Here is a 56,143-nt window from a genome sequence, read left to right as displayed (position 1 = left end):
TGGGCAAATCGGCCACCATCGCCATGAAGCGCCGGTCGATCCGATCCTTCCAACGCCAGAGCCACGCGCCATCGAGCGGCAGGCCCCATTTGTCCGCCACCGCGCGTTTGTTGCCGGTCGAGATCAGCTTGAGGTAATCGCGCTGCGGCCGGTAGCTGCGCATCGTGCGCCCGGTCACCGCCGCGCGCAGATTGTGAAACAGCACCGGCGCCTCGCGCACCGCATAGACCCCGGCCTTGGGGCGCGGCGCCCAAGCGAGATGCGCGATATCCCCGGCTGCAAAGATCGCCGGGTCCGAGCTTTGCAGCGTCGGGCCGACGCTCACGAAGCCCTCGTGCAGATCAAGCCCGGTCGCGGCCAGCCAGTCGGCCGGTTTGGTCGCCCCGGTGCCAAGGATGAAATCGGTGGGCTCAAAAGCGCCATTGCTCAGCCGCAGGCCATCTGCGCGGGCCTCGGTCAGGCGCGCGTTCTCGACCAGCCGCACACCATGGCGCGCGCAATGGGCACGCAGCCGTTGCCGAGCACCGCGCCCAAGTGCAGTGAGTGTCTCGGGCGCGGCCTCATAGACGCTCACCTGCGCATCGGGGCGGCGGTGGGCGAAGGCCAGCGCCAGTTCAACGCCCGCAACGCCCCCACCCACAACGGCGATGCGCGGCCCGGGCGGGGCGGAGGTCGCGAAGGCCTCCCACCGGTCGGCGAAGGCATCGAGCGGTTTGGCGGGTGTCACGTAATCGCAAAAGCCTGGAATATCGGGCATTTCGGCGGTGATGCCCGTGTCGATGGAGGCGATGTCATAGGTGATCGGCGCGCGCCCCGGCACATGGATCAGCCGGTTCTCGCGGTCGATCCCCTCGGCGTATCCAAGGATCAACCGCGCCCCCGCGTGGCGCGCCAGCCGCACCAGATCGAGTTGCAGCGAGTCGCGCGCATAGTGCCCGGCGATATGGCCGGGCAGCATCCCCGAATAGGCCGCCGTGGGCAGCGGATTGATCAGCGTCAACCGCGCGCCGGGCAGGGGTTTCATCCCCCACATGCGCAGCACGAGCGCATGGGCATGCCCGCCGCCGATCAGGACGATATCGCGTGTCAGGGGCAGGGGGGCAGGCTGCATCGGTCTCTCCTTCGTCGCCCCAGAGCTACCGCGCCGCCGCCCGAAGGCCAATGTGCAATTCATCACGTGCGGCGCAGACTTTCTCTGATTCTGCCCTTGACGCCTCGCGCGCCTTCGCTTAGCTACGCGCCAACGTGGCTAGGTAGCTCAGCAGGTTAGAGCACGTGACTCATAATCACGGGGTCGGGGGTTCGAGTCCCCCCCTCGCCACCAACTTCTCCCCTCTCAATCAGGCAGATAACTCCGCGGGCCGCATCTCGCGTTGCGCGGCCTAACAGCTCAGTCTGAGCCGTTCATCCGGTCTTTAGGGCGCGCTTCGCCCGCACCCTGACCTAGGCGCGATTGTTGGGCAATCCGAGTCGACAAAACGCATAGAGGCGGGCCTCAACCCGCCTCTTGTCCGCCGCAGCAGAGTGGCTCCCGGCCCGAAGGCCCGGCACCTATGGGAAATCAGCCCTTCTTGACTTCCTTGAGCTTGTCGATGCCCAGAATCTTCATGGCGAACTTCTCGTAGAAGGTCTCGGACGTGCCCTTGCGCAGCTTGTGCATGAAGTAGCGCTCGAAGCCCTCCTTGGCCCAGTGGACCCACTTGCCCTGGCTCGACCAGTTCACGTTGCGCGGCGGGATCTGCGGCTGCGCGACGAAGGCGATGCCCTGATCGCCGAAATCGGCAAGGCAGACTGCATTCCAGGTGCCGACGCTGTCGGGTTCCATCCCGCGCACGATGTTGCCGATGTTCTGGGCGGTGGCGGTGACCATCGATTCGATCATGAAGCCGGTCTTGGGCACGCCCACCGGCACCGGGGTCGGACCCATCGGCGGGATGGCGACGCAGACGCCCACAGCAAAGACATTCTGATACTTCGGGTTGCGCTGATACTTGTCCACGATGGTGAAGCCGCGCGGGTTCGACAGGCCCTCGATGCCCGAGACCGCCGGGATGCCGCGGAAGGCGGGCAGCATCATTGCATAGCCGAAGGGCATTTCCTTCTCGCCCTTGACCGAGCCGTCATCGGCGATTTCCTCGACGATCATCTTGCCGTCTTCGACCTTCTTCACGCGGCACGAGGTCATGTATTTGATGTGCTTGTCGCGCATGTTCGATTCAAGCAGGCCCTTGGTATCACCCACGCCATCAAGGCCGAGGTGCCCGACATAGGGCTCGGAGGTGATGAAGGTCATCGGCACCTTGTCGCGGATTTTCAGGCGGCGCAGCGCGGTGTCGAGGATGAAGGTGAACTCATAGGCCGGGCCGTAGCACGATGCGCCCTGTACCGCGCCGATGATCATCGGGCCGGGGTTCTCGCAGAAACGGTCGAAGGCCACGCGGGCGGCCTCGGCATGGTCGATATGGCAGATGGATTGGGTGTGGCCTTCGGGGCCGAAGCCCTCGATCTCGTCGAAGGCAAGGTCGGGGCCGGTGGCGATGACGATATAATCATAGGAAACCGACTGGCCATCGGCGAGCTCGACACGGTTCTCCTCGGGATGGAGCTTTTGTGCGGCGACGGGGATGAACTCGATCCCCTTCTTCGCCATCGTCGGCGCGAGGTCCACGGTGATGTCCTTGCGATCACGCCAGCCGACGGCGACCCAGGGGTTCGAAGGTACGAAATGATACTTCGGGTCCTTGGTGATGACGGTGATCTTGTCTTCCTTGCGTATCGTGTCGCGCAACTCATACGCCATGATGGCGCCGCCAAGACCCGCGCCGAGCACCACTATATGTGCCATGTTTCGTTCCCCCCTGTTGGCCCGGATACCGGTTCCGGGTTGAATTCGTATTTATGAATGTGAGTAACGTTTCTGCCAAGCACCATGATTCAGGTCAATATGGCGCGGAGCCAAGAAAAATAGGGCGAACGTAAAAGGGCGCCCTCGGGCGCCCTTCTATCGAACCTCGCTTAGTTCGCGGCGGATATCCTCAGCAAGTCGGTGATCCGGCGCACGGTGGTGCGGCGGTTGGCCTCCTCGGCGACCTGGGTGTCCACCTTCAGGAACTGCTCGCCATAACCCTGCACCACGAGGTTTTCGGCGGGTACGTCGAAATACTCGGTCAGCGCAAGCGCCAGCGACTCGGCGCGGCGATCCGACAGGGCGAGGTTGTAGGCGGCGTTGCCGACCGCGTCGGTATGCCCCTCGATCAGGAAGATCTCATGCGGATTGTCGGCGATCCGGGCGCGGATCGCATCGCCAAGGGCCACAAGGTCGCGCGCCTGTTCCGGGCGGATCGCGGCCGAGCCGGTCGCGAAGGTGATGTTGCGCACCGCGATGGCCGGGGCAAGGGCGCGCACCGCCGGGATCTGACGCACCTGCGCCAAGGTAAAGCGGCGGTCGATCTCGGTTTCGCGCGCGATGGCGGCGCGCAGGGCGTCATCGCTGCTGGCCTCTTCGGTCAGGTTGTAGCGCGGCAGGGTCGAGACCTCGACCGGATCGGCGCCGACCGAGTCATCGACCAGGATATAGCGGCTGCCGTCCGGATCGATCCGGGTGCGCTGCACGATCCGGCGCTGCGCATCATAGACGGTGATGATCTGCGTGCCGTCTGCCTTGGTGCTGACGGTGCGGGTCGAGCCATCGGCGAAGCTTTGCGTGCGCATGGTCGAGCCGGGCTGGCGCAGCAGGGCGTTGTCGTCCTTGATCACCTGATAGCTGCCATCGGGTTTCTGCACCACCACGCGGTCACCCGAGTTCACGGCAACCTCGCTGCCATTGTTCAGGATGGCGCCCACAGCAAGCGCCCCGAGGCCGACGATCGCGAGCTTCTCGGCATCCGACAGGCCGCTGTCTTTCTTCTTTTTCTTCGCTTCGGGCTTGGTGTCGATCTTCGAGGTGAAATCCTCGGTCGAGGAGCGGGCGCTTTGTTCGGTGATGACCTCTTCGATCACCTCCGCGGCTGCGGGGGCGGTCTCCTCGGCTGCAAGCGCGGCGTTGCTGACCGGGGCGCCAGTATCGGCGCTTTCGGTCGCCTCGATTGCGGCCTCAAGCTGTTGGACGGCCTGCGCCTCCTCGGCAGGCATGGCTTCGAGCTGCGCGGCCAGCGCTTTCTTCAGCGTGTTGGCATCGCTCCGCTCGGCCTCAGGTGCGACAGCGGTCTCGGCGGACTCGGGTTCGGAGGCCGGTTCTGCGGCCGTTTCCGCAGGCGCGGGTTCGGCTGCGGGGGCGTCTTCAGCGGCGGTTTCAGCAGGCGCTGGCTCTTCGGCCGGGGCCTGTGCCGCTTCGGGCTCGGGCGTCGGATCGGACGCGGTCTCCTCGGCGGCAGGTTCCTCCATAGCGGGTTCGGCCGCCACGGATTCTTCGGCCGCCGGTTCCTCGGCCGGTGCGGCCTCTTCCACGACCGCCTCGGGTGCGGGTTCTTCGGCGGCGGGTTCTGCCTCCGGTGCCGGTTCGGTTGCGGCGGATTCCTCGGCCGGTTCAGCGTCGGCCGCCGGTTCCTCAGCCGGTGCGCCCTCTTCGGCGACAGCCTCCGGGGCGGGGTCCGAGGGCAGGCAGGCCGTGCGCGCCTCTTCTTCGCTTGCACCGGCGCCGATCTTCTCGGCGATGCAGACGGCGGCGTCCAGCTCCGGCGTGCTTTGCGCCAGGCCGAGTGCGGGGGTCAGGGTGGCCAGTCCGGCGACAAGGGCCGTGGTGGTTCTGAGGCGTTTCATCGGGTCTCCCTTCTGGCGGCAATGTCCGCGCTTCGGGGCAGACTAGCATGACCTTCACGGAAGGGTTCTCCACTTTGGGTCAAATTTTCGTTTCCAAATGTGAAGGGCGGACCAGCTGGCCCGCCCCCCTGAAAAACGATCTGCGACGAGCTTATTTCGGCAGCTCGGCGGTGATGCCTTCGACGTAGAAGTTCATCCCGGCCAGCGCGCCATCGTCCGGCGTCTCGCCCTCAGCGAGCCAGGCCGAACCATCCTGCTTGTTCAGCGGGCCGGTGAACGGATGATAGGTGCCCGCAGCGATCGCATCCTTGAGCGCCATCGCCTCGGCTTTCACCTCTTCGGGAACCGCGCTCGAGATCTCGCCGATCTCGACCATGCCGGTGTCGATACCGCCCCAGGTCGCGCCCGACGCCCAGGTGCCGTCAAGCATCGCGCCGACGCGCTGCACGTAATAGGGCGCCCAGTTGTCGATCGTCGAGGTCACGCGGGGCATCGGCGCGAAGGCCGACATGTCCGAGGCCTGACCGAAGGTGATGACGTTGCCCGCCTCCTGTGCCTTGGCTTGCGGCGCGGTCGAGTCGGTGTGCTGCATCACGACGTCCACGCCCTCGGCGATCAGGGCGGCGGCAGCGTCGGCTTCCTTGGCCGGGTCGAACCAGGTGTAGGCCCAGACGACCTTCATCTCGGCGTCGGGGTTGACCTTCTTGGCGTGCAGATAGGCCGAGTTGATGCCCTGGATCACTTCCGGGATCGGGAACGAGGCGATGTAGCCGATCTTGTTCGACTTGGTCATGCGGCCCGCGATGGTGCCCTGGATGGCGCGGCCCTGGAAGAACTTGGCGTCATAGACGGCGACGTTGTCGGCGGTCTTGTAGCCGGTCGCGTGCTCGAACTTCACATCGGGGAACTTGGCGGCGACGTTCATCACCGCGTCCATGTAACCAAACGAGGTCGCGAAGATCAGCTTGTTGCCTTCCAGCGCCAGCTGGGTCAGCACGCGCTCGGCGTCCGGGCCCTCGGGGACCGACTCGATGAAGGTGGTGGCAACCTTGTCGCCGTATTCCGCCTCGATTGCCTGGCGACCCTGATCGTGCTGGTAGGACCAGCCCATGTCGCCCACCGGGCCGACATAGATAAAGCCGACTTTCAGCTGCTCTTCGGCCAGGGCCGGAAGGCTGGTCGCGGCCAGAGCGAGGGTAGCGGTGGTGGTCAGAAAGGATCTGCGGTTCATGGGAACTCCCCGTTGGTTGTGGGCTCGCGGCCCCTGATTGACGCCTCAGGCCGAGGCATGGAACGACCGCCCGAGGTCGGCAGGCGCGGCCTGCGCCCCGCGGCGGTGAATGGCGGACAAGATGACCAGCACGACGATGGTGATGACGTAAGGCGCCATCGACAGCAGGTGCACTGGAATGGCGTAACCGGCCGCTTGCAGTTGCAACTGCAAGGCGGTGATCCCGCCGAAGAGATAGGCGCCGATCAGCACGCGCTCGGCCCGCCAGCTGGCGAAAACGACGATGGCCAGCGCGATCCAGCCGGCGCCGGCGGTCATGCCCTCGGTCCATTGCGGCACGCGCACAAGGCTGAGGTAAGCGCCGCCAAGGCCCGCAAGCGCGCCGCCAAAGGCGAGCGCCGCGACGCGCACCGCGATGACGCGGTAGCCGAGCGCATGGGCGGCATCGTGGCTTTCGCCCACCGCGCGCAGGATCAACCCGGCGCGGGTAAAGCGCAAAAAGGCCCAGGTCACGGCGACAAGGATCAACGAGGCATAGACCACCCAGTCGTGCGAGAAGAGAACCGGCCCGATCACCGGAATCTCGGCGAGCGGGCCGAAGGGCACCTTGCCGGTCGAGGGCGGGCGCACGCCCTCATACCCCTTGCCGAAGAGCGCCGAGAGACCCAACCCAAACAGCGTCAGCGCAAGACCGGTTGCCGTCTGGTTCGACAGCAGCACCTGCGTGAGGATGGCAAACAGCAGCGCCATCAGCGCCCCGGCCACCGCCCCGGCCAGGAAACCCGCGACCGGGCTGCCGGTAGTAACGGCCACGGCGAAACCCGCCATCGCGCCCATGATCATCATGCCCTCGACGCCGAGGTTGAGCACGCCCGCCTTCTCGGCGATCAGCTCACCCGTCGCGGCCAGCAGGACCGGGGTCGAGGCCGCCATCAGTGTGGCGGTCAGAACGATGATGTCGATACCACCCAGGGTCATGCGCGGGCCCTCCCGATGCGGATACGGTAGTTGGTCAGCACATCAAAGCCCAAGAGGAAAAACAGCAGCATCCCCTGGAAGACCTGGATCGCCGCGCCGGGCAGGCCAAGCATCATCTGCGCCATGTCGCCGCCGATATAGGTCAGTGCCATCAAGAGGCCCGCGAGCAGGATGCCGAGCGGGTGCAGGCGCCCAAGGAAGGCCACGATGATCGCGGTAAAGCCGTAGCCCGCGTTGAACCCGTCGGTGATCTGGCCGCTTGGCCCGGACACCTCAAATAGCCCCGCCAGACCCGCGAGCGCGCCGGAAAGCCCAAGGCAGAACATCACCAGCCGCGCGGGCACGACGCCGGCAAAGCGCGCGGCGCGCGGAGCCTCACCCGCGACGCGGATGCGGAAGCCCGCGATATGGCGGTGCATCAGGATATAGGCTCCGATCACCGCGATCAGCGCTGCCAGCACGCCCCAATGCGCGCCGGTGCCTGCGAACAGTTCGGGGTTATGCGCGGAGGGGTATTGCTGAAGGTTGCGCGAGCCGGGAAAGCCAAAGCCCTGCGGGTTCTTCAACGGGCCGAAGGCCGCATAGGCCAGAAGGTTCTGCGCCACATAGACCAGCATCAGCGAGACGAGGATCTCGGAGGTGTTGAACACGACCTTCAGCACCGCCGGGATCATCCCCCACAGCCAGCCGCCAAGCGCGCCCGCCACGATCATCGCCGGGAACAGCAGGTGCGATTCCGCCGGGTAGGCCGCCAGCGCGACCGAGGCGCCGCAGATCGCGCCGATGATATACTGCCCCTCGGCGCCGATGTTCCAGATACCCGCGCGAAAGCCTACCGCCAGACCCGAGGCGATCAGGATCAGAGGCCCCGCCTTGACCAGCAACTGGCCCCGGAAATAGGCCGCGTTCGGGCCGAACAGCGGATCCCAGAAGATCATGCGGATCGCCTGCGCGGGGTCCTTGCCGAGGGCTGCGAACATCAGCCCGCCGACGATCATCGTGGCCAAAACGGCAAGGAGCGGCGTGGTGTAGGACCAGCCGCGCGAGGGCGTGGGCCGTTTGACAAGGGTGATCATAGCGCGGCCTCCTGCATCCCGTGGGCGCCGCCCAGCATCAGCCCGATCTCGTCCAGCGTCAGCCCTTCGGTGTCGCGCGGCGCGCTCAGGCGCCCTTCGTTCAGCGCGCAGAACCGGTCGGCGATTTCCATCAGCTCATCGAGGTCCTGGCTGATCACGATGACCGCCGCGCCCTTGCTGGCCAGATCCAGCAGCGCCTGCCGGATGGAGGCCGCCGCGGCGGCATCCACGCCCCAGGTCGGCTGGTTCACGATCAGCACCTCGGGGTATTGCAGCACTTCGCGGCCTATGACGAATTTTTGCAGGTTCCCGCCCGAAAGCGCGCGCGCGGCCACATGCGGGCCGGGGGTGCGCACGTCGAAATTCTTGATGATCTCTTCGGCGAAGAGCCGCGCGGCCTTCATATCCAGAAAGCCCCTGTTGGTCAGCGGGCGGCGCACGGTGCCGGTCAGCAGGGCGTTGTCGGTAAGGCTCATCGCCGGGACTGCAGCATGGCCAAGGCGCTCTTCGGGGGCGCCCTGCAGGCCCAGGCGACGACGGTCATTCGGCCCGAGGCCCGAGATATCCTGCCCGTGCAACAAGACCGTTCCGGGGGCCGAGACACGCTCGCCCGACAGGGTCGCCAGCAGCTCCTCCTGGCCATTTCCGGCCACGCCGCCCACGCCCAAAACCTCGCCTGCGCGCAGGCTCAGCGTCACTTTCTTCAGCGCAGGGCCGAATTGCGACATCGGCGCGAGGTCGAGATCTTTCACCTCGAAAATCGTGTGCCCAAGCGTGCGCTGCGCACGGTCGGTTGCCTTGAATTCGCCGCCCACCATCATCTCGGCCAGCTCGCGCGCGGTCTTGTCGCGCGGGGTGCAGGTGGCGACAACCTTGCCGCCGCGCAGGATGGTCGCGCCGTCGCACAGGCTGCGGATCTCTTCGAGCTTGTGGCTGATATACAGGATCGCGGTCCCTTCCGAAGACAGTTTGCGCAGGGTGTGGAACAGGATGCCAACCTCCTGCGGGGTCAGGACCGAGGTCGGCTCGTCCATGATCAACAGCTTGGGGTCCTGCAGCAGGCAGCGGATAATCTCGACCCGCTGACGCTCGCCCGCCGACAGATCACCCACAAGGCGCTCTGGGTCGAGCGGCAGGCCATAGGCGTTGGAGATCTCGCGGATGCGCTTGGCCAAATCGCCCATAGGCGGCGGGTTCTCCATGCCAAGCGCGACGTTCTCGGCCACGTTCAGCGCCTCGAACAGCGAGAAATGCTGGAACACCATCGCCACGCCCGAGGCCCGCGCGGCGCGCGGCTCGGCCGGGGTGTAGGGCTTGCCCATCAGGCGCATCGTGCCCGCGTCGGGTTTGACGAGGCCGTAGATCATCTTGACCAGCGTCGATTTGCCCGCGCCATTCTCGCCCAGAAGCGCGTGCACCTCGCCCGGCGCGACGGAAAAGCCGACGCCATCATTGGCGACAACGCCGGGATAGGCCTTGGTCAGCCCCTCGATCTGAAGCAGTTTGTCCCCTGTCACCCGGCGCGATCCTTCTTCTGGCTGGCCCTTCGGGCTCTGGTGGCGCTCAACTCCCTGAGTAGCGCGGCCCCGACCCCAATCGCAATGGCTTGCGGGTGTTTCCCCAAAGTCGGATCGCCTATCGGACAGGCAATGCGCGAAATCTGTGCGTCGGAATGTCCCAGCAAGCTCAGACGTTTGCGAAAGCGCGCCCATTTCGTGGCCGAGCCGATCAGCCCGCAACTGGCAAAGCCGTGGTCGAGCAGGCGGTGGCACAGCTCTAGGTCGAGCGCATGCGAATAGGTCAGGATCAGGTGATGGGCGTCATGCGGTGCCAGAGTGACCAGATGCGCGGGGTTTTCCGCGATCATCGGGGTGACGCCATGGGGCAGGGCGGGAAAGCGGTCGGCCCCGATATCAAGCCAGCTCAGTGCCAGATCCGGCAGCGGGGCGAGGGTGCCGACGACAGCGCGCCCGACATGCCCCGCCCCCCAGACCCAGAGCGATTGGCGCGCGGGGGCGACCGGCTCGATCAGCCAGTTCTCGATCAGCAGGGGCGGGATTTCGCCCCGGTCGCGGGCCCGCGCAAGGGTCCGGCGCACGGCCAGTGGCATTTCGGATGCGCTGCCTAACGGGCGTGCGTGATGGGTGCCGTCGATCCGCGCGATGCTGGCGGCATCCATTGGTTCATAAGTCAGAGTAACCGCGCCGCCACAGCACTGCCCCATCGCGGGGCCAAGCGGGATGCGCTCAAGCCGCGTAACCGGGTTGGTGCGGGCGCGGGCGATGGCCTCGAACTCCAGCTGCCCGCCGCCGATCGTGCCCTCGATCCGGTCAGGCCAGACCAGCATCTCGGCCCCGGCTTCGCGCGGGGTCGAGCCCTGAACGGCGGCCACCAGCACCCGCACGAAGGGGCCTTGCGCGGCGGCGCGCGCCAGATATGCGGGGTCAAGGCTCATGCATCACCCCGCGCGCGGTGAACGGCGGCCAGCACGGCCTCGGGTGTTGCGGGGGCGCGTAGGTCGGGCCAATGCGGCCCGCAGGCCGCGCAGGCATCGTTCAGCGCCAGGAAGGCCGAGATCCCGTGCATGAAAGGCGGCTCGCCCACGGCTTTCGAGCGGAAGATTGTTTCTTCGCGGTTCGGCGCGTCCCAGAGGCGCACATTGAAGATGCGCGGCCGGTCAGAGCAGGCCGGGATCTTGTAGGTCGAGGGCGCATGGGTCGTGAGCGCGCCACTGTCATTCCAGACCAGTTCCTCGGTCGTCAGCCAGCCCGCGCCCTGCACATAGGCACCTTCGATCTGGCCGATGTCGAGCGCGGGGTTCAGCGAGGCCCCTGCATCATGCACGATGTCGCAGCGCAGGATGCGGTTCTCGCCGGTCAGCGTGTCGATGGCGACCTCGGTCACCGCCGCGCCATAGGCGAAGTAGAAGAACGGCCGCCCCTGTCCCTTGACGCGATCCCAACTGATCCTGGGCGTCGCGTAGAACCCGGTCGAGGACAGGCTGACGCGGGCCAGATAGGCCTCTTTGGCGATCTGCTCGAAGGCAAAGCTGCGGGTGCCCGCGCGCACCTCGCCCGCTTCAAAGGTGATCTCGGAGGCAGAGCAACCCTCGCGCGCGGCAAGAAAATCGGTAAGCCGCGCCCGGATCGTCTCGCAGGCGGCCTTGACCGCCATGCCGTTCATATCCGCGCCCGACGATGCCGCCGTGGCCGAGGTGTTGGGCACTTTCGATGTGTCGGTTGCGGTGATGCGGACCCGTCCGGCCTCTACGCCAAAGTCCCGTGCGGCGACCTGACAGCATTTTTGATGCAGGCCCTGGCCCATCTCGGTGCCGCCGTGGTTGATGCTGATCGAGCCGTCCGAATAGAGGTGGACCAGCGCCCCCGCCTGGTTCAGGTGGGTCAGCGTGAACGAGATCCCGAACTTGACCGGGCTTAGCGCAAGTCCGCGCTTGATGGTTCGATTATTGCTGTTCCAGGCGTCGATCTCCGCGCGTCTTGCGGTGTAATCGGCGGATTTCTCCAACTCGGCCATCAGTTCGGGCAGGATGCAATCCTCAACCGGCTGGCCGTAATGGGTGCTCTGGAACGGTGCCTCGGCGCGGTAGAGGTTACGTCGGCGCAACTCGAGCGGATCAAGCCCGCTGACCTGCGCCAGATGCTCCATTGCGCGCTCGACCCCTAGGATCCCCTGCGGGCCGCCAAAGCCGCGAAAGGCGGTGTTGGACTGGGTGTTGGTGCGCAGCCGGTGGCTTTCGACCCGCAGCGCGGGAATGAAATAGGCGTTGTCCGAATGCAGCATGGCGCGATCGCAGACCGGCAGGCTGAGATCGGGCGACCAGCCGCAACGGCCCAGTTGCACGAAATCGGCACCGAGCACGCGGCCCTCGGCGTCGGCGCCGATCCGGTAGTGGATTCGGAAGTCGTGGCGCTTGCCGGTGATGACCATGTCGTCGTCGCGGTCGTAGCGCATCTTGCAGGGCCGTCCGGTCAGTCGCGCGGCCACCGCACAGGCGATGGCGAGGTGGCTGCCCTGGCTTTCCTTGCCGCCGAAGCCGCCGCCCATGCGCCGCATCTCGACGCGGACATCGTGCATGTGCAGGCCAAGCGCCTCGGCGACCTTGTGCTGGATCTCGGTCGGATGCTGGCTTGAGCAATGGATGACCATGCCCTCATCGGCGGGCAGGGCAAGCGCGGCCTGGCCCTCAAGGTAGAAATGCTCTTGCCCGCCGACCTCAAGGGTGCCCTCGGCGATATGGGTGGCTTGGGCGAGGGCGGTTTCGGCGTCGCCGCGCGCCCAGATGACGGGGCCGTTCTCAAAGCGGCTGCCGGTGGCGAGTGCCTCGTCAAGGGTCAGGATCGCGGGGCGGGGGGTATAGCTGACGCGCGCCTTGCGCGCCGCGATGCGGGCCGCGCGATGCGAGGTGGCGATCACCAGAAAGATCGGCTGGCCGATGTAATGCACCTCGCCCTCGGCCAGCACGGGTTCGGGCTGCGGCGCGGGCGAGGCATCGTTGGCGAAGGGCAGATCGGACGCGCAGAGCACATGCAGCACGCCGGGGCTTTGCCGCACCGGGTCCAGATCGAGCGCGTCGATCGTGGCACTGGCCTCGGTCGACAGGCCAAAGGCCAGATGCAGCGTGCCCTCGGGCGTCGGCATGTCATCAAGGTAGCGCGCTTGGCCGGTGACATGCAGGCGGGCGGAATCGTGGGGCTGCGAGGCGCTCATGCCGAGACCTCCAGTACCGAGGTTGCCTCGCCCGAGGCCTCGCGCAGGTAGCGCAGGGCCATGGCGCGGGCGGCCTCGCGCCGGTAGGCGGCGGACGCGCGCATGTCGCTGAGCGGTGCGAAATCCGCATCAAGCGCGGGTAGGGCGGCAAGGATCGTCTCTTCGGTGAAGGGCTGGCCGAGCAGAGCGGCCTCAAAGCCCGCTGCCCGTTTCGGGATGCCCGCCATGCCGCCAAAGGCCACACGGGCACTTTCAATTTTCGAACCATTTTTTGTGACGTTGAAGCAGCCACAGACCGCAGAAATATCCTGATCAAACCTTTTTGAGAGTTTGTAGCAGGCCAGATCCGGGGCACTCTTGGGCAGTGTGACGGCCTCGACGAACTCACCCGGCTGGCGATCTTGTTTGCGGTAGTCGAGGAAGAAATCCTCCAGCGCGATCTCGCGCCGTGTATCCCCGCGCCGCAGGGTCAGTGTCGCGCCCACGGCGATCAGCGCGGGCGGGGCATCGCCGATGGGCGAGCCGTTGGCGATATTGCCGCCGATGGTGGCTGCTTGGCGCACCTGCTCGGAGGCGAAGCGGCGCAACAGGGCGGCCAGCGCGGGGTGCGGCCCCTCGGCCCAGGTCCGCAGGGCGGCGATGCTTGCGCCTGCGCCGATGCGATAGCCAGCCTCGGTCTCGGTGATCTCTTGCAGATCGGTGCAATGGCCGAGGAAGGCGACCTTGGGCAGGCTGCGCAATTGCTTGGTCACCCAGAGCCCGACATCGGTCGCCCCGGCGATCAGCGTGGCATCGGGATTGGCCATATACCAGGCGGCAAGGTCATCGGCGCTTTGCGGCAGGACGGCGCCGGGCAGATCGACGGCGGGCGGCACGTCGTGCATCCAGTCGGGCACGGGGGCGTCCTGCGCGGCAACAGCGGCGCGAATGATCGGCGCATAGCCCGTGCAGCGGCACAGGTTGCCCGCCAGAATATCGTCATGGTCGGTGCGCCCGTTGCAATGCGCCGCCGCCAGAGAGGCGACGATTCCCGGCGTGCAGAACCCGCATTGCGAGCCGTGATGCTCGATCATCGCGCTTTGCACCGGGTGCAGCGCGCCCTCGGGCGCGGCGATGCCCTCGATCGTGCGCAGCGCCTTGCCGGCCAGCTGGGGCATCATCATCAGGCAGGCATTGAGCGCGCGCACACCGCCCGCGTCGGTGACGATCACGGTGCAGGCGCCGCAGTCGCCCTCGTTGCAGCCCTCCTTGGTGCCGGTCAGGCCTTGCGCCCGCAGCCAGTCCAGAACGCTCTGCGTCGGGTCCGTGATCCGCGCGGTCCGGGTTTCTCCGTTCAGAAGAAACGAGATATCCATGCGTTTATCCGCCGCGTTACCATATTGCGCGTTCCCCCGCTCGATGCGGCGTAGAGCGGGGCATTGATCAGCAAAACCCAAGGTTGGCGTTGTGGCAAGTGTTTTGGCGCAACCCGCTGCGCGCATTTTGATCCGATGATCAAGTAATGGGCAGTGGCCGGGGCGCATTGGGCTGGCGTGACCACCTTTTGCCGCGCTATGAGTTTGGCATGTCCGCACCTCGATTCATCCACCTGCGCGTTCACACCGAATATTCGCTGCTTGAGGGGGCCGTACCCGTCAAGAAGCTGATCAAGATGTGCGATGCGGCCAAGATGCCAGCGGTCGCCGTCACCGACTCGAATGCGATGTTCGCGGCGCTTGAGTTTTCGGTGCTGGCGCAGGGGGCGGGGTTGCAGCCGATCGTGGGCTGCCAGGTCTCGATCGCATATGACCCTGCGCAGCCCGGTGAAAAGCCGCGGATGCCCGCGCCGCTGGTTCTGCTGGCGCAGTCCGAGGCGGGTTATGAGAACCTGATGAAGCTCAGCTCCTGCCTTTACGTGGATAAGGGCGGGCAGTTGCCGCAGGTCATGCTCGATGAACTGGCTGCACATTCCGAGGGGCTGATTTGCCTGACCGGCGGGGCCGAGGGGCCGGTGGGCAAGCTCATTCAGGCCGGGCAGGCGGGAAAGGCGCGTCTGCTGATGGAGCGTCTGGCCGCGACCTACCCCAACCGTCTTTACGTCGAATTGCAGCGCCACCCCGGCGAGGGCGGCCGCCTGACCGAGGGCGAGCGCGCGACCGAGCGCCCCTTTGTCGAGATGGCCTATGACCTCGGCCTGCCGCTGGTCGCCACCAACGATGTCTATTTCCCCAAGGCCGAGATGTTCGAGGCACATGATGCCCTGATCTGCATCGCCGAGGGCGCCTATGTCGATCAGATCGAGCCACGCCGCCGCCTGACCCCGCAGCACTATTTCAAATCCGAAGCCGAGATGTGCGCGCTTTTCGCGGACTTGCCCGAGGCGCTTGAAAACACGGTCGAGATCGCCCGCCGCTGCGCCTTTGCCGCTTACAAGCGCAAGCCGATCCTGCCGCGTTTCGCCGATGACGAGGTCGAGGAGTTGCGCCGCCAGGCCTGGGACGGGCTCCGCGCGCGTCTTGAGGTGATCCCCCATGCCGTCCCGGTCGCGGAATACGAGGCGCGGCTGGAGTTCGAATTGGGCATCATCGAGGGGATGGGTTTCCCCGGCTACTTCCTGATCGTTGCCGACTTCATCAAATGGGCCAAGGATCACGACATTCCGGTCGGGCCGGGGCGGGGCTCGGGGGCAGGCTCGCTGGTGGCCTATGCGTTGACCATCACCGACCTTGACCCACTGCGCTATTCGCTTCTGTTCGAACGCTTCCTGAACCCCGAACGCGTCTCGATGCCGGACTTCGACATCGACTTCTGCATGGATCGCCGCGAAGAGGTGATCCGCTACGTGCAGGACCGGTATGGCCGCGACAAGGTGGGGCAGATCATCACCTTCGGCGCGCTTCTGTCCAAGGCGGCGGTGCGCGACGTGGGGCGCGTGTTGCAGATGTCCTACGGGCAGGTGGACAAGCTCTCGAAGATGATCCCGGTCGAGGGGGTCAAGCCCGTTAGCATCGAGAAGGCGCTGGCCGACGAGCCGCGCCTGCGTGAGGCTGCGCGCAACGAAGAGGTGGTCAAGCGCCTTCTGGATTACGCGCAGCAGGTCGAGGGCCTGTTGCGCAACGCCTCGACCCACGCGGCGGGCGTGGTGATCGGGGACAGGCCGCTCGATGCGCTGGTGCCGCTCTACCAGGACCCGCGCTCGGACATGCCCGCGACCCAGTTCAACATGAAATGGGTCGAGCAGGCGGGTTTGGTGAAGTTCGACTTCCTCGGCCTCAAGACGCTGACGGTGATCCAGTCGGCGATGAACCTGATCTTCAAATCGGGCCGCCCGCTGCATGTCGATCCGGCGGGCAACCGGCTTTACGAGCCCGCCGAGGGCGCCGCGAACCTGATCAACGCCATCCCGCTGGATGACGAGAAGACCTACCGGCTTTACGCCGATGCGCGCACGGTCGCGGTGTTCCAGGTGGAATCCGAGGGCATGAAATCGGCCCTGCGCCAGATGAAGCCCACCTGTATCGAAGATATCGTCGCGCTTGTGGCGCTCTATCGTCCCGGACCGATGGAGAACATCCCTACCTATTGCGAGGTCAAGCACGGGCTGAAGCCGCTGACCTCACTGCACCCCACGATCGACCCGATCCTGGCCGAGACGCAGGGCATCATCGTCTATCAGGAACAGGTGATGCAGATCGCGCAGGTCATGGCGGGCTATACGCTTGGCGGCGCCGACCTGCTGCGCCGCGCGATGGGTAAGAAGATCGCCGAAGAGATGGCGAAAGAGCGCCCCAAGTTCGTCGAGGGCGCCAAGAAGACCCACAATGTCGATGAGAAGAAGGCCGGTGAGGTCTTCGACCTGCTCGAGAAGTTCGCCAACTATGGCTTCAACAAATCGCACGCGGCGGCCTATGCGGTGGTGTCCTATTACACCGCCTGGCTGAAGGCGAACCACCCTGTGGAGTTCATGGGCGGGGTGATGAACTGCGATATTCACCTGACCGACAAGCTCGCGATCTACGCGCAGGAGGTGAAGAAGGAACTGGCCGCCGAGATCGTGCCGCCCTGCGTGAACCGCTCGCTCGCGACCTTCGACGTGGTGGATCAAAAGCTGGTCTATGCCTTGGGCGCGCTCAAGAACGTGGGTGTCGAAGCGATGCAGCTGATCGTCGAGGCGCGGGGCGAACGCCCCTTCCGCGACCTGAGCGATTTTGCCCGCCGTGTGGATATGAAACGGGTCGGCAAGCGCCCCTTGGAGATGCTGGCGCGGGCCGGGGCTTTCGATCAGCTCGATCCGAACCGCAAGCGGGTGTTCAGCAGTCTCGACAGCCTCGTGCAATGGTCGGCGGCGGTGGCCGAAGCCAAGGGCTCGGCGCAGGTGTCGCTGTTCGGCGAGGCCGGGGACGATCTGCCGCCGCCGCGTCTGGCCGACACCGACGATTGGCTGCCCGGCGAGCGTCTGGCCGAAGAGCACAAGGCCATCGGCTTCTACCTCTCGGGCCATCCGCTTGAGGATTACATGCCCGCGCTCAAGCGCAAGAAGATCATGACGCTGGAAGAGGTGCAGGCCAAGGCGGTGAACGGCCCGTTCTTCGCCAAGATCGCGGGCGAGGTCGCCTCGGTCCGTGAAAAGAAATCGGCCAAGGGGAACCGTTTCGCCTTTGTCGCGCTGTCAGATGTGTCGGGGCCCTACGAGGCCACGTTCTTCTCTGACGCGCTGGAGGCCGCGCGCGGGGTGCTTGAGCCCGGTCGGTTGGTCGTGCTGAGCGTCAAGGTTGAGGTTGAGGGCGAAAGCGTGCGGATGCTGGCGCAGACCGCGACGGCGGTCGATACCGTGACGGCGGATGCGGGCGGCGCGGGGCTGATGATCCATCTCGACACGGCCGAGGCGGTGGCCTCGATTGCATCGCTGCTTGAGCGGGTCGAGGCCGAGGGCAAGGTGCGCGGGCGCGGCCCGATCAGCTTTACCGTCTTCGACTCCGAGCGCGGCTGCCGCTACATGCTGAGCGCCGGGCGCGATTTCCCGGTCAATCCGCAGGTGAAGGGCGCGATCCGCGCGCTGCGGGGCGTTGCGATGGTCGAAGAGGTGTAAGGGGCTCTGCCCCGCCGAGGCCTTGCCTCGGCCCCCCGGGATATTTTTTCCACATTGAAGGGTCAGCGGGCGAGTTTGCCCGCCAGAAGCCGCGCGACCGCCACGGCAAGCAGGATGCGCGCGGCGTGGTGGGCGGTGACATAGACGATGCTCATTTGCAGTGAGAGCGCGATCAGCGACATCTCGGTCAGTCCGCCGGGGGCGAAGGCCAGGAAGACCGCGGCCGGGGGTTCGCCGACGAAGCCCGCGAGGCTGAAGGCGCAGATGATTGCGAGCGTGATCGACAGCGCGGTGGAAAGCCCCGCAAGCCGGATCGCAAGCCAGAATCGGCCGAGCGGCATGCCCGCGAAGCGCACCCCGAGCGAGGCACCGATCACGAGTTGCGTGGCATTCACCAGCCAGTTCGGCGGGCTGCCCTGCGCAAGCCCCGTCAGATGCACGATGGCCGAGACCAGGATCGGGCCCGTGACCATCCCGCCGGGCAGTTTGAGGTGCCAACCAAGCAGCCCGCCCACGCCCCCTGCGCCGATTAGCCAGGGCAGGTCGGCCAGCGTCATGGCGGTGCGGGTCAGGGTGGCGCCGCCCGCCGAGCCGACCGCATGGCCGGTCATTACCGTGAAGAAGATCGGCACGCAGACGATGGTTACGATCAGCCGCAGGAATTGCAGCATCGTCAGCATGGCAGTATCGCCGCCCATTTCCTCGCCCATCTGCACCGCTTCGATCAGCCCGCCCGGTGCTGTGCCAAAGAACGCGGTGACGGGGTCGATCTGGCCCGTTGCGCGTACGGCGCGGAAGCTGATGATATGCGCCACGGGAATGAAGACCGCGATGGCGAGGAGCGAGGGCCACCAGCCGCGCGCTTCGTCCAGAATCGCCGGGGTGAAGGTGCCGCCGATGGCGACGCCGATGATCGGGATGAAGATCATCCGCAGCATCATCGGGAACTGCACCGGATGCCCGAGCGGCTTCCAGCGCCCGAGCGCCGCGGCCGCCACCGCCAGGAGCGGGCCAAGCAGCATCGGCAGCGGCAGGTGGATCGCCTGGCCGATCAGCCCGCCCGCCAGCCCGAGGGCTAGCGTCAGCCCAAGCGTGGGCAGGTGGATCTGTTCAGAGATGAAGCGCATGTCCGCCGGGCGTCCTGTTCGCGCCAAGACTTACAGCACCGGCACGAAAGGACAAGCGCGCTTACCAATGCGGCGGTTTCTGGTCGGCCAGCGGGATCTGCCCGCCCGAGGCATACTCGCGCTCGGCTTCGCGCTCCATCAAGAGGCCGACCTTGCGGCTCAGGCGCTCGATCTCGATCGTCTGGCGGGCGACGATGTCCGAGAGTTCCTCGACCGTGCGCGCCAGATGCGCGAGTTCTTCCTCTGCGCGGTCCATCCTGTCCTGCATCGCCCTGTTCCCCCTGCCATCCTTGGCTTGCCGCGCCGCGGCCCTTCCGCTACACCCTCGCGCGAGATGCAACAAGGTGCAAGCCGGAGTGGACCCATGGCCAAGGACAAAGCCCCCCGCCGTCCCCGCGCTGAAACCCCCAAGGGTTTCCGCGACTATTTCGGGGCGGAGGTGACCGAGCGGGCAGAGATGCTCGCCACGATTGCCGAGGTCTACCGGGCCCATGGGTTCGATCCGCTTGAGACGAGCGCGGTCGAGACGGTCGAGGCGCTTGGCAAGTTTCTGCCCGACGTGGATCGCCCGAACGAGGGTGTCTTTGCCTGGCAGGACGAGGGCGGCGACTGGCTGGCGCTGCGCTATGACATGACGGCGCCGCTGGCGCGCGTGGCCGCGCAGTTCCGCAACGATCTGCCTGCGCCTTATCGGCGCTATACGATGGGTCCGGTGTGGCGCAACGAAAAGCCCGGCCCGGGGCGTTTTCGCCAGTTCTACCAATGCGATGCCGATACGGTGGGCGCGCCCTCGGTCGCGGCGGATGCGGAGATCTGCGGGATGCTTGCCGATGCGCTGGAGGCCGTGGGAATTCCGCGTGGCGATTACATCGTGCGGGTTAACAACCGCAAGGTGCTCGATGGCATTATGGAGTGCGTCGGTCTTCTGGATCCTAGCGATCCAGAAATCAAACAGCATGAGCGTGGCATCGCTATGCGAGCGATCGACAAAATGGATCGCTTCGGAGCGGCAGGAGTTGAACAACTGCTGACTTCCGGGCGGAAAGATGAGTCGGGCGACTTTACGGACGGTGCCGGCTTGGAGCACCTTCAAGCGGTGTGGCTCACGACGACTTTGATGCAGCGGCTCTCAAGCAATGAGGAGACGATAGCGGGCTTGAGACAGCAGCTTGCGAACTCGAGCCGTGGAATCGAGGGTGTCGATGAGCTGGAGCTGATCGCCTCGCTTCTTGACAGCCAGGGCTATGGTCCCGACCGTATCGTGATCGACCCCTCGGTCGTGCGGGGTCTGGGGTATTACACCGGCCCGGTGTTCGAGGCCGAGCTGACCTTTGAAATCCTCGACGAGAAGGGCCGCAAGCGGCAGTTCGGCTCGGTCGCGGGCGGCGGGCGCTATGACGATCTGGTCAAGCGCTTCACCGGGCAGGCGGTGCCGGCGACGGGCGTCTCGATCGGTGTTGACCGGCTTCTTTCGGCGCTGCGGGCCAAGGGCCGCATCGGTGGCGTCGCCAAGGGGCCGGTCGTCGTGACGGTGATGGACCGCGACCGGATGGGCGATTACCTTGGCATGGCGTCCGAGCTGCGCCGCGCGGGTATCCGCGCCGAAGTCTACCTGGGCAATCCGAAGAACTTCGGCAACCAGCTCAAATACGCCGACAAGCGCGAAAGCCCGGTGGCCATCATCCAGGGCACCGACGAGGCCACGCGCGGCGTCGTGCAGATCAAGGATCTGGTGCTCGGGGCCAAGATCGCGGCCTCGGCCAGCCTTGAAGAGTGGAAAGAGCAGCCCGCGCAGGTCGAGGTGACCCGCGCCGACATGGTTGCTACCGTGAAGAAGATGTTGGGGGCGTAATGGCCAGCAAAGCCGCAGCCCGCGCCACCGGCAAGCGCTACCTGGCCGCTTTCCGCGCGGCGGGTGCCGTCGAGATCGCACCCGACCTCCTGCAACCGGCCGAGGCGCTTCTGGACCTTTACGGCGAGGATATTCGTGCCCGCGCCTATGTCACCGCCGACCCGCTGCGTGGCGAGATCATGCTGCGCCCGGACTTTACCGTTCCGGTCGTGCAGGAACACATGGCCAATGGTGCCGAGCCCGCGCGCTATTGCTATCTGGGCGAGGTCTTCCGCAAGCAGGATCACCGCGGCGCCTCCCGCGTTTCCGAATATAATCAGCTCGGCTACGAGGTCTTTGATCGCGCCGATCCCGAGGCCGCCGATGCCGAGGTTTTCGCGCTGATCGCGGGCGCTTTGGCGCCGCTGGGGCTCAACGCGACCATTGGTGACATCGGTATCCTGAGTGCGGCGGTCGAAGGGCTCGACACGATCCCCGAGCGCAAGGCGGCGCTGGCGCGGCACATCTGGCGCCCGCAGCGCTTTCACAAGCTGATGGCGCGCTATGCGGGCCTCGTGCCAGCGCCCGAGACCCGCGCGGCCGTTCTGGCCGGTGGCCGCTCTGACGCGCCCTGGATCGGAATGCGCGCACCTGCCGAGATGGAAGACCGCATTGCGCGGCTGACCCGCGACGCCGAGGCCGCGCCGATTGCCACGGCGGATGTGGCGCGGCTCGATGCGCTCTTTGCCCTGCGCTGCCCGGCTATCGAGGCGCCCGCGCGGCTTCGTGCGCTGGACCTGCCCGCTATCGAGGCGGCGACCGAGCGGCTCGAACGCCGCCTGTCGGCGCTCGACAAGCGCGGGGTGGATCTGTCGGCGCTGACCTTCGACGCGAGCCATGGCCGCACCACGATGGAATATTACGACGGCTTCGTCTTTACGCTGTCGGCCGCCGATCCCGCGCTGCCCCCCGTGGCCTCGGGCGGGCGCTATGATGCGCTGACCCGCGTCTTGGGGCAGGGGCGCGAGATCCCCGCCGTGGGCGGCGTGATCCGCCCCGGACTGGTCGCCGATCTGGAGGGGCTGGCATGACGATCAAGCTGGGCGTGCCCTCCAAGGGCCGGTTGATGGAAAAGACCTTCGAGTGGTTCGCCGAACGCGGGATCACGCTGCGCCGCACCGGGTCCGAGCGCGAATATGCCGGGGCCGTGGACGGCGCCGAGGGGGTCGAGCTGGTGCTGCTGTCGGCGGGCGAGATCCCGCGCGAGCTGGCTGCCGGGCGCATCCATATGGGCGTCACCGGGTCCGACCTTGTGCGCGACAAGCTGGCCGACTGGGAAACCCAGGTGGCCGAGCTTGCGCCGATGGGCTTTGGCCATGCCGATCTGATCATTGCCGTGCCGACCTGCTGGGCGGATGTGGACACGCTGGAGGATCTGGACGCCGCCGCGCATGCTTTCCGCGCCGCGCATGGATTCCGCCTGCGCATCGCCACCAAATACCACCGCCTTGTGCGCGAGTTCCTGACCCGCGAGGGCGTGGCCGACTATCAGCTGGTCGATAGTCAGGGCGCGACCGAGGGGACGGTGAAGAACCTCACCGCCGAGGCGATCGCCGATATCACCTCGTCGGGCGAGACGCTGCGCGCCAACCACCTCAAGATCCTGTCGGACGGGCTGATCCACCAGAGCCAGGCGACACTGTTCGCCGCGCGGGCCGCCGACTGGCAGGGGCAAGAGGGGGCGCTGACCGCGCTTGCCGCGCAGCTTGGCGTTGCGCCGCCACGGCTCTGATCCCGCCAAACGTCTCTTCGATCGGGCCATCTTCGAGTGCGAGGCCTTCCCGGCCCGGACGCTTGGCGCCGCGTGTCAGGCCCATCGTGATAGTGTCGGCACCCCCTAGGTCGCGCAAATGCGCGAGGAGATGGCCGATTTCGCGACTTGTATCGTTGTCCCGGCGGCGACCGAAGGCATCGCCCGATTGCCAAGGGTTTCTGCGTGGTGTCGCGTCTTGATACTCTGCACGATGTAGTCAACCCGGTCCCCTCGCGCCTCGCGACTGCTTGCACCAACCCGCAGATTTGGCTGGAGAACCGCGCGCTCTAAGGCAATCTTGCGGATGAGCCGCGCTTTGCGTAGGCCTTTGGCAAGTGGCCGCGCTGAGCGCCTATCTGAAAGGGTAAGTCGATGATCCTGTGCTGTGGTGAGGCCCTGATTGACATGATCCCGGCTCACACCGCCGAGGGCGGCAACGCCTTTGCGCCCCATTCGGGCGGCGCGGTGTTCAATACCGCCATCGCGCTTGGCCGCCTTGGCGCCGACGTCGGCATGCTGACGGGCCTCTCGACCGATCTTTTCGGCGCGCAACTGGCCTCCGCGCTGGCGGCAAGCGGGGTGGATGCCTCGCAGGTGATCTACTCGGACCGGCTGACGACGCTGGCCTTCGTGCAACTGCGCGAGGGCCATGCAAGCTACACCTTCTACGACGAGAACTCGGCCGGGCGGATGATCGCGCCCGAGGATCTGCCAAGCCTGCCGGACAGGGTGGACGCGCTTTTCTTCGGTGGTATCAGCCTTGCCTGCGAGCCGGGGGCCGAGGCCTATGCGGCCTTGCTCGAACGCGAGGGCGCAACCCGCGCGGTGATGATCGACCCGAATATCCGCCCCGGTTTCATTCGCGATGAGGCGGCCTTCCGTGCGCGGCTCGACCGGATGTTTGCAAGGGCTGACATCGTGAAGGTCTCGGACGAGGATCTGCACTGGCTGATCCCCGGCCCCGGAGGGCTGGCCGAGAAGGCCGTGTTGTTGCAGGCGCATGGGCCCGCGCTGGTGCTGGTGACGCGCGGGGGCGAAGGGGCTATGGCCTGGACGGCGGACGGGACCGAGGTCAGCATCGCGGCGAACAAGGTCGCCGTCGTCGATACGGTCGGCGCGGGCGATACGTTCAACGCCGGTGTGCTCGACCGGTTGGCCAGTTTCGGCCTGCTGAGCAAGGCCGGGGTGCGCGGGGTCGGACCGGAGGCGTTGCGCACCGCGCTGGCCTTTGGTGCGCGCGTCGCGGGGATCACCGTCAGCCGCGCGGGCGCGAACCCGCCCTGGCGCGAGGAACTTTAGTAACCCCGGTCGCGATCGACGCGGTTGAGGAATGGCTCGCCCGCCTCGCCGCGCCGGATGTTCTCGACAATGACCCGCGCGGCCGAGGAGGGCCGTGTTTCAGCGGCGATGTGGGGGGTGACGGTGACGTGCGGATGCGCCCAATAGGGGTGCTCGGGCGGCAGGGGCTCAATGCGGAACACGTCCAGCGTCGCCTGACCGATCTGCCCGGAGTCGAGCGCCGCCAGAAGCGCGTCATCGTCGATCATATTGCCACGGCCCGGGTTCAGGATCACCGCGCCACGCGGCATCTGCGCAAGCGTCTCGGCGTTCAGAAGGTTGGTGGTCTCGGGCGTGTTGGGCAGGATCGTGACAAGGATCTCGGCGCGGGCAAGCGCCTTGCGCAGGCCGTCCGTGCCGGACAGGCAGTCGACGCCAGTGATCTCTTTCGGTGTCCGGCTCCAGCCGCTGACCCGAAAACCAAGGCTTGCCAGCGTGCGCGCGCAGGCCGCGCCAAGCGCCCCAAGCCCCAGGATCACGACGGAACGTTCGGGCGCGAGCGGCGGGGCGATCTGCTCCCACTTTCCGCTTTGGTCGAGGATGTGCTTGTCCATCCCGAGATGGGCGCGCAGCACATGGCCAGTGACCCATTCGATCATGCCGCGCTCCAGCCCCTCATCGACCATGCGGCAAAGCGGTTGGGTCAGGGTGGCGTTGCCGACAACGCGCTCGACCCCGGCCCAGAGGCTCAGGACCGCCTTGGCGCGGATGAAGGGCGTGAAATCCTGCACCGGGCCGGTCGGCGCATAGACGATGTAATCCACGGCCTCGGGCGCGACCTCGCCGGGTAGCGCAAGGCGCGCGGCAATGCCCGCCTCGGCCAGCGCGGTGCTGAGGGCGGGTTGATAGACGGGCCACATCTTGGCCGCGCCATCGTAAAGGATCGTCAGCATCTTACCTCGGGCGATGGATATGCGCGCTCTGCACCAGCCCGAAGGCGGCCAGAAGGATCATCATCGCCGTCCCGCCGTAGGACACAAGGGGTAATGGCACGCCCACCACCGGCAAGAGCCCCATCACCATGCCCATGTTGATCGCGAAGAAGAAAAAGAACGTCCCCGCGATGCCCAATGTCAGCAGGCTTGAGAAGCGATCCTTGTTGATCAGCGCGGCATAGATGCAAAAAGCGATGATCCCGGCGTAGAGCATCAGGAGCGAGAAGGCCCCGGCAAAGCCGAACTCCTCCGCGAGTGTGGTAAAGATGAAATCGGTGTGCTTCTCGGGCAGGAAGTTGAGCCGCGACTGGGTGCCCTGCATGAAGCCGCGCCCCGACCAGCCGCCCGAACCAAGCGCGATCTGCGCCTGCGTGATGTTGTAGCCGGCGCCAAGCGGGTCGGCCGAGGGGTCGAGGAAGGTGTCGATCCGCTTGAACTGGTAGTCGTGCAGCAACTGCCAGTCGGTCCCGCGGCTTTCCAGAACGCCGAAAACCAGCGCCACGACCAGCGCGATGACGGTGCCGAAATACCAGAGGCTGACCCCGGCGGCGAACATGACAAAACCGCCGCCCAGAACCAGCATCACCGCCGTGCCGAGGTCGGGCTGGGTCAGCACGAGGAATGTCGGCACGAGGATGATCGCCACCGGGATCAGCACCCAAAGCGGGCGCGAGACCTTCTTGACGCCGAGCCAGTCGTAATAGGCCGCCAGGAACATCACGAGGGCGATCTTCATCAACTCGGAAGGTTGCAGGCGGATCGGGCCAAGCACGAGCCAGCGCTGCGCCCCCATGCCGATGTCGCCGAAGAACTCGACCGCCACCAGCAAAAGCAGCGCGAACAGATAGGCCAGCGCCGAGATGTTGCGCCAGAACCAGATCGGGGTGAAGCCCACGATCAGCATCGCGATCATGCCGACGGCAAAGCGTTTCATCTGCGGTTCGGCCCAGGTCTCGGCATCTCCGCCCGCGACCGAGTAGAGCATCAGGAACCCGAAGCTCGCCACCGCTGACAGCAGGATGATGAGCGGCCAGTTCAGGTAAAGCACCTTGCGCAGGCCGGTCGGCACCGTCTTGAGATTGCTTTCGAGATAGCTCATCCCATTCCCCCTCAGGCCCGGCTCTTGCCGCTCGTGGTGACCGTCTCGGGGTCGATCAGTTGCATTTCGTCCAGCCGGGTCTTGATCGTGCCGCGCTGCTCGGTCGGGTAGGCAGCCAGCGGAGGCAGCCCGTTGTTCAGGGCAAACAGCATGATGTCGCGCGCGATCGGTGCGGCCGCAGCCGAGCCGCCGCCGCCGTGCTCAACGATCAGCGCGACCGCGTACTTTGGGTTGTCCGCCGGCGCATAGCAGACAAACAGCGCGTGGTCGCGCTGCTCCCACGGGACTTCCTTGTTATCGACCACGGCAGAGCGCACCTGGCTTGTGCCGGTCTTGCCGGCCATTCTCCACTCGGCAGCGACGATGCGCGATCCACGTGCCGTGCCGCGCGAACCGTTGATCACCGCGTCCATCCCGCGCCGCACCTGCTCGAGCCAGCCCGGTTGCAGATCCAAAGGCGGAGCCTCGGTCAGCGGCTCCTCAACTCCGTCGCGCGACAGGATCAGGCGCGGCTTGATCGCGCGGCCCGTCGCGATGCGCGAGGTCATCACCGCCAGTTGTAGCGGCGAGGCCAGCACATAGCCCTGCCCGATGGACGAGTTGATCGTGTCGCCGATCCGCCATTCCTTGCCGTAGCGCTCCTGCTTCCAGGCCTTGGTGGGGGCGATCCCCTCGGCCACCGCCGACATCGGCAGATCGTGGCGTGTGCCAAGGCCGAGTTTGCGCGCCATCTCGGCGATCTTGTCGATGCCGATCTTCTGCGCGACCTCGTAGTAGAAGACGTCGCAGGATTGCTCGAGGCTTTGCACCACATTCACGCGGCCATGGCCCACGCGCTTCCAGCAGTGAAAGCGCCGCCCGCCCATCTCGATATGGCCGGGGCAATAGACGGTCTCCTCGGGGCCGATGACGCCGCCTTCAAGTGCCGCGAGCACCGTCACCATCTTGAAGGTCGAGCCGGGCGGGTAGAGGCCCTGCACCGTCTTGTCCGCAAGCGGTCGGTGATCGTCACTGGTCAGCGTGCGGTAATCCGCAGACGAGATCCCGCGCACGAAGAGATTGGGGTCGAAGGACGGTGCCGAGGTGATCGCCAGGATATCGCCATTGGTCACATCCATCACCACGGCGGCGGCGGACTCCTCGCCAAGCCGCTGGTGTGCGAAGTTTTGCAGCCGGTAATCGAGCGTCAGTTGCAGGTTCACGCCGGGGTCGCCCTCGCGGCGGTCCAGCTCGCGCATCTCGCGGCCAGCGCTGTTCACCTCAACCCGGCGCTGGCCCGCATGGCCGCGCAGATCGTCCTCAAGCTTGGCCTCGACGCCCAGCTTGCCAAGCTGGAACTTGGGAATACGCAATAGCGGGTCCGGGTCGGCGATCTGGCTGAGGTCGTAATCCGAGACCGGGCCGACATAGCCGATGACATGGGCAAAATCGCCCCGCTGCGGATAAAGCCGCGACAGGCCCACATCCGGCGTCACGCCGGGCAGGGCGGGGGCATTGACGGCCACGCGCGAGAACTCCTCCCAGCTCAGCCGGTCGGCGACGGTCACCGGCGCGTGCGGCGGGCGGCGCTTGATCTCGGCCAGAACCTCGGCGGCCTCTTCGTCGGTGATCGCGATCAGGCGGCGCAGATCGGCCAGAAGCTGCTCGACATCGCCGGCATCCTCGCGGGTGATCGTCACGCGGTAGTTCTGCTCGTTCCCCGCGATGATCGTGCCGTTGCGGTCATGGATCAGGCCGCGGGCGGGCGGGATAAGGCGGATCTTGACCGAGTTGCCCTCGGCCAGCAGGCGGTATTCGTCGGCCTGCTCCAGCTGCATCTTGCGCATCCTGAGCCCAAGCGTGGCGACGATTGCCGCCTGCGCCGCGCCCAGCATCAACCCGCGACGGGTGATCGTCGAGCGGCTTTCCTGCGTCTGTTTTTCCGAGTGTCTCATTCCCGCGCCCTCACAGCCGATGCCCGAGCGGGTCGATCTCGCCCGGTGCGGCGCGGCGCAACCCGAAGGCAAGCCGCGACAGGGCGACGACGAAAGGATAGGCGATCAGGGTCATCACCAGCCGCAGCAGTTCAAGGCCAAGGGCAGGCTGATCGACCATGGCAAGGCCCAGGATCATGCGATTCAAAAGCAGCATCGCGACCATCACGCCCGCCACCAGCGCCATTTCCAGCAGGAAGGGCAGGTCGCGCGTGGCGCCTTCGCGGGCGCGCAGGAATTCGGTCCCGACAAGGACGATCAGCGCCCAGAGGCCCACGGGGCGCCAGAACATCAGGTCTTCGAGCAGGAAGGCCCCGGCGATCAGTAGGGCGGGCACGTAATCGGGACGGCGCAGAACCCAGGCCAGCGTCAGCGCGAGCGTCAGGTCGGGGCCGGGGATGCCAGTGGCCATCGGGTTGACCGGCAGCAGACGCAGGAACAGGATCGCCGCCACCAGCCCGACATAGAGCGCGCGATGCAAGATCCGGCGTCTGGTCAGCGGATCAACCATTGCCGCCCTCCGACATCTCGATCGTTGCGGGCGGTGGCGGGATCAGTGGGCCCGCGTCCTGCAACTGCTCGGCCGGGTGCGAGCGCAGCACGCGCAGGAAATCGAGCCGCTCGTAATCGGCCGAGAGGCGCACGCGCAGGCGCCGGTCCTGACCCTGCATCACCTGGCCAACCAGAAGGCCCGCCGGAAAAACGCCGCCATCGCCCGACGAGATCACGCGGTCGCCGGGGCGGATCTGGTCAGGGTTTTCAAGGAAGTCGAGCGGCGGGAAGGGCGAGTTGTCACCCGTCAGGATCGACCGCTGCCCCGAGGGCTGGATCGTGACCGGGATGCGCGACGAGGAATCGGTCAGCAGCACCACGCGGCTTGTCGTGCGCCCGACGCCCGAGATGCGGCCCACCAGCCCCAGCCCGTCCATCGTCGCCCAGCCATCCACGATCCCGTCGCGCGAGCCCACATTGAGCAGGACCGACTGCCGGAACGGGCTGCCCGAATCCGCAAGCACCACACCCGAAACCGAGGTCAGCTTGGGATCAAGCCGCACCTGGTTCTGTGCCAAGAGCTTGGCGTTTTGCTGTTCCAGCTGAACGGCGGCCTCTTTCCAGGATTTCATCTGCTGCAACTCGCGGCGCAGCTCCTGGTTCTGCTCGTAGATGCGCGCGTAGGAGCGGAAGCCTTCGACCATGCCGAGCACATTCGTCACCGGGACCATGGCCCAGTCGAAGGTCGGAACGAAACGGTCAATGAAACTGGCGCGGAAGCGTTCAACCCGCGGGCTGTCGATGCGCCAGACAAGGAAGGTCGCGGCCAGCACGAGGATCAGCGCCGCAATGCCGATGCGGCGCAGGGGGCCTGCGTAATCCTGATCGTCCCGATTGCGTGCCAATCGCGCCTCCGCCTAGGGGGGGCAAGCCCCCCGTCCGCTGACGGTGTCAGCTGTCGTAGTCGATCACATGCCGAAGTTGCTTTTCGTATTCCAGTGCCTTCCCGGTGCCGAGCGCAACACAATTCAGCGATTGGTCGGCGATCGAGATCGACAGGCCGGTCTGCTCGCGCAGGCTCAGGTCCAACTCGCCCAGAAGCGCGCCGCCACCGGTCAGCATCACGCCGCGATCCACGATGTCGGCCGCCAGGTCGGGCGGGGTGGTCTCAAGCGCCTGCATCACCGCGTCGCAGATCTGCTGAACCGGCTCCGAGAGGGCCTCGGCGACCTGCGCCTGGGTGATTTCGACTTCCTTCGGCACACCGTTGAGCAGGTCGCGCCCGCGCACCATCAGGCTGGCGCCGCGGCCGTCGTCGGGCATCCGCGCGGTGCCGATGGTGGTCTTGATCCGCTCGGCGGTGGATTCGCCGACCAGAAGGTTCTGGTTGCGGCGCAGGTAGGAAATGATCGCCTCGTCCATACGGTCGCCGCCAACGCGGACCGAGCGCGCGTAGACGATGTCACCCAGCGAAAGCACCGCCACTTCGGTGGTGCCGCCGCCGATATCGACAACCATCGAGCCGGTGGGATCGGTGATCGGCATACCCGCGCCGATAGCCGCAGCGATGGGCTCCGCGATCAGGCCGGCGCGGCGGGCGCCTGCCGACAGGACCGACTGACGGATCGCGCGCTTTTCAACCGGGGTTGCGCCATGCGGCACGCAGACAATGACCTTGGGTTTCGAGAGGGTCGAGCGTTTGTGGACCTTGCGGATGAAGTGCTTGATCATCTCTTCGGCGCTGTCGAAGTCGGCGATGACCCCGTCGCGCATCGGACGGATCGCCTCGATCGAGCCGGGAGTGCGCCCGAGCATCAGCTTGGCGTCCTCGCCCACGGCCAGAACCTGCTTCTTGCCGTCCTTGACGTGGTAGGCCACCACCGAGGGCTCGTTGAGGATGATCCCCTTGCCCTTCACATAGACCAGCGTGTTCGCCGTCCCGAGGTCGATTGCCATGTCAGAGGAGAAGATCCCGCCCAGACCCATCATTTTACCCATCCCAATAGAATCATGCCCCGACTCGTGTCCGAGCGGGTTTCAGTCCGTATAGGCAAAGCGCCGCAAATGCGGAAGCCGAATCCCTGTCGCACCGGGGCAGGCACGCGGCATTCCGCGTATCGACTGGGCAAGGTTTTCGGTTTTGCAACTTTTCGGTGGCTCTGAGTGCCTTCATGGTCTCAAAAATTGATGATTTCCAACATCTCACGAAACCGTGCGCCAAACGGCCGATTTCAGGGTGGCGCTACGGAAGTTTTCATTTTCGAACCAACGCCCGCGCAGGAAAAAGGCGCCGTGCAGGGATCTGCACGGCGCCCGAGGGTCGAAAATTCGCTCAGAGTTTGTAGCTGATCGATTTCACGTCGGCATCCGGCGCGGTCTTCTGGCTGCGCACGCGCAGGCGGTTCAGCGCGCCGACATAGGCCTTGACCGAGGCCAGGATCGTGTCGGTATCTGCAGCCGAGCCGGTCACGATGCGACCGTCCTCTTCCATGCGAACCGAGACGGTGGCCTGCGCGTCGGTGCCCTCGGTCACGGCATGGACCTGATAGAGCTTGAGCCGCGCGGTCGTCGGATAGATCGTCTTGACGCAGTTGAACACCGCATCGACGGGGCCGTCGCCTTCGCACTTGGCCGATTTCTCGACGTTGTCGACCAGCATCTTCAACTCGGCTTCCTGACCGTCCGAACCGCAAACCACGCGCAGCCACTTGACCTGCAGATAGTCGGTGTCGGTATTGGCCGCCGAGTCCGACATCAGCGCGATCAGGTCATCGTCGTAGATTTCCTTCTTGCGGTCGGCCAGCGCCTTGAAGCGCACGAACACATCGTTGAGCTGGTTATCGGCCAGTTCAAAGCCCAGGTCCTGCAGCTTGGAGCGCAGCGCCGCACGGCCCGAGTGCTTGCCCATGGCGATGTTCGTCTCGGTGATGCCGATGTCGGCGGGCTTCATGATCTCGAAGGTCTCGACGTTCTTCAGCACGCCGTCCTGGTGAATGCCCGATTCATGCAAGAAGGCGTTCTTGCCGACGATGGCCTTGTTGAACTGCACCGGGAAGCCCGAGACCTGGCTGACGCGGCGCGAGATGCCCATGATCTTGGTGGTGTCGATCCGGGTGGTGAAGGGCATCAGATCCTTGCGCACCTTGATCGCCATCACGACCTCTTCGAGGGCCGTGTTGCCTGCGCGCTCGCCCAGGCCGTTGATCGTGCATTCGATCTGGCGTGCCCCGGCCGAGACCGCCGCCAGCGCGTTCGCCGTCGCCATGCCGAGGTCGTTGTGACAGTGGGTGGCGAAGATCACCTGATCGGCGCCCGGCACCTTTTCCAGCAGCATCGCGATGATGTCGGCCGATTCCTGCGGCAGGGTGTAGCCCACCGTGTCGGGGATGTTGATCGTGGTCGCACCGGCCTTGATCGCGGTTTCCACCACGCGGCACAGATAGTCACGCTCGGTCCGGATGGCGTCCATCGCCGACCACTGCACATCCTCGCACAGGTTGCGGGCATGGGTGACGGTTTCATGGATGCGGGCAATCATCTCGTCCTGATCGAGGTTGGTGATGCCCCGGTGCAGCGGCGAGGTGCCGATGAATGTATGGATGCGCGGCCGCTTGGCGTGGCGCACGGCCTCCCAGCAGCGGTCGATATCCTTGTAGTTCGCGCGGCTCAGGCCGCAGATCACCGAGTTCCTGGCGTTCTTCGCGATGTCCGAGACCGCTTCGAAGTCACCCTCGGAGGCGATCGGGAAGCCCGCTTCGATGACATCGACGCCCATGTCGTCGAGCAGCTGCGCGATTTCCAGCTTCTCGTCATGGGTCATGGTCGCGCCGGGCGACTGTTCGCCGTCGCGCAGGGTGGTGTCGAAAATCAGAACTCGGGAATTATCAGTCATATTCTGGGCCATGGGATTGTCTCTTCGTCATTTTCCTTAGCGTCATGGGACCCCGAAGGCCAGCACTCGCTTGGGCTTCGGGAGCTTCGGGCGCTGGATACCCCTGAGCGGTCGCGCCCGAGGGCACGCTCAGAGGCTGCTAAGAAGAAGGAGACCACGGACGGACAGGCCGGGGGCGAAGGCCCCGGTACGGTCGGTCGAAATGTTCATCATCCGTGTCATGGGGTGGGACTATAGGGCGTCGAGCGCGATTGAAAAGCGAAAAATGCGGCCCGCTCGGCGCGGGCGGTCTGTCGCGGCATGATCCGCGACAGAGGCAATGCGTGGGGCTCAGTTCCCGGCGGGGGCGGGGGCTGCTTCGACCGGGGCCTGCTCGGCTTCGGTCGGGGCGGGGGCTTCCTCGGTCAGCACGTTTTCGTTCCAGGTGCCCGAGGCAACCTCGCCCGAGGCATAGCGCATCACGCCCTTGCCCTGTCGCTTGCCCATGACGAAGGTGCCCTCATAGACGTCGCCATTGGCGTAGGTGGCCACGCCCTCGCCGTCGATCTCACCATTGCGCCAGCCGCCCTCATAGGTGAAGCCGCCGGGCATGGTGATCTTGCCCTGGCCCGAGCGTTGGCCCGCGTCGAAATTGCCCTCGTAGACCGTGCCGTCCGAATAGGTCGCGCGGCCCTGCCCATGGCGCTGGCCGTCGGCCCACTGGCCCTCATAGATGTAGCCGTCGGGATAGGTCATCTTGCCCATGCCGTGGTTGCGCGCGGCGAGGAACTGGCCCTCGTAGACCAGCCCGTTGGCATAGCGCGCAACGCCGGTGCCCTCGATCACGCCCGCCTGCCAGTCGCCCTCGTAGGTCGAACCGTCGGGGTAGGTGATCAGCCCCTTGCCCTGCGGCAGGTCGTTGAGGAACTGCCCGGCATAGACCGAGCCATCGGGGTAGGTCACGGTGCCGGAGCCCTCGATCCGACCCTCAAACCAGTCGCCATCGTAGATATAGCCGTCGGTGCCGCGGAACACGCCCTTGCCCTGGCGGCGGTCGGCGACAAATCCGCCCTCGTAGACATCGCCATTCGCATAGGTGACCTTGCCCGGTCCCTCGCGCTTGCCCGCGGCCATGGCGCCTTCGAAGACATCGCCATTGCTCTGCACAAGGCGGCCAGCGCCGTCCATTTGGCCCTCTTTCCAGCCGCCCTCGTAGGTCAGCCCGTCGGCCATGGTCAGCTTGCCTTGCCCGGCGCGCAGCCCGGCCAGCATGGCGCCCTCGTAAACCGCGCCATCGGGGTAGCTGATCTTGCCCGTGCCTTGCTTGACGCCCGCGACCCAGTCGCCCTCGTAGCGGTAGCCATCGGGGCCGGTAAGCACGCCCTTGCCGTCATGCAACGCGTTCTTGAAGCTGCCGGTGTAGGTGGTGCCGTTCGAATAGGTCGCAACACCCTCTCCGGTGATCTGGCCCGCGACCCAGTCGCCTTCATAGGTGCCGCCATCAGCGAAGGTGATCTTGCCCTTGCCGTTCGGCTCGCCCTTGGTGAACTGACCCTCGTAGACCGAGCCGTTGGGGAATTTCGCGCGGCCCTGGCCCAGGATCTCACCCATGACCCAGTCGCCTTCGTATTCATAGCCCGAGGGCAGGCGGTAGCTGCCGGTGCCGTGCTGCTTGCCGTCCTTGAAGGTGCCCTCATAGACGCCGCCGTCGTCATATTGCTTGGTGATGACGTCCTGCGCCGCCACGCTCAGCGGTAGCGATGCCGCAAGGCCCGAGAGTGCCAGTGCCAGACCATATGCCCGGAAGTGACCGACTCTGCTGCCGTTGCCTGCCATGCGTGCCCCCTATCAATCTTGGCCCCTGGCCTGCTCTGCCCGGGCGTGCACAGCCTAAAGGCAGCTTCGGGCCGAGACAAGCGCTCCGCGGAGCCTCGCGGGTGCCAAGCCTTGCCGAACGGGGCAAAATTGACGCAGCCTGCCTTTCAACCGCTCGGCCTTGGCGCTAAACCAAGCCAGACGTGTAAGAGGAGCCGCCGATGGCCGAGACATTTCGCCTGACCCTTGCCCAGTTGAACGCCACCGTGGGCGCGTTTGGGGCCAATGCCGACAAGGCGCTGGCCGCCTGGCAAGAGGGCAAGCGCGCCGGGGCGCAGATGGTGGCCCTGCCCGAGATGTTCCTGACCGGCTACCAGACGCAGGATCTGGTGCTCAAACCCGCCTTCGTGCGCGACGCGATGGCGGCGATGGAGGCTCTGGCGGCGAAGATCACCGATGGTCCCGCGCTTGGGATCGGCGGGCCGTACTGGGACGAGAGCGGGCAATACAACGCTTACTGGATTTTGCAGGAGGGCAAGGTGGTGGCCCGGCTGCTCAAGCATCACCTGCCATATGAGGACGTCTTCGACGAGATGCGCCTGTTCGATTCGGGGCCGATCTCGGGGCCTTACCGGATCGGGCCGCTGCGCGTCGGCACGCCGGTGTGCGAGGATGCCTGGCATCCCGATGTGGCCGAGACGCTGGCCGAGACCGGAGCCGAGATCCTGTTGGTGCCGAACGGCTCGCCCTATCGCCGCCGCAAGCTTGATCTGCGGATGAATGTCGCCGTGGCGCGGGTGGTCGAGACGGGGCTGCCGCTGGTTTACCTCAACATGGTCGGCGGGCAGGATGACCAGCTTTTCGACGGCTCCAGCTTCGTTCTGAACCCGCATGGCGAGATGGCGGTGCATTTTGCGCCCTTCGACGAGGTCATCGACCATGTCGATTTTGAGCGCGGCCCCGAGGGCTGGCGCGCGCTGCCCGGCCGCAAGGACGCGCAGCCCGACGATTGGGAGCAGGACTACCGCGCCATGGTCATGGGGCTGCATGACTACCTGGCAAAGTCGGGCTTCAAGAAGGTCGTACTGGGCCTGTCGGGCGGGATCGACTCGGCGCTGGTGGCGACGATTGCGGCCGATGCGATGGGGCCCGAGAACGTGCATTGCGTCATGCTGCCCTCGCGCTTTACCTCGCAGGGTTCGCTCGATGATGCGGCGGATGCGGCGCGGCGGTTGGGCTGTCGGCTCGATACCGTGTCGATCGAGGAAAGCCGCCACGCGGTGGAGGGGGCGCTTGCGCATCTGATGGAGGGCACCAAGCCTGACGTCACCGAGGAAAACATCCAGTCGCGTCTGCGCGGCGCGATGCTGATGGCGATCTCGAACAAGTTCGGTGCGATGCTGCTGACCACGGGCAACAAATCCGAGGTCGCGGTGGGTTACTGCACCATCTATGGCGACATGGCGGGCGGCTATAACCCGCTGAAAGACCTTTATAAAACCCGCGTGTTTGAGACCTGCCGCTGGCGCAACGCCAATCACCGGCCCTGGATGAAGGGCCCGGAGGGCGAGGTCGTGCCGCCGCAGATCATCACCAAGCCGCCCTCGGCCGAGCTGCGCGAGAACCAGAAGGACCAGGACAGCCTGCCGCCCTACGAGGTGCTCGACGCGATCCTTGAGCGGCTGGTGGAAGAGGATCAGTCGGTCGAGGAGATCGTTGCCGCGGGCTTCGACCGCGCCACGGTCAAGCGCATCGAGCATCTGCTCTATATCTCGGAATGGAAGCGCTTCCAGTCGGCGCCGGGGCCGCGCCTGACGACGCGGGCCTTCTGGCTGGATCGGCGCTACCCGATGGTCAACCGCTGGCGCGACCCGAGCTGACTGCTCAGAGCGCCGAGACGGGGCTTGCAGGCAGCAGGCGCCGGACCTCACGCACTTCGCACAGGTCGGTCGCGGGGGTCATCACCGCCGCCGAGGCCGCCGCCGCGCCCCAACGCAGCGCCTCGGGCAGGGTCAGTCCGCGCGCCATCGCCAGGGTGAAGGCGCCAACGAAACTGTCGCCTGCGCCGACCTTGGAGACGACCGGCACGGGCGCGGCCTCGGCCACCCACCGCTCGGTCGCGGTGGCCAGCACGTTGCCATCGCCGCCACGCGCCACGATCACCGCCTTGGCGATCCCGCGCAGCACGAGGCTTTGCGCGAAATCGGCGCTGTCGGTGCGGTTGGGCAGCGGGCGGCGGGCCAGTTCCTCGGCCTCGATATCGTCCATCCGAAGCACGTCGGCGGGCTTGGCCCCCGCATAGAGCAGATTGTGCAGCGCGCGCCCCGAGGTGTCGAGGAAGAAGCGCGCCTTGGTCCGGGCGATCCGCGACGAGAGCCGCGCGGGGAAGTCGTCGGGCACGCCCGGCGGCTGGCTGCCCGAAAGCACGACGATCCCGTTTTCCGGAGCGGCCCGTGCGATCCGGTCAAGCGCCTTCTTCACATCGCCCGAACCCCAGGTCGGACCCGGCATGACAAAGCGATATTGCTCGCCCGTCGAGGCGTCGGTGACGGTCAGGCTTTGGCGCGTCTCGGCCGGGGCGCGAAAGGGATAGAGGCCGATCCCTTGCTCGGCCAGCAGGTGCATGACCTTGTCGCCCGTGGGGCCGCCAAGCGCCACGAAGGCGGTGGAGTGGCCGCCCAGAACGGTGATCGCGCGGCTGACGTTGATGCCGCCGCCGCCCGGGTCCTCGTCGGGTCGCGAACAGCGCAGCTTGCGGTCGGGCTCGACATGCTCGGCGGTGATCGACAGATCGACCGTGGGATTGAGGGTGATGGTCAGGATCGAGGTCATGGGCGCCCCTGCACGGGTAGGTTTAGCGCAATCATGACAGGTTGGGCGCGGCGATCCAAGGGGATCGCCGCAGCGCAGAAGGTTTAAAGATCGAGCTGGTAGCTGGCGGGCACGAAGCGGAAACCGTCGTCCTTGGTCTCAAGGTACCCCACGCCCGGGAAGGGCATGTGGTAGCCCACGAAGGGCACCTTGTCGCCCGCGATGCGCCCCAGAAGGCTGCGCCGGGTCGCGGCGGCGGCGGCCTTGTCGGCGTCATAGCGCACTTCCCAGTCGGGCTTTTGCAGCGACCAGACGTGATGGTTGGCGGTGTCGGCGGTCAGCACAAGTTCGCGCCCCTCGCTTTGCAGCCAATAGGCCATGTGGCCGGGCGTATGCCCTGCGGCAAGAACCGAGGTGACGCCGGTCGCGACATCCTCTCCATCGCCGAGGAAGCGCATCTTTTCGGCCAGCGGGCGCACCTTGGCCTCGAAGCCCTCGTTCCCGGTGGCGGCCCAGTGGTCGAACTCGGCCTGGCCGGTGACATAGGTGGCATTGGCGAAGGTCGCGCCAGCATCGTCCGACAGGCCGCCGATATGGTCGGGGTGCATATGGGTCAGCACGACCGTGGTGATCGAGCCCGCGTCATGCCCGGCCGCGCCAAGCGCCGCACGGATGCCATCGGCCGAAAGCCCGGTGTCGAAAAGGATCTTCTCGCCGCCGGTTTCAACCAGCGTCGGCGTGAAGAAACTGAACGATCTGTCGGCAGGGATGAAGGCCGCCTCCGAGAGCGCCGCGAACTCCTCGGGGCTGGCATTCATCCCGAAAACACCCTGGGGTTCCTCCATCTTGCCGGTGGCCGCCAGAAGCGTGGTCACGGTGAAATTGCCAAGCATCATCCGCCGGTAAGGCGGGATTGCGGCGGGTGGGGCGGTCGTGCCCTGAGCCACTGCTGCGCGCCCGAGCAGGAGCGCAGGGGTTGCGAAAGCCAGACCGGCGGTGGCAAGGGCAGTGCGTCTGTTCAGTCGGATCGTCATGAAAAGGCCTCCCTGTTTGATGGGCAAAAGGGTAGCACCGCGCCCGCACGGGGCAAGGATTTCCTATTCCCACCAGCGGTCGATCGTGGCGATGTCATCGTCGGACCAGCCGAAATGATGCGCGAGTTCGTGGATGAAGACATGGGCAATCAACTCGTCGAGGGGCACGTCGCCGCGCGCGGCCCATTCATCGAGGATCGGGCGGCGGAACAGCCAGATCACGTCCGGTCCGCCGGGGTCCATCACCGATTTCTCGGTCATCGGGATGCCCTCGTAAAGGCCGGTCAACTCGAACGCATCCTCGATTTCCATCTCGTCGAGCAGATCCTCGGGGGCGAAATCCTCGACGCGCAGCACCACCGTCGCAGCGGGGGCGCGGAATGCCTCGGGCAGGGTTGCGCGCGCCGCTTCGGCCAGCGCCTCGAATTCCGCAAGCGTGGGCGCAAGCCGCCCGTTCCAACCGTCCATATCCAACGCCCTCCAAAGCTGCCGGCCCCTGCTTGATATGGACAAAAGAGGCCCTTTGTGAAAGAGCAGGCGGAACAGGAGACCCTTCATGACCACCGTTACCCGCTTCGCCCCTTCGCCCACGGGCTATATCCACGTCGGCAACCTGCGCACCGCGCTGATGAACTACCTCATCGCCCGCAAGACCGGCGGCACCTTCATCCTGCGTATCGACGATACCGACCAGGAACGCTCGAAGCAGGAATATGTGGACGCGCTGAAGGCCGACCTCGAATGGCTCGGCATCCAGTGGGATCGCGAAGAGCGCCAGTCGCTGCGCCTTGACCGCTATGAGGCGGCGGCCGAAAGCCTGCGCCGGATGGGCAAACTGTACGAATGTTTCGAAAGCCCGACCGAGCTGGACCTCAAGCGCAAGAAGCTGCTGAACATGCATAAGCCGCCGGTCTATGACCGCGCTGCCCTTGCCCTGACCGAGGACCAGAAGGACCGCTACCGCGACGAGGGCCGCGAGGGCTACTGGCGCTTCATGCTCGACCAGGTGCGGACCGAATGGGAAGACGGCATCCTCGGGCCGATCTCGATCGATGCGGGCTCGGTGTCGGACCCGGTGCTGATCAAGGCGGGCGGGCAGGTGCTTTATACCTTCGCCTCGTCGGTCGATGACATCCAGATGGGCGTCACCCATATCGTGCGCGGCGCCGATCACGTCACCAATACCGCGACCCAGATCCAGATCATCGAGGCGCTTGGTGGCAAGGCTCCGGCCTTCGCGCACCATTCGCTGCTGACCGGCGCGCAGGGCGAGGAGCTGTCGAAGCGCCTCGGTGCGCTGTCGATCCGCGATCTGCGGGCTTCGGGCATCGCCCCCGAGGCGCTTCTGAGCATGATGGCGCGCCTTGGGTCGAGCCAGCCGATCGATCTGAAAATGAGCATTGACGAGATCGCCGATGGGTTCGATCTGAGCCAGTTCGGCGCGGCGCCGACCAAGTTCGACGCCAATGACCTGATCCCGCTGACCCGCGCGCGCAACCAGCAACTGCCCTACGACGCGGTCAAGGACGACATCGCGCGCCTTGGCATCCCGGCTGCGCAGGGTGAGGCCTTCTGGGCCGTGGCCTCGAAAAACATCGACAAGCTGTCGGATCTGGAGCACTGGGCCGATCTGTGCCTGAACGGCGCCGAGCCCGTGATCGAGCCTGAGGATGCCGAGTTCATCGCCGCGGCGCTCGCGCGGCTGCCCGCGCCGCCCTATAGTGCCGAAACTTGGGGCGAGTGGACCGCCGCCGTCAAGGAAGCGACGGGCCGCAAGGGCAAGGGGCTGTTCATGCCGCTGCGCAAGGCCCTGACCGGGCAGGCGCATGGGCCGGAGATGGCCGACCTGATGCCGCTGCTGCACAAGGTGCGCGCGAAAGGCTAAGGCCCGGAGAGTGATGTGATCGCAGGTCACGATGAAACGCCTTGGCCGATCTTTGTGATCTCGCTCGCGGCGGCGCAGGAGCGTCGCCGCGCGATCTCGGCGCAACTGCAAGCCCTTGGCCTTCCGTTCATCCTGTTCGATGCAATCGACGCGCGGCAGGGGGTTCTGCCGGAGTATGAGGCGCTGATCGACCGCGAAGGCACGCAGCGCAACCTCGGACGCCCCATGAGCCCGGGCGAATACGGCTGCGCGCTGTCGCATCTGCTGGTCTACCGTCGGATCTGCGAGGAAGGCCTCCCCGGTGCGATCGTGCTGGAAGATGATGCCGTCGTGGGACCTACGTTCAAGTCGTTCGTCGATCAGCAGGCCTACCGAAGCGCGCCATTCATCCAGTTGGATCATTTGCACGCGCGCGTTTGGGCGCATCGCCCGCCGGTCCATCGTTGCGACAGTTTCGCGATTCGTCAGCAGGTCGCGCCGAGCTGGTTGACTACGGGCTATCCGTTGCGGTGCGACGTGGCTCACCGGATTGCAGAAGACGGGTTGCCGGTGCGCAGAGTGGCCGACTGGCCCGAAGTCGCTCGGCAGATGGTGGCCTGCTGCACCGTACCCCGTGTCGTTGATCATCCTCCGCTCCATCAAGACAGCTCGTTTCTCGAGGCGGAGCGCGCGCGCTTGCAGGCTGCTCGCGCGCAGGAACGCGCTGCGAACCCCGCAGCACCTCGCTGGCAGCGCTTCGGTCGACGGGACTATTGGCGGCGCAAACTGATCAAGATCACGTCTCGCCGGGTCTCCTGACGCATTTGCGACGGGCGTGTGTCGCATTCTTCCGAAAAGTGTCGATTCTGGATTTTGTGCTTGTCAGGCGCGCGGGCGCTCGGCTATCCGAGAAGGGTCAGGATCGGGAGAATCTGGTTCCGGACCAGTGCCGAAGGAGCAACCGCCCCGGTAAACTCTCAGGCAAAAGGACCGTTCTGACACAGGACTCTGGAGAGAGGCGCGCACGCGTCCGCCGAAGGGATAACGATCTCAGGCGCCCCGTTTGGGGTAGGGACAGAGGGGGCATCGAGCGGGCCGAAAGGTCATGGGATTCGGTGCCGGGCATCCGGCTGACAAGGGGGCGAGATGGCCGATGATGCGGTCCTCAAGCGGACGGGGCTATACGATCTGCATATTGAACTGGGCGCCAAGATGGTGCCTTTCGCGGGCTGGGAAATGCCCGTGCAATACCCGATGGGTGTGTTGAAGGAGCATCTGCACTGCCGCGCGCAGGCGGGGCTGTTTGACGTCAGCCACATGGGTCAGGTAATCCTGCCAGCCAGCGCGGCGAAAGCGCTTGAGGAATTGGTTCCGGTCGATGTGACCGGTCTGGGCGAGGGGCGCCAGCGCTATGCGATGTTCACCAATGCCGAGGGCGGTATCCTTGATGACCTGATGGTGGCCAACCGCGGCGATCATCTGTTCCTTGTCGTCAATGCCGCCTGCGCCGAGGCCGACATTCGCCACCTTGAAGATTACCTCGAAGGCGTTTGTGTAATCCACAACCGCGCGCTTCTGGCCTTGCAGGGGCCTGCGGCGGAAACGGCGCTGGCGCGTCTGGTTCCGGCCGTTGCCGGGATGCGCTTCATGGATGTGCAGACCCATGGCTGGAACGGGGCCGAGCTGTGGATCTCGCGCTCGGGCTATACCGGCGAGGACGGCTATGAAATCTCGCTACCCTCCGACCGGGCCGAGGAATTCGCCCGCGAATTGCTGGAGATGGACGAGGTTGCGGCCATCGGTCTTGGTGCGCGCGACAGCCTGCGGCTGGAGGCGGGGCTGTGCCTTTACGGCCATGACATCGACACCTCGACCACCCCGATCGAGGCGGGCCTGAACTGGGCCATCCAGAAGCGTCGGCGGGCCGAGGGCGGTTTCCACGGAGCCGAGCGCATCCTGCGCGAGCTGGCCGAAGGGCCTGGCCGCCTGCGCATGGGCCTGCGCCCCGAGGGCCGCGCACCGATGCGCGAAGGCGTCGATATCTATGCCGAGGCCGAGGGCGGTGCGCCCATCGGCCAGGTCACCTCGGGCGGCTTTGGCCCCTCGATCGAGGCACCGATGGCCATGGCCTACCTGCCTGCCGACCTTTCCGAGGGCACCACGGTTTACGGCGAGGTGCGCGGCAAGCGTCTGCCCGCGCGCATCGTGCCCATGCCCTTCCATCCCCATTCCTACAAACGCTGAGGAGCTTCCCCATGAAATTCACCGAAGAACACGAATGGCTGCGCGTCGAGGGCGATCTGGTGCTCGTGGGCATCACCGACCATGCCTCGGAACAGCTGGGCGACGTGGTGTTCGTGGAGCTGCCCGAACTTGAAACCCAGGTCGCCAAGGGCGACGAGATCTGCGTGATCGAGTCGGTCAAGGCCGCCTCGGACATCCTCGCCCCGGTCGATGGCGAGATCGTTGAGGTCAACGAGGCGCTGGCCGACAACCCGGGCCTCGTGAACGAAGACCCGCTTGGCGCCGCCTGGTTCTTCAAGATGAAGGTCGAGGACATGAGCCAGCTCGACGGTTTCATGTCGGAAGACGAATACAAGGATTTCATCGGGTAATAGCATGTTCACCCCCACGACATACAACACCTACGATTTCGCGAACCGCCGCCATATCGGGCCGAGCCCGGCGGAAATGTCCGAGATGCTGAAAGCCGTGGGGGTGCCGAACCTCGACGCCCTGATCGACGAAACGGTGCCGAAAAGCATCCGTCAGTCCGAACCCCTTGGCTGGGCGCCGCTGACCGAGCACGCCCTGCTGGCCCGCCTGCGCAAGGTGGCCGGAAAGAACAAGGTGATGACCTCGCTGATCGGGCAGGGCTATTACGGCACCGTCACCCCGCCCGCGATCCAGCGCAACATTCTGGAAAACCCGGCTTGGTACACCGCCTATACCCCCTATCAACCCGAGATCGCGCAGGGCCGGCTTGAGGCGCTTTTGAACTACCAGACCATGGTGGCCGATCTGACCGGCCTGCCGGTCGCCAATGCCTCGCTGCTTGATGAGGCCACCGCCGCCGCCGAGGCCATGGCCATGGCCGAGCGCAGCGCGAAATCGAAGGCGCGCGCCTTCTTTGTCGATCTCAACCTGCATCCGCAGACCATCGCCGTGATCGAGACCCGCGCCCTCCCGCTCGGGATCGAGATCGTCAAGGGCCTGCCCGACGATCTGGTGCCCGAGGCGGTCTTTGGCGCGATCTTCCAATATCCCGGCACCTACGGCCATGTGCGCGACTTCACCGACCTGATCGAGAAGCTGCACGCCGCCAAGGCGCTCGCCGTGGTGGCGACCGACCTTCTGGCGCTGTGCCTGCTGAAAGAGCCGGGTGCGATGGGCGCCGATATTGCTGTGGGCTCGGCGCAGCGCTTTGGCGTGCCGATGGGCTATGGCGGCCCGCACGCGGCCTTCATGTCCTGCCGGGACGAGTTCAAGCGCTCCATGCCCGGCCGCATCGTCGGCGTCTCAATCGACAGCCACGGCGACAAGGCCTACCGCCTCAGCCTGCAAACGCGCGAGCAGCATATCCGCCGCGAGAAGGCCACCTCGAACGTCTGCACGGCACAGGCGCTCTTGGCGGTGATGGCGTCGTTCTACGCGGTGTTCCACGGGCCGATGGGCCTGCGCGGCATCGCCGAGATGGTGCATTCCAACGCCGTTCGTCTGCGCGATGCGCTGGTTGCCGCGGGGGCAGAGGTTGCGCCGGGTGCCTTCTTTGACACGATCACCGTCAAGGTTGGCGTGGGGCAGATGGGCATCATGGCCGCCGCGCGCCACCGCGGGATCAACCTGCGCAAGGTCGGCCGCGATCGCGTCGGCATCTCGGTCGATGAGTTGACCGATACCGATGTGCTGGTGCGCGTCCTCGACGCCTTCGGCATCACCGATCCGGTGCCCGAGACGGTTGGCCTTGGCTTCCCCGAGGAGCTGCTGCGCCAGAGCGCCTACCTGACCCATCCGGTCTTCCACATGAACCGGGCCGAGTCCGAGATGATGCGCTACATGCGCCGCCTGTCGGACCGCGACCTCGCGCTGGATCGTGCGATGATCCCGCTTGGCTCCTGCACCATGAAGCTGAACGCAGCCGCCGAGATGATGCCGATCACCTGGCCCGAGTTCGGCGCGCTGCACCCTTTCGCGCCCGCCGATCAGGCGCAGGGTTATCACGAGGCCATCGACGATCTGACCGCGAAGCTGTGCGAGATCACCGGCTACGATGCCTTCTCGATGCAGCCCAACTCGGGCGCGCAGGGGGAATATGCGGGGCTTCTGACCATCGCCGCCTATCACCGCGCGCGCGGCGAGGGGCACCGCAACATCTGCCTTATCCCGGTTTCGGCGCATGGCACGAACCCGGCCTCGGCGCAGATGGCGGGGATGAAGGTGGTGGTGGTGAAATCCGCCCCGAACGGCGACGTGGACCTTGAGGATTTCGAGGCCAAGGCGGCGGAGGCGGGCGGTAATCTTGCGGCCTGCATGATCACCTACCCCTCGACCCATGGCGTGTTCGAGGAAACCGTGCGCCGGATCTGCGAGATCACGCATGAGCATGGCGGGCAGGTCTATCTGGACGGCGCCAACATGAACGCGCTGGTGGGTCTGGTGAAGCCGGGTGAGATAGGCTCGGATGTGAGCCACCTGAACCTGCACAAGACCTTTGCCATCCCGCATGGCGGTGGCGGCCCCGGCATGGGGCCGATCGGGGTCAAGGCACATCTGGCGCCCTATCTGCCGGGCCACCCCGAGGTGGGCGGCGAAGAGGGCCCGGTTTCGGCGGCGCCATACGGTTCTGCCTCGATCCTGCTGATCTCCTGGGCCTATTGCCTGATGATGGGCGGGGCCGGGCTGACGCAGGCGACCCGCGTGGCGATCCTCAACGCCAACTATATCGCGGCGCGGCTGAAGGCGGCCTATCCGATCCTGTTCATGGGCAACCGGGGCCGCGTGGCGCATGAGTGTATCCTCGACACGCGCGAGTTCGCCGAGGTGGGTGTGACCGTCGACGACATTGCCAAGCGACTGATCGACAACGGGTTCCATGCGCCCACGATGAGCTGGCCGGTGGCGGGTACGCTGATGGTGGAACCCACTGAAAGCGAGACCAAGGCCGAGATCGACCGTTTTATCACCGCCATGCTCGCCATCCGCGAGGAGGTGCGCGATGTGGCCGATGGCAAGATCGGCGCTGAGGAAAGCCCGCTGCGCCGCGCGCCCCACACCGTCGAGGATCTGGTGGCCGAATGGGATCGTCCCTACTCGCGCGAGCAGGGCTGTTTCCCGCCCGGATCGTTCCGCGTGGACAAGTACTGGCCGCCTGTTGGGCGGGTGGACAACGTCTTCGGTGACAGGAACCTGATCTGCACTTGCCCGCCGCTTGAGGCCTACGCGGCGGAATGAGCATGAGGCCGGGGGGCGCTGCCCCCCGGACCCCCCGGGATATTTGGGCAAAGCCGAAAGAGCTGCCCTTGCAAGCAGGCAAGTGCGCTCCAATATATTCTCGAAATGGAATTCGAATGGAGGCTGTCATGGCCGAAGCGATGCGTGTGACCTGTCTTGAGTGCGGGCAGCCGAACCGGGTGCCTGCCGAGAAGCTGGAGGCGGGGCCGAAATGCGGGGTTTGCGGGGGTGCGCTGAACTCGGGCAAGGTCGCGGAGGTGGATTTCGAGATCCTCGCGAAGGCCGAAAAGGACGACTTGCCGCTGCTGGTGGATTTCTGGGCGCCGTGGTGCGGGCCTTGCCGTCAGATGGCGCCTCAGTTCCAGGCGGCTGCCGGGATGCTGGCGCCCAAGGTACGGCTTGCCAAGATCAATACCGAGGTTAATCCGGTCGCGACACAACGCTATCGGATCCAGGGGATTCCGTCCTTCATCCTGTTCCGGAAGGGGCGAGAAGTGGCCCGCGCTGCGGGTGCCAGACCGGCGGCGGACCTTGCAGCTTTCGTGCGTTCGAAGCTGGGCGTGGCGGCCTGACGCAGGCGCGATTATTTTTCGCGCAGCGCGGGTTGGGGCGCTTGACAACGCCCCGTGCCTGCGCGAAAAGCCCGCCCACGGTGAGGGGCAGTAGCTCAGTTGGGAGAGCGCGTCGTTCGCAATGACGAGGTCAGGGGTTCGATCCCCCTCTGCTCCACCATTCTCCATAGCCACCGGACCATGTGAATGGAAATTGGTCGTCGATAGTTTTGTCGACGGACCACGGGCGACATTATTTCGAGACCGGTGCATCAATGCGACCGCGGACTGTACGCGCTGTAAAGGCGCGCAATGCAAAATAGTTCTTTCTGAATCTGCGGGTTGGCGGCCATGCGGAACGCTTCCGGCGCTCACCACGAAGAGGACAGAGCGCGGCGGCGGTTCCCGGGCGCGAGATTGGGCTCTGAGCGGCTAGTAGAGAGCAGCGTTGAGGCTCTTCGAGGAGGATCGAAGCCTCAGTGAGATCCGATTGCGATCGGTTGGCCGGTTCAGAGCGGGAGGAGGCTGCGTGCCGCTTTCTGCATCTTCGAATAACGCGACGATTTGTTGATGTGGAAGGGGCGCAGGGCGTTTGCGCAATGCAGCCCATACCATCGCCTGTTTGCGCGCGGTCTGAACGTATCGCAGCTTTGCTTCGTCCGGGTCTTTCGTTCTTAGCGACCAAATGACCTCTTTGCGGCCAAATGCCTCCACCAAATCGGCGGGTTTCTTTTGGCGAAAATAGTAGACGCCAGACTTTGGATTCTTGTGCGGACGAGCCATCTGCAAGACCATGGTGTAGAACCTCGGTGCAGAACCGAAGTCAATCTAAGCCCTTGATAGGGGCCATCTTTTTGATTTTCAAAGTGAAAAGATGGTGCTGTGAGAGAGGATTGAACTCTCGACCTCTCCCTTACCAAGGGAGTGCTCTACCACTGAGCTACCACAGCGCCGAACCGGTGTGTTTCGACCGTGGGCGGGGATTTAGACGTATTCGCCGAACAGCGCAAGCGCAAAGTCGCACCCTCTCTCGACACATTTTTCAGGGCAGGCTACAGAGGGGCCATGAATGACAAAATCTCCGGATCGAAAAGCCAGCAGGGTAAGGACAAACCCTCTGCCGAGCTGAGCCGCGACGAGCGGCTGGCGGCGGCGTTGCGTGCGAATCTGCAGCGCCGCAAGGCGCAGTCGCGCGCGCGGGCGGCCGAGACCGGGGATGAGGCGGAAGGGAACGAGTAGATGGATTCGATCATCGTACGCGGCAACGGGCCGCTCAAGGGCCAGATCCCGATTGCCGGGGCCAAGAACGCATGTCTTGCGCTGATGCCGGCAACGCTTCTGAGCGAAGAGCCGCTGACGCTGACCAATGCGCCGCGCCTGTCGGATATCCGCACCATGACGGAGCTTCTCGCCTCGCTCGGGGCTGAGGTGACGGCGTTGCAGGATGGCAAGGTTCTGGCGGCCTCGTGCCATGGTGAGATCAACCCGGTCGCGGATTATGACATCGTGCGCAAGATGCGCGCGTCGAACCTGGTGCTGGGGCCTTTGCTGGCGCGTCTGGGCCATGCGGTCGTGTCGCTGCCAGGCGGTTGCGCGATCGGCGCGCGCCCGATGGATATTCACATCGACGCGCTGGCCGCCCTGGGCGCCGAGATCGAGCTGAAGGAAGGCTATCTGCACGCCAATGCGCGCGGCGGCCTCAAGGGCGCGGTGCATGAGATGCGCTTTGCCTCGGTCGGTGCGACCGAGAACTTCCTGATGGCGGCGGTGCTGGCCAAGGGAACTTCGGTTCTCAAGAACGCCGCGCGCGAGCCCGAGATCGTCGATCTGGCGAAATGCCTGCGCGCCATGGGGGCGCAGATCGAGGGCGAGGGCACTTCGGACATCACCATCGAGGGCGTGGACCGGCTGCATGGCGCGACTCACCCGGTGGTCACTGACCGGATCGAGTTGGGCACCTATATGCTGGCTCCGGCTATCTGCGGCGGCGAGGTCGAGTGCCTGGGCGGCCGCATCGACCTGATCGAGAGCTTCTGCGAAAAGCTCGATGGGGCGGGTATCTCGGTCGAGCAGACCCATACCGGCATCAAGGTCAGCCGCAAGAACGGCCGCGTGCGCGCCGTCGATGTGGTGACCGAGCCCTTCCCGGGCTTCCCCACCGACCTTCAGGCGCAGATGATGGCGCTGTTGTGCACGGCCGAGGGAACCTCGGTGCTGGAAGAGAAGATCTTCGAGAACCGCTTCATGCACGCGCCCGAACTGGTGCGCATGGGCGCCAAGATCGAGGTGCATGGCGGCCACGCGACGGTGCATGGCGTCGAGAAGCTGAAGGGCGCGCGCGTCATGGCGACCGACCTGCGGGCCTCGGTATCGCTGATTCTGGCGGCGCTGGCGGCCGAGGGTGAAACCATGGTCAGCCGCGTCTATCACCTTGATCGCGGCTATGAGCGGGTCGAGGAAAAGCTCAGCGCCGTCGGCGCCAAGATCGAGCGGGTGAAGGGGGACTGATGGCGGACGCGCGATTCGAGGATGCGGCGGAAGGGGCGCTGAGCCTGCGGGCAGAGTCGCCCGAGGATCTGGGCGTGATCGCCACGCTTGTGCAGGATGCTGTTCTGCCGATCACCGAGATCGTGTGGGAGGCCAAGGCCCGCCGTTTGGCGCTGCTGGTCAATCGCTTTCGTTGGGAAGACAAGGCGCGCGCCGAGGCAGAGGGGCGGCCCTTTGAACGGGTTCAGTCGCTGCTGGTGATCTCGGATGTAACCCGCGTGGCCTCAAGCGGTATCGACCGGGCGGACCGTGATCTGGTTCTGTCGATTCTCGACATTGCCTGGGAGGCGGGCGAAGACGGGGTAGGGCAACTCGTGCTGACGCTGGCAGGCGATGGCGCTATCGCCGCCACGGCCGAATGTCTCTCGGTCGATTTGCGCGACGTGACGCGACCTTACCGCGCGGTGTCGGGCGCGGCGCCGGTGCATCCGGAATGATCCGCGCGGCGCGCCCCGAGGATGCCGTGCGCATCTCCGAGGTGCTCTGCGCGTCGATCCGGGATCTGTGCGGCGCCGATCATCACGATGATCCGGCGAAGATTTCCAACTGGCTGGCCAACAAGACGCCCGAAAGTGTGGCGGCGATGATCGCAGCACCCGGCGGGCGGCTTTATGTGGCCGGGCAGGAGCGGATCGAGGCGGTCGGCGCCATCGAATGGGCGGGAATGCCGGAGGATACCGGCAAGATCACGCTTCTATACGTTCACCCCGAGGCGCGGCTGCAGGGCTATTCCTCGGCGCTGCTCGCGGCGATGGAGGCCGAGCTGGTCGGGATGGGCCGCAGCCGGGGCCTATTGACCTCGACCGCCACGGCTTTTGCCTTCTACCGTCATCACGGCTGGCACGCCGATGGCCCGCCGCGCGAGGGGCGCTGGATTTTGGGCCGCCCGATGCGCAAGGATCTGTCCTGAGGCCTTATTTTTTGAATGCGCGCGCTTGCCGAGGGGCGTGCAACTCTCTATCCCGTTGAACGGATAAGGAGACCGTGATGCCGCATTTCCTCAGCACAAGCGATGCCGATTTCGAGGCCCGTTTTACCGCACTGCTTGGCATGAAGCGCGAGGACAGCCCCGATGTCGATGCGGCGGTGGCGGGGATCATCGCGGATGTGCGTGCGCGCGGCGACGCGGCGGTGATCGAGCTGACCTCGAAATTCGACCGGCTCGACCTGACGCCCGAGACGCTCGCCTTTTCCGAGGCCGAGATCGAGGCCGAAATCGCCAAGGTCAGCCCCGCAGAGCGCGCGGCGCTGGAACTCGCGGCCGAACGCATCCGTGCCTACCACCTGCGCCAGATGCCGCATGATGCGATGTGGCGCGATATGTCGGGCGCGATGCTGGGCTGGCGCTTCACGCCGGTTTCGGCGGCGGGGCTTTACGTGCCGGGCGGGCTGGCGAGCTATCCGTCCTCGGTGCTGATGAATGCGATCCCGGCCAAGGTTGCCGGGGTGCAGCGCCTTGTGGTTGCCTGCCCGACGCCGGGCGGTGTGGTCAACCCGCTGGTGCTGCTGGCAGCAAAGCTGGCCGGTGTCGATACGGTCTATCGCATCGGCGGCGCGCAGGCGATCGCGGCTCTGGCCTATGGCACCGAGACCGTCGTGCCCGTGGACAAGATCACCGGCCCCGGTAATGCCTTCGTGGCGGCGGCCAAGCGGCGGGTCTTTGGCAAGGTCGGTATCGACATGATCGCCGGTCCGTCCGAGATTCTGGTGATCGCGGATGGCGACAACAACCCAAACTGGATCGCGCTCGACCTGCTCAGCCAGGCCGAACATGACGAATCCGCCCAGTCGATCCTGATCACCACCGATCAAGGCTTTGCCGATGCGGTTACCCGCGCGGTCGAGAAGCGGCTTGAGACGCTTGAGCGCCGCGCCATCGCCGGTGCCAGCTGGCGCGATTTCGGCGCGGTGATTGTGGCGAAGGATCTTTCCGAGGCCGCGGCGCTGTCGAACCGCGTCGCGCCCGAGCACCTGGAATTGTGCGTGGCCGATCCCGACGGGCTGGCCGAGGAGATCACCCATGCGGGTGCGATCTTCCTGGGGGCCTATACGCCCGAGGCGATCGGCGACTATGTCGGCGGCCCCAACCATGTGTTGCCCACCGCACGCTCGGCGCGTTTTTCGTCGGGGCTCTCGGTCCTCGACTTTGTCAAACGCACGACTTTGGCCAAGATGACGCCCGAATCGCTCAAGGCAATCGGCCCTTCGGCTGAAACCCTGGCGAAGTCGGAAAGCCTTGAGGCGCATGGCCTGTCGGTGCGTGCGCGCCTTGCGGCACTGAATGAAGGAGACGAGTGATGGCACGAATCGCCAAGTTGGAAATTGACGACTCGGGCCTGTCCGCGCCGACCCCGGAGATCGAGCAGGAGCGCCGTGTGGCCGTCTTCGACCTGCTCGAAGACAATTCCTTCGCCATTCCCGGCCGCGAGGGCGAAGCCGCGCCCGAAGGCCCCTTTGCCCTGATGCTTGCAGTGCGCGACGGGCGCTTGGTGTTCGACACCTCCACCGAGGGTGGCGACAAGGTGGCCGAGTTCCACCTGTCCTTTGGCCCCTTCCGGCAGGCGGTCAAGGACTATGCCCAGATCTGCGAGAGCTATTTCGAAGCGGTCAAGAGACTGCCCCCCAGCCAGATCGAGGCGATCGACATGGCGCGGCGCGGTATCCACAACGAAGGCGCGCGCATCTTGCAAGAACGCCTCGAAGGTAAGGCCGAGATCGACATTGACACGGCGCGTCGCTTGTTCACCCTCGTCTGTGCTCTTGCTCCGGTGAAATGATGCCCAGTCTTCCCCATTCGGTCCTTTTCTGCTGCGACCACAACGCCACGCGCTCGCCGATGGCCGAGGGGGTGATGAAGAAGCTCTATGGTCGGGAAGTCTATGTGCAGTCTGCGGGCGTGAAGTCGGATCTGGAGATCGACGGTTTCACCATCGCGGTGTGCCATGAGATCGGTGTCGATCTGACCCGCCACCGCTCGCGCGATTTCAACGAATTGTCGGATTTCGGGGATAGTCTTGAGTCATTCGATCTGGTGATTGCGCTGACGCCCGCTTCGCGCGCGATGGTCGAAGAGATGTCCCGGCTGCACCATGTGCCGGTCGAATTCTGGCCGATCACGGATCCAACGGGCGCCGGCGAAAACCGCGAGGCTCGTTTGGCGGCCTACCGCGCCACCCGCGAGCAGATCAGACGCCATATGATTGAGCGTTTCGGCCCGCCCAAAGAATAACCCCACGGAGACTGCAATGCCCCGCGCGACTGCCCTTGCCACGATCTCGGCCTATTATGACGCGTTCAACGCGGGGGATACTGCGGGGATGGAAGCCCTGCTGACCGAGGATTTCGAGCATCACGTCAATGAGGGCCAGATCCGCCACGGCATCGAGGCCTTCCGCGCCTTCAACGCCCATATGACGCGCTGCTACCGTGAGCATCTGAGCGACGTCGTGGTCATGGCCAATGACGCGGGTACTCGCGCCGCGGCGGAATTCGTGGTGAACGGGATCTATCTGCACAGCGACGATGGTCTGCCCGAGGCCAAGGGCCAGAAATACATCCTGCCCGCGGGTGCCTTCTTCACGCTGCGTGACGGGCGTATCCAACGTGTGACGACCTTTTACAACCTCGCCGACTGGATCCGGCAGGTCAGCTGATGGAGGTCCGCGTCCTGACCGGCGCGGCGCTGGACGCCGCGCTTGACGATGTGGCGCGGCTGCGGATCGCGGTCTTTCGGGACTGGCCCTATCTTTATGACGGATCGCTCGACTATGAGCGCGGCTATCTGGAAAGCTACCGCGCTTCGGCGGCGGCGGTGGTTGTCGGCGCTTTTGACGGTGCCCGGCTGGTCGGCGCTGCGACCGGAACGCCGCTGGAAGACCATGCCGAAGATTTTGCCGCCCCCTTCGCGCAGACCGGTCTGGCGCTGAATCAGGTCTTTTACTGCGCCGAGTCGGTCCTGCTGCCGGACTATCGCGGGCAGGGGCTCGGACACGCTTTTTTCGATGCGCGCGAGGCCCATGCGCGCGGCCTCGGGCGCAGCCATTCGGTGTTCTGCTCGGTGATCCGGTCGCCCGATCACCCGATGCGGCCCGCCGATTACCGCCCGCTCGATGCCTTCTGGCGCAAGCGCGGCTATGCGCCCCTGCCGGGCGTCGTTGCGCGCTTCAAATGGCGGGATTTGGGCGAGGCTGAAAGCACCGAAAAACCGCTGCAATTCTGGGGGCGAGAGCTATGAGGCAAGTAACCATCGCGGCGGCGGCCTACCCGCTTGACTGGCTCGAGGATTGGTCGGCCTATGAGGCCAAGGCGCGCGCTTGGGTCGAACATGCGGTGGGGCAGGGCGCGGGGATCCTCGTGTTTCCCGAATATGCGGCGATGGAACTGGCCTCGCTTGGCGGGCCAGAGGTGGCGGGCAATATCGAGACCGCGTTGCACGAGGTCGCGCGACACCGCCCGGCCATGGAGCAGATGTTCGCGGGTTTCGCGCAGCAATACGAGGTCTATATCCTGGCGCCCTCCGGCCCCGTGATCGAGGGTGACAAGCGCCTCAACCGCGCGGCCTTCTTCGGCCCCGCGGGCCGGATCGGGCATCAGGACAAGGTGATGATGACGCGCTTCGAGCGCGAGATCTGGGATGTCTCGGCCGGGCAGGGGCTGCAACTGTTCGACACCGCGCTTGGCAAGATTGGCATCGTGATCTGCTATGATAGCGAGTTCCCTCTGCTTGCGCGCGCGCTGTGCGAGGCCGGGGCCGAGATCCTTCTGGTGCCGTCCTGCACCGACGCGATCGCCGGCTGGTCGCGGGTGCGCGTGGGGGCGATGGCGCGGGCGCTGGAAAACCAGTGCGTTGCCGTTCAGGCCCCGACGGTCGGCGATGCTCATTGGTGCCCTGCCGTCGATGAAAACCGGGGCGCCGCCGCGATCTTCGGCCCGCCCGACACCGGCTGGCCCGAAACCGGCGTGATTGCCGAAGGTGCGCTGGATACGCCCGGTTGGGTTATCGGTCGCGTCGATCTTGATCTGGTCGCGCAAAGCCGTGCCGATGGCCGGGTTTTGCCTTTCGCGCATTGGCCCGAGCAGCTTTCACAGATCAAAGACGTCACGATTACGCGCGAAACCCCGGTCGAAACTTGACATTGGCCTTGAATTTTGCCGCATCCGGGCGCATGTATCGCGCGCCTGCGGCATAGCGCGGGTAATCTTATCAGGAGTGACCATGGCCAAGGAAGAAATGCTCGAATTCCCCGGCGTCGTGAAGGAACTCCTGCCGAATGCGACGTTCAGGGTCGAGCTGGAAAACGGCCATGAGATCATCGCGCATATGGCAGGAAAGATGCGTAAGAACCGCATCCGCGTTCTGGCCGGCGACAAGGTTCAGGTGGAAATGAACACCTACGACCTCTCGAAGGGTCGTATCAACTACCGCTTCAAGTGAAGCTAATTCTCGGATCGGCGAGCCCGCGCAGGCTCGAGCTTCTGGGGCAGCTTGGGCTGTCCCCCGATGCGGTGCGCCCCGCCGATATCGACGAAACCCCGCTGAAGGCCGAGCGCGCGCGCGATTACGTGGCGCGCATGGCGCGGGAAAAGGCCGCTGCGATCGATTGCGGCGCCGATGAGGTCGTGCTGTGCGCCGATACGACGGTGACCTGCGGGCGGCGTATCCTCGGGAAACCTGAAGATGAGAAAGAGGCGGCCGAGTTCCTGTGGCTTCTGTCCGGGCGGCGCCATCACGTGCTGACCGCCGTTGCGGTGCGCACGGCAACCGGCCAGCACGAACGTCTCGTCGATACCATCGTGCGCTTTCGCCCGCTGTCGAATGAGGATGTGAACGGCTATCTCGCCTCGGGCGAGTGGCGCGGCAAGGCGGGCGGCTACGCCATCCAGGGCCTTGCCGGGGCGTTCATTCCCTGGATTCAGGGCTCTTTCACCGGCGTGGTCGGATTGCCGCTGGCCGAAATCGCGGTTCTGTTGCGGGCAGCCGGAATCGCTGCCAAGGGGGCATGATGAAGGGACGCGTGGTCGTTCTGGGCCAGTTGCGCGGGCTTGAGGCCGCAGCGCTTATGGTTGACGGACAGCTTGAAGATCTGCTGGTCGATAGCTCGGACGCCGTGGCGCTTGTGCCGGGCGCGATCTGTCGCGGTCTGATCGAACGCCAGATGAAAGGTCAGGGCGGCGTTTTCGTGCGCCTCCCCGGCGGTGAGAAGGGCTTTCTGCGCGATGCCAAGGGATTGGCGCCGGGCCAGACGGTGATCTGCCAGGTGACCGGCGGGACCGAGGCGGGCAAGGCCCTGCCGGTGTCGCTGCGTCTGTTATTCAAGTCACGCTACGCCATCGTCACGCCGGGCGCGCCGGGGCTGAACATCTCGCGCCGCATCCGCGACGAAGACCTGCGCGAGGATCTGGGCGCGCTGGCCAAGGTCGTCATGGAGGGCTCCGAGATGGGGCTGATCCTGCGCTCGGCCTGTGAGGGCGCCGAGGATGGCGAGATCGTCGAGGATATCGCCGCGATGCGCGATCTGGCGGAGGCGGTGACCACCGATACCGAGGGCGAGCCCGAACTGCTGGTCGATGCGCCCGCCCCGCATGAAGAGGCCTGGCGCGAATGGGCCGAGCCCGCGCCCGACGAGATCGTTGAGGGCTTCGAGGAACATGGCGTTCTGGAGGCCATCGACACCGTGCTAAGCCCCCGCGTGGCTTTGACCGGCGGCGGCCATATGATGATTGAGCCAACCTGCGCGCTGATCGCGGTCGATGTGAACACGGGCGCGGATACCTCGCCCGCCGCCAGCCTCAAGGCCAATATCGCCGCCGCGCGCGACCTGCCGCGCCAGCTGCGCTTGCGAGGTCTGGGCGGGCAGGTGACGGTCGATTTCGCGCCGATGCCCAAGAAAGACCGCGCCACGCTGGAGCAGCAGTTGCGCGTGGCCTTCAAGGGCGAGGCCGCCGAGACCAGCCTTGCCGGATGGACGCCGTTGGGGAATTACGAGCTGCAGCGCAAGCGCGACCGTGTGGCCCTGACGCAGCTTCTGGAGGCCGCGAAATGAGCTGCCCGATCTGCGGCAAACCGGCGGAAGACAAATATCGCCCCTTCTGTTCGAAGCGCTGCGCCGATGTCGATCTGGCGCGCTGGCTGAAGGGTTCCTACGTGATTCCCGGCGATCTGACCGAGGAAGAGGAGCGCCCGCAAGACGGCGCTCCGGGTGGCCCCGAAGGCGCGCTGCACTGATCGAATTCCTGCGTATTGTCTTGATTGCACAGTGATTTTTCAGGGCGTGTCGAGGTTCTTAAGCTGGCGCTGCAAGTATCCGCAAAAAAACCGAAAAACCCTCTGGACAGCCCCCGCGCCAGCGTCTAGTAACCCTCCACCAACGCCGGATCGGCCTAGCCGATGGCCCGGTGCCCGGATAGCTCAGTTGGTAGAGCAGCGGATTGAAAATCCGCGTGTCGGTGGTTCGAATCCGCCTCCGGGCACCATCTCACCCCATAAATGGCTCGGTGAGAGAACGACAAGCATCTGAAATTGCTCTGATTTTAATCCCCTGATCTATTCGGGGTATTTGGAGCGTAGACCATGTCGAAGACCAAGTCGGTTCCCTTCACCTTCCGGAAAGACGGATACTACTACTTCACTCGTCGAGTCCCATCGGACCTTAGAGGCCACTATCAATCCACTCGTTGAATAGCCCCGCGTTTTCTAGACGCCTTCGGGTCTCAGTTTCCGCTGCCGTTCGAACTCGACGGGCGACAGCATCT

At 65.5% G+C, this 56,143-nt stretch carries 51 protein-coding genes, 4 tRNA genes and 1 riboswitch (1 of these 56 cut by a window edge); of the genes, 30 read left to right on the top strand and 25 right to left on the bottom strand.

Features of this window, described 5'->3' with window-relative positions; translation table 11 throughout:
• Positions 1–1,111 carry the 5' portion of a selenide, water dikinase SelD gene (selD, locus tag KTQ37_RS12340; RefSeq protein ID WP_218630827.1) on the bottom strand. It extends 1,055 nt beyond the left edge of the window, so only the first 1,111 of its 2,166 coding nucleotides appear in the window; its start codon is at positions 1,109–1,111; the stop codon falls past the left edge of the window.
• 136 nt (positions 1,112–1,247) lie between these two features.
• Between selD and KTQ37_RS12335 the strand changes: the two genes are divergently transcribed.
• A tRNA-Met gene (locus tag KTQ37_RS12335) sits at positions 1,248–1,324 on the top strand.
• 237 nt (positions 1,325–1,561) lie between these two features.
• On the opposite strand, the gene KTQ37_RS12330 is transcribed toward KTQ37_RS12335, so the two are convergent.
• The 9 genes from KTQ37_RS12330 to KTQ37_RS12290 all read right to left on the bottom strand — a co-directional run bounded on the left by KTQ37_RS12330 (position 1,562) and on the right by KTQ37_RS12290 (position 14,126).
• Positions 1,562–2,845 (bottom strand): NAD(P)/FAD-dependent oxidoreductase, encoded by a 1,284-nt coding sequence (locus tag KTQ37_RS12330; protein ID WP_218630826.1) that lies wholly within the window; start codon positions 2,843–2,845, stop codon positions 1,562–1,564.
• A 170-nt stretch (positions 2,846–3,015) separates the two neighbouring features.
• Positions 3,016–4,758, bottom strand: coding sequence for an OmpA family protein (locus KTQ37_RS12325; RefSeq protein ID WP_218630825.1), 1,743 nt, complete (start codon positions 4,756–4,758; stop codon positions 3,016–3,018).
• Between the two features lie 151 nt (positions 4,759–4,909).
• Positions 4,910–5,989 (bottom strand): BMP family ABC transporter substrate-binding protein, encoded by a 1,080-nt coding sequence (locus tag KTQ37_RS12320; RefSeq protein WP_218630824.1) that lies wholly within the window; start codon positions 5,987–5,989, stop codon positions 4,910–4,912.
• Between the two features lie 45 nt (positions 5,990–6,034).
• On the bottom strand, positions 6,035–6,967 hold the full coding sequence (locus tag KTQ37_RS12315) for an ABC transporter permease (protein ID WP_218630823.1): 933 nt from the start codon (positions 6,965–6,967) through the stop codon (positions 6,035–6,037).
• The gene (locus KTQ37_RS12310; RefSeq protein ID WP_218630822.1) at positions 6,964–8,043 is read right to left on the bottom strand and encodes an ABC transporter permease; all 1,080 of its coding nucleotides are present in this window, start codon (positions 8,041–8,043) and stop codon (positions 6,964–6,966) included. Before KTQ37_RS12310 ends, KTQ37_RS12315 begins: the two co-directional genes overlap by 4 nt.
• A complete protein-coding gene (locus KTQ37_RS12305) occupies positions 8,040–9,560 on the bottom strand; it encodes an ABC transporter ATP-binding protein (RefSeq protein ID WP_218630821.1) in 1,521 nt (506 codons plus the stop codon). The genes KTQ37_RS12310 and KTQ37_RS12305 overlap by 4 nt, the downstream gene beginning before the upstream one ends.
• Positions 9,557–10,498, bottom strand: coding sequence for a xanthine dehydrogenase accessory protein XdhC (gene xdhC / locus KTQ37_RS12300; RefSeq protein ID WP_218630820.1), 942 nt, complete (start codon positions 10,496–10,498; stop codon positions 9,557–9,559). Before xdhC ends, KTQ37_RS12305 begins: the two co-directional genes overlap by 4 nt.
• Positions 10,495–12,771 (bottom strand): xanthine dehydrogenase molybdopterin binding subunit, encoded by a 2,277-nt coding sequence (gene xdhB / locus KTQ37_RS12295; protein WP_218630819.1) that lies wholly within the window; start codon positions 12,769–12,771, stop codon positions 10,495–10,497. Before xdhB ends, xdhC begins: the two co-directional genes overlap by 4 nt.
• A complete protein-coding gene (locus KTQ37_RS12290; protein WP_218630818.1) occupies positions 12,768–14,126 on the bottom strand; it encodes a xanthine dehydrogenase small subunit in 1,359 nt (452 codons plus the stop codon). The genes xdhB and KTQ37_RS12290 overlap by 4 nt, the downstream gene beginning before the upstream one ends.
• Before the next feature lie 209 nt (positions 14,127–14,335).
• Between KTQ37_RS12290 and dnaE the strand changes: the two genes are divergently transcribed.
• Complete coding sequence (gene dnaE / locus KTQ37_RS12285; RefSeq protein ID WP_218630817.1) at positions 14,336–17,839, top strand: DNA polymerase III subunit alpha; 3,504 nt, start codon at positions 14,336–14,338, stop codon at positions 17,837–17,839.
• A gap of 62 nt (positions 17,840–17,901) precedes the next feature.
• Here the strand turns inward: dnaE and KTQ37_RS12280 are convergent, their stop codons facing one another.
• A complete protein-coding gene (locus KTQ37_RS12280; RefSeq protein ID WP_218630816.1) occupies positions 17,902–18,966 on the bottom strand; it encodes an AbrB family transcriptional regulator in 1,065 nt (354 codons plus the stop codon).
• Between the two features lie 61 nt (positions 18,967–19,027).
• On the bottom strand, positions 19,028–19,234 hold the full coding sequence (locus KTQ37_RS12275; protein WP_218630815.1) for a SlyX family protein: 207 nt from the start codon (positions 19,232–19,234) through the stop codon (positions 19,028–19,030).
• A gap of 96 nt (positions 19,235–19,330) precedes the next feature.
• Here KTQ37_RS12275 and hisS point away from each other — a divergent pair, with 96 nt between their 5' ends.
• From hisS to KTQ37_RS12255, 4 genes are all read left to right on the top strand, one after another.
• Positions 19,331–20,818, top strand: a complete 1,488-nt coding sequence (hisS, locus tag KTQ37_RS12270; RefSeq protein ID WP_218630814.1) for a histidine--tRNA ligase — start codon at positions 19,331–19,333, stop codon at positions 20,816–20,818.
• Complete coding sequence (locus tag KTQ37_RS12265) at positions 20,818–21,888, top strand: ATP phosphoribosyltransferase regulatory subunit (RefSeq protein ID WP_218630813.1); 1,071 nt, start codon at positions 20,818–20,820, stop codon at positions 21,886–21,888. The genes hisS and KTQ37_RS12265 overlap by 1 nt, the downstream gene beginning before the upstream one ends.
• A complete protein-coding gene (gene hisG, locus KTQ37_RS12260; protein ID WP_218630812.1) occupies positions 21,885–22,589 on the top strand; it encodes an ATP phosphoribosyltransferase in 705 nt (234 codons plus the stop codon). Before KTQ37_RS12265 ends, hisG begins: the two co-directional genes overlap by 4 nt.
• Positions 22,590–22,982: 393 nt before the next feature.
• Positions 22,983–23,909 (top strand): carbohydrate kinase family protein, encoded by a 927-nt coding sequence (locus KTQ37_RS12255; protein WP_218630811.1) that lies wholly within the window; start codon positions 22,983–22,985, stop codon positions 23,907–23,909.
• Here KTQ37_RS12255 and KTQ37_RS12250 read toward each other — a convergent pair.
• From KTQ37_RS12250 to KTQ37_RS12215, 8 genes are all read right to left on the bottom strand, one after another.
• On the bottom strand, positions 23,906–24,841 hold the full coding sequence (locus KTQ37_RS12250; protein ID WP_218630810.1) for a 2-hydroxyacid dehydrogenase: 936 nt from the start codon (positions 24,839–24,841) through the stop codon (positions 23,906–23,908). The two genes, KTQ37_RS12255 and KTQ37_RS12250, sit on opposite strands and share 4 nt — an antisense overlap.
• A gap of 1 nt (position 24,842) precedes the next feature.
• Positions 24,843–25,982, bottom strand: a complete 1,140-nt coding sequence (gene rodA, locus KTQ37_RS12245) for a rod shape-determining protein RodA (RefSeq protein WP_218630809.1) — start codon at positions 25,980–25,982, stop codon at positions 24,843–24,845.
• An 11-nt stretch (positions 25,983–25,993) separates the two neighbouring features.
• Positions 25,994–27,916 carry a penicillin-binding protein 2 gene (mrdA, locus tag KTQ37_RS12240; RefSeq protein ID WP_218630808.1) on the bottom strand — a complete coding sequence of 641 codons (1,923 nt, stop codon included), beginning with the start codon at positions 27,914–27,916 and terminating at the stop codon, positions 25,994–25,996.
• Between the two features lie 10 nt (positions 27,917–27,926).
• The gene (locus tag KTQ37_RS12235) at positions 27,927–28,466 is read right to left on the bottom strand and encodes a rod shape-determining protein MreD (RefSeq protein ID WP_218630807.1); all 540 of its coding nucleotides are present in this window, start codon (positions 28,464–28,466) and stop codon (positions 27,927–27,929) included.
• Positions 28,459–29,352 (bottom strand): rod shape-determining protein MreC, encoded by an 894-nt coding sequence (gene mreC, locus KTQ37_RS12230; protein ID WP_218630806.1) that lies wholly within the window; start codon positions 29,350–29,352, stop codon positions 28,459–28,461. Before mreC ends, KTQ37_RS12235 begins: the two co-directional genes overlap by 8 nt.
• A gap of 46 nt (positions 29,353–29,398) precedes the next feature.
• Positions 29,399–30,436, bottom strand: a complete 1,038-nt coding sequence (locus tag KTQ37_RS12225) for a rod shape-determining protein (protein WP_218630805.1) — start codon at positions 30,434–30,436, stop codon at positions 29,399–29,401.
• A gap of 343 nt (positions 30,437–30,779) precedes the next feature.
• On the bottom strand, positions 30,780–32,339 hold the full coding sequence (locus KTQ37_RS12220; protein ID WP_218630804.1) for a 2-isopropylmalate synthase: 1,560 nt from the start codon (positions 32,337–32,339) through the stop codon (positions 30,780–30,782).
• Positions 32,340–32,669: 330 nt separating this feature from the next.
• A complete protein-coding gene (locus KTQ37_RS12215) occupies positions 32,670–34,154 on the bottom strand; it encodes an MORN repeat-containing protein (RefSeq protein ID WP_218630803.1) in 1,485 nt (494 codons plus the stop codon).
• A gap of 200 nt (positions 34,155–34,354) precedes the next feature.
• Here KTQ37_RS12215 and KTQ37_RS12210 point away from each other — a divergent pair, with 200 nt between their 5' ends.
• Positions 34,355–36,013, top strand: a complete 1,659-nt coding sequence (locus KTQ37_RS12210; RefSeq protein WP_218630802.1) for an NAD+ synthase — start codon at positions 34,355–34,357, stop codon at positions 36,011–36,013.
• Positions 36,014–36,017: 4 nt separating this feature from the next.
• Here KTQ37_RS12210 and KTQ37_RS12205 read toward each other — a convergent pair whose 3' ends face one another.
• The 3 genes from KTQ37_RS12205 to KTQ37_RS12195 form a co-directional block, all read right to left on the bottom strand.
• Positions 36,018–36,965 (bottom strand): 1-phosphofructokinase family hexose kinase, encoded by a 948-nt coding sequence (locus KTQ37_RS12205; protein ID WP_218630801.1) that lies wholly within the window; start codon positions 36,963–36,965, stop codon positions 36,018–36,020.
• A gap of 83 nt (positions 36,966–37,048) precedes the next feature.
• Positions 37,049–37,978 (bottom strand): MBL fold metallo-hydrolase, encoded by a 930-nt coding sequence (locus tag KTQ37_RS12200; RefSeq protein WP_218630800.1) that lies wholly within the window; start codon positions 37,976–37,978, stop codon positions 37,049–37,051.
• 63 nt (positions 37,979–38,041) lie between these two features.
• The gene (locus KTQ37_RS12195; RefSeq protein ID WP_218630799.1) at positions 38,042–38,446 is read right to left on the bottom strand and encodes a metallopeptidase family protein; all 405 of its coding nucleotides are present in this window, start codon (positions 38,444–38,446) and stop codon (positions 38,042–38,044) included.
• Positions 38,447–38,534: 88 nt separating this feature from the next.
• Here KTQ37_RS12195 and gltX point away from each other — a divergent pair, with 88 nt between their 5' ends.
• The 7 genes from gltX (at position 38,535) to KTQ37_RS12160 (ending at position 46,025) form a co-directional block, all read left to right on the top strand.
• Positions 38,535–39,863, top strand: coding sequence for a glutamate--tRNA ligase (gltX, locus tag KTQ37_RS12190; RefSeq protein ID WP_218630798.1), 1,329 nt, complete (start codon positions 38,535–38,537; stop codon positions 39,861–39,863).
• Positions 39,864–39,878: 15 nt separating this feature from the next.
• Complete coding sequence (locus KTQ37_RS12185) at positions 39,879–40,661, top strand: glycosyltransferase family 25 protein (protein WP_218630797.1); 783 nt, start codon at positions 39,879–39,881, stop codon at positions 40,659–40,661.
• 94 nt (positions 40,662–40,755) lie between these two features.
• Positions 40,756–40,845: riboswitch (glycine riboswitch) on the top strand.
• Between the two features lie 143 nt (positions 40,846–40,988).
• On the top strand, positions 40,989–42,086 hold the full coding sequence (gene gcvT, locus KTQ37_RS12180; protein ID WP_218630796.1) for a glycine cleavage system aminomethyltransferase GcvT: 1,098 nt from the start codon (positions 40,989–40,991) through the stop codon (positions 42,084–42,086).
• An 11-nt stretch (positions 42,087–42,097) separates the two neighbouring features.
• Positions 42,098–42,457: a glycine cleavage system protein GcvH gene (gcvH, locus tag KTQ37_RS12175; RefSeq protein WP_218630795.1), complete on the top strand. Its 360-nt coding sequence runs from the start codon at positions 42,098–42,100 to the stop codon at positions 42,455–42,457.
• A gap of 4 nt (positions 42,458–42,461) precedes the next feature.
• Complete coding sequence (gene gcvP, locus KTQ37_RS12170) at positions 42,462–45,293, top strand: aminomethyl-transferring glycine dehydrogenase (protein ID WP_218630794.1); 2,832 nt, start codon at positions 42,462–42,464, stop codon at positions 45,291–45,293.
• Positions 45,294–45,421: 128 nt separating this feature from the next.
• Entirely contained in the window at positions 45,422–45,865 is a 444-nt protein-coding gene (gene trxC, locus KTQ37_RS12165) for a thioredoxin TrxC (RefSeq protein ID WP_218630793.1), read from the top strand.
• An 84-nt stretch (positions 45,866–45,949) separates the two neighbouring features.
• Positions 45,950–46,025: transfer RNA gene (locus tag KTQ37_RS12160), tRNA-Ala, on the top strand.
• A 251-nt stretch (positions 46,026–46,276) separates the two neighbouring features.
• On the opposite strand, the gene KTQ37_RS12155 is transcribed toward KTQ37_RS12160, so the two are convergent.
• Positions 46,277–46,639, bottom strand: a complete 363-nt coding sequence (locus tag KTQ37_RS12155; RefSeq protein ID WP_218630792.1) for a DUF6538 domain-containing protein — start codon at positions 46,637–46,639, stop codon at positions 46,277–46,279.
• 80 nt (positions 46,640–46,719) lie between these two features.
• Positions 46,720–46,794: transfer RNA gene (locus KTQ37_RS12150), tRNA-Thr, on the bottom strand.
• Between the two features lie 115 nt (positions 46,795–46,909).
• Between KTQ37_RS12150 and KTQ37_RS12145 the strand changes: the two genes are divergently transcribed.
• The 16 genes from KTQ37_RS12145 (at position 46,910) to KTQ37_RS17020 (ending at position 56,069) form a co-directional block, all read left to right on the top strand.
• Positions 46,910–47,083, top strand: a complete 174-nt coding sequence (locus tag KTQ37_RS12145) for a hypothetical protein (RefSeq protein WP_218630791.1) — start codon at positions 46,910–46,912, stop codon at positions 47,081–47,083.
• Positions 47,084–48,352, top strand: a complete 1,269-nt coding sequence (gene murA, locus KTQ37_RS12140) for a UDP-N-acetylglucosamine 1-carboxyvinyltransferase (RefSeq protein WP_218630790.1) — start codon at positions 47,084–47,086, stop codon at positions 48,350–48,352. It begins immediately after the preceding gene.
• Positions 48,352–48,828, top strand: coding sequence for a DUF2948 family protein (locus KTQ37_RS12135; protein WP_218630789.1), 477 nt, complete (start codon positions 48,352–48,354; stop codon positions 48,826–48,828). The genes murA and KTQ37_RS12135 overlap by 1 nt, the downstream gene beginning before the upstream one ends.
• A complete protein-coding gene (locus KTQ37_RS12130; protein ID WP_218630788.1) occupies positions 48,825–49,301 on the top strand; it encodes a GNAT family N-acetyltransferase in 477 nt (158 codons plus the stop codon). Before KTQ37_RS12135 ends, KTQ37_RS12130 begins: the two co-directional genes overlap by 4 nt.
• A gap of 77 nt (positions 49,302–49,378) precedes the next feature.
• Positions 49,379–50,689: a histidinol dehydrogenase gene (gene hisD, locus KTQ37_RS12125; RefSeq protein WP_218630787.1), complete on the top strand. Its 1,311-nt coding sequence runs from the start codon at positions 49,379–49,381 to the stop codon at positions 50,687–50,689.
• Positions 50,689–51,168, top strand: coding sequence for a UPF0262 family protein (locus KTQ37_RS12120; RefSeq protein WP_218630786.1), 480 nt, complete (start codon positions 50,689–50,691; stop codon positions 51,166–51,168). The genes hisD and KTQ37_RS12120 overlap by 1 nt, the downstream gene beginning before the upstream one ends.
• Entirely contained in the window at positions 51,165–51,620 is a 456-nt protein-coding gene (locus KTQ37_RS12115) for an arsenate-mycothiol transferase ArsC (RefSeq protein WP_218630785.1), read from the top strand. Before KTQ37_RS12120 ends, KTQ37_RS12115 begins: the two co-directional genes overlap by 4 nt.
• A gap of 16 nt (positions 51,621–51,636) precedes the next feature.
• Positions 51,637–52,044, top strand: coding sequence for a ketosteroid isomerase-related protein (locus KTQ37_RS12110; protein ID WP_218630784.1), 408 nt, complete (start codon positions 51,637–51,639; stop codon positions 52,042–52,044).
• On the top strand, positions 52,044–52,625 hold the full coding sequence (locus tag KTQ37_RS12105; protein ID WP_218630783.1) for a GNAT family N-acetyltransferase: 582 nt from the start codon (positions 52,044–52,046) through the stop codon (positions 52,623–52,625). Before KTQ37_RS12110 ends, KTQ37_RS12105 begins: the two co-directional genes overlap by 1 nt.
• Complete coding sequence (locus tag KTQ37_RS12100; RefSeq protein WP_218630782.1) at positions 52,622–53,524, top strand: carbon-nitrogen hydrolase family protein; 903 nt, start codon at positions 52,622–52,624, stop codon at positions 53,522–53,524. Before KTQ37_RS12105 ends, KTQ37_RS12100 begins: the two co-directional genes overlap by 4 nt.
• An 82-nt stretch (positions 53,525–53,606) precedes the next feature.
• Positions 53,607–53,825 (top strand): translation initiation factor IF-1, encoded by a 219-nt coding sequence (gene infA / locus KTQ37_RS12095; protein WP_036636451.1) that lies wholly within the window; start codon positions 53,607–53,609, stop codon positions 53,823–53,825.
• Positions 53,822–54,394 (top strand): Maf family protein, encoded by a 573-nt coding sequence (locus KTQ37_RS12090; RefSeq protein ID WP_218630781.1) that lies wholly within the window; start codon positions 53,822–53,824, stop codon positions 54,392–54,394. The genes infA and KTQ37_RS12090 overlap by 4 nt, the downstream gene beginning before the upstream one ends.
• Positions 54,394–55,434, top strand: coding sequence for a ribonuclease E/G (locus KTQ37_RS12085; protein WP_218630780.1), 1,041 nt, complete (start codon positions 54,394–54,396; stop codon positions 55,432–55,434). Before KTQ37_RS12090 ends, KTQ37_RS12085 begins: the two co-directional genes overlap by 1 nt.
• Positions 55,431–55,616 (top strand): DNA gyrase inhibitor YacG, encoded by a 186-nt coding sequence (gene yacG, locus KTQ37_RS12080; protein WP_218630779.1) that lies wholly within the window; start codon positions 55,431–55,433, stop codon positions 55,614–55,616. The genes KTQ37_RS12085 and yacG overlap by 4 nt, the downstream gene beginning before the upstream one ends.
• Before the next feature lie 172 nt (positions 55,617–55,788).
• Positions 55,789–55,864 (top strand) — tRNA-Phe (locus KTQ37_RS12075).
• A 97-nt stretch (positions 55,865–55,961) separates the two neighbouring features.
• A complete protein-coding gene (locus KTQ37_RS17020; protein ID WP_413243724.1) occupies positions 55,962–56,069 on the top strand; it encodes a DUF6538 domain-containing protein in 108 nt (35 codons plus the stop codon).
• Positions 56,070–56,143 lie beyond the last annotated feature (74 nt).

This window comes from Sedimentimonas flavescens (genome assembly GCF_019264375.1).
Taxonomy (GTDB): Bacteria; Pseudomonadota; Alphaproteobacteria; order Rhodobacterales; family Rhodobacteraceae; genus Rhodobacter; species Rhodobacter flavescens.
This window is presented reverse-complemented; position numbering and strand designations above follow the sequence as displayed.

Bases quoted from the DNA above. Each gene is read 5' to 3' on its own strand.
- KTQ37_RS12330 (WP_218630826.1), bottom strand. From the start codon at position 2,845: ATGGCACATATAGTGGTGCTCGGCGCGGGTCTTGGCGGCGCCATCATG.
- KTQ37_RS12325 (WP_218630825.1), bottom strand. From the start codon at position 4,758: ATGAAACGCCTCAGAACCACCACGGCCCTTGTCGCCGGACTGGCCACC.
- KTQ37_RS12320 (WP_218630824.1), bottom strand. From the start codon at position 5,989: ATGAACCGCAGATCCTTTCTGACCACCACCGCTACCCTCGCTCTGGCC.
- KTQ37_RS12315 (WP_218630823.1), bottom strand. From the start codon at position 6,967: ATGACCCTGGGTGGTATCGACATCATCGTTCTGACCGCCACACTGATG.
- KTQ37_RS12310 (WP_218630822.1), bottom strand. From the start codon at position 8,043: ATGATCACCCTTGTCAAACGGCCCACGCCCTCGCGCGGCTGGTCCTAC.
- xdhC (WP_218630820.1), bottom strand. From the start codon at position 10,498: ATGAGCCTTGACCCCGCATATCTGGCGCGCGCCGCCGCGCAAGGCCCC.
- xdhB (WP_218630819.1), bottom strand. From the start codon at position 12,771: ATGAGCGCCTCGCAGCCCCACGATTCCGCCCGCCTGCATGTCACCGGC.
- KTQ37_RS12290 (WP_218630818.1), bottom strand. From the start codon at position 14,126: ATGGATATCTCGTTTCTTCTGAACGGAGAAACCCGGACCGCGCGGATC.
- dnaE (WP_218630817.1), top strand. From the start codon at position 14,336: ATGTCCGCACCTCGATTCATCCACCTGCGCGTTCACACCGAATATTCG.
- KTQ37_RS12280 (WP_218630816.1), bottom strand. From the start codon at position 18,966: ATGCGCTTCATCTCTGAACAGATCCACCTGCCCACGCTTGGGCTGACG.
- KTQ37_RS12275 (WP_218630815.1), bottom strand. From the start codon at position 19,234: ATGCAGGACAGGATGGACCGCGCAGAGGAAGAACTCGCGCATCTGGCG.
- hisS (WP_218630814.1), top strand. From the start codon at position 19,331: ATGGCCAAGGACAAAGCCCCCCGCCGTCCCCGCGCTGAAACCCCCAAG.
- KTQ37_RS12265 (WP_218630813.1), top strand. From the start codon at position 20,818: ATGGCCAGCAAAGCCGCAGCCCGCGCCACCGGCAAGCGCTACCTGGCC.
- hisG (WP_218630812.1), top strand. From the start codon at position 21,885: ATGACGATCAAGCTGGGCGTGCCCTCCAAGGGCCGGTTGATGGAAAAG.
- KTQ37_RS12255 (WP_218630811.1), top strand. From the start codon at position 22,983: ATGATCCTGTGCTGTGGTGAGGCCCTGATTGACATGATCCCGGCTCAC.
- KTQ37_RS12250 (WP_218630810.1), bottom strand. From the start codon at position 24,841: ATGCTGACGATCCTTTACGATGGCGCGGCCAAGATGTGGCCCGTCTAT.
- rodA (WP_218630809.1), bottom strand. From the start codon at position 25,982: ATGAGCTATCTCGAAAGCAATCTCAAGACGGTGCCGACCGGCCTGCGC.
- mrdA (WP_218630808.1), bottom strand. From the start codon at position 27,916: ATGAGACACTCGGAAAAACAGACGCAGGAAAGCCGCTCGACGATCACC.
- KTQ37_RS12235 (WP_218630807.1), bottom strand. From the start codon at position 28,466: ATGGTTGATCCGCTGACCAGACGCCGGATCTTGCATCGCGCGCTCTAT.
- KTQ37_RS12225 (WP_218630805.1), bottom strand. From the start codon at position 30,436: ATGATGGGTCTGGGCGGGATCTTCTCCTCTGACATGGCAATCGACCTC.
- KTQ37_RS12220 (WP_218630804.1), bottom strand. From the start codon at position 32,339: ATGACTGATAATTCCCGAGTTCTGATTTTCGACACCACCCTGCGCGAC.
- KTQ37_RS12215 (WP_218630803.1), bottom strand. From the start codon at position 34,154: ATGGCAGGCAACGGCAGCAGAGTCGGTCACTTCCGGGCATATGGTCTG.
- KTQ37_RS12210 (WP_218630802.1), top strand. From the start codon at position 34,355: ATGGCCGAGACATTTCGCCTGACCCTTGCCCAGTTGAACGCCACCGTG.
- KTQ37_RS12205 (WP_218630801.1), bottom strand. From the start codon at position 36,965: ATGACCTCGATCCTGACCATCACCCTCAATCCCACGGTCGATCTGTCG.
- KTQ37_RS12200 (WP_218630800.1), bottom strand. From the start codon at position 37,978: ATGACGATCCGACTGAACAGACGCACTGCCCTTGCCACCGCCGGTCTG.
- KTQ37_RS12195 (WP_218630799.1), bottom strand. From the start codon at position 38,446: ATGGACGGTTGGAACGGGCGGCTTGCGCCCACGCTTGCGGAATTCGAG.
- gltX (WP_218630798.1), top strand. From the start codon at position 38,535: ATGACCACCGTTACCCGCTTCGCCCCTTCGCCCACGGGCTATATCCAC.
- gcvT (WP_218630796.1), top strand. From the start codon at position 40,989: ATGGCCGATGATGCGGTCCTCAAGCGGACGGGGCTATACGATCTGCAT.
- gcvH (WP_218630795.1), top strand. From the start codon at position 42,098: ATGAAATTCACCGAAGAACACGAATGGCTGCGCGTCGAGGGCGATCTG.
- gcvP (WP_218630794.1), top strand. From the start codon at position 42,462: ATGTTCACCCCCACGACATACAACACCTACGATTTCGCGAACCGCCGC.
- trxC (WP_218630793.1), top strand. From the start codon at position 45,422: ATGGCCGAAGCGATGCGTGTGACCTGTCTTGAGTGCGGGCAGCCGAAC.
- KTQ37_RS12155 (WP_218630792.1), bottom strand. From the start codon at position 46,639: ATGGTCTTGCAGATGGCTCGTCCGCACAAGAATCCAAAGTCTGGCGTC.
- KTQ37_RS12145 (WP_218630791.1), top strand. From the start codon at position 46,910: ATGAATGACAAAATCTCCGGATCGAAAAGCCAGCAGGGTAAGGACAAA.
- murA (WP_218630790.1), top strand. From the start codon at position 47,084: ATGGATTCGATCATCGTACGCGGCAACGGGCCGCTCAAGGGCCAGATC.
- KTQ37_RS12135 (WP_218630789.1), top strand. From the start codon at position 48,352: ATGGCGGACGCGCGATTCGAGGATGCGGCGGAAGGGGCGCTGAGCCTG.
- KTQ37_RS12130 (WP_218630788.1), top strand. From the start codon at position 48,825: ATGATCCGCGCGGCGCGCCCCGAGGATGCCGTGCGCATCTCCGAGGTG.
- hisD (WP_218630787.1), top strand. From the start codon at position 49,379: ATGCCGCATTTCCTCAGCACAAGCGATGCCGATTTCGAGGCCCGTTTT.
- KTQ37_RS12120 (WP_218630786.1), top strand. From the start codon at position 50,689: ATGGCACGAATCGCCAAGTTGGAAATTGACGACTCGGGCCTGTCCGCG.
- KTQ37_RS12115 (WP_218630785.1), top strand. From the start codon at position 51,165: ATGATGCCCAGTCTTCCCCATTCGGTCCTTTTCTGCTGCGACCACAAC.
- KTQ37_RS12110 (WP_218630784.1), top strand. From the start codon at position 51,637: ATGCCCCGCGCGACTGCCCTTGCCACGATCTCGGCCTATTATGACGCG.
- KTQ37_RS12105 (WP_218630783.1), top strand. From the start codon at position 52,044: ATGGAGGTCCGCGTCCTGACCGGCGCGGCGCTGGACGCCGCGCTTGAC.
- KTQ37_RS12100 (WP_218630782.1), top strand. From the start codon at position 52,622: ATGAGGCAAGTAACCATCGCGGCGGCGGCCTACCCGCTTGACTGGCTC.
- infA (WP_036636451.1), top strand. From the start codon at position 53,607: ATGGCCAAGGAAGAAATGCTCGAATTCCCCGGCGTCGTGAAGGAACTC.
- KTQ37_RS12085 (WP_218630780.1), top strand. From the start codon at position 54,394: ATGAAGGGACGCGTGGTCGTTCTGGGCCAGTTGCGCGGGCTTGAGGCC.
- yacG (WP_218630779.1), top strand. From the start codon at position 55,431: ATGAGCTGCCCGATCTGCGGCAAACCGGCGGAAGACAAATATCGCCCC.
- KTQ37_RS17020 (WP_413243724.1), top strand. From the start codon at position 55,962: ATGTCGAAGACCAAGTCGGTTCCCTTCACCTTCCGGAAAGACGGATAC.